This is a genomic window from Streptomyces sp. NPDC031111 (genome assembly GCF_055570675.1).
This window is the reverse complement of the sequence record NZ_JBVIGS010000029.1, coordinates 1-55,096: the sequence shown is the minus strand read 5'-3', so window position 1 is coordinate 55,096 and position 55,096 is coordinate 1. Positions and strand designations below refer to the sequence as shown.

Sequence of the window (55,096 nt, the reverse complement as noted above, 5' to 3'; positions counted from 1 at the left end):
GCGGCTGCGCCTTGTCCTTACTGGCCTCGAACAGCTCCGGCCACGCGTCGCCGTCCCCGAGCTCCTCCTCCGCGATCTTCGACAGGTAGTCGCCCGAGTGCACAGTGACGACGTGCCCACCCTTCTTGTCGGCCGCCGAAGCGCTGTCATCCAGCTGCGTGCGGACACCTCCTTCGGCAGCGGCTGGCGCGGTGGGGCGGGCGTCGAGGGGCAATTTGATGACTGCGTTGGTGGGCAGGTACTGGTCGCCGGAGGCCAGCTCTGGGATGTCCGGGTTGAGAGCGGCGATGTCGCGCCACCGCTGTCCGTTGCCGAGGTATTCCTCGGCGAGGTCCCACGGCGTTTCGGTGGCGGAGGCGACGGTGTGGGTGGGGAAGCCGGCGTGGGGCGTCGCCGTGCTGGCAGGCGTGGCGCTGGCGGACGCGCTGGGGCCGCCCACGGTCTGGGTGACGGCGACGGCCGGCGTGGTGGTCGCGGCTGAGGCGGCGGTGGGGGCCAGCAGGACGATGCCGCCGACGAGGAAGCTGGCCAGGGACTGCATGCTGCCCAGGCCGCGGATGCGGGGTGCGGAGCGGCGGCGGGCGACGGCAACGACTTCGACCACGACGCTGAACGTGAACGCGGCCCAGGCGGCCCAGCCGATGCATGTGAGCGCGACCAGCCACAAGGTGCCGTCGTCCTGCTCAAGCAGCAGGTTGAGCCCGCCGGACAGTTCCGTGGGCTGGTGGCCGAAGGCGAGCAGCAGGAGAGGGACGCCACCGACAAGGGCGATCAGGAGGATGAGGCCGGTGAGGGCACGCAGCAGCACGCCGACGGCGCGCAGCGGGCTGACGGTGCGGTGGGCCATGGGCGGCTCAGCCTCCAGCGGCTTGGGTCTGCAGGTGGGCGGTTGCGGTGCCGTCCACGTGGATCGTGCCCACGCCGAGCAGGGATGCAAAGTGCGTGACGTAGGTGTCGCGGACGGTCACGGTCAGGGTCTGCCCACCGTCGGTGATCTGCACGTGCCCTTCGACGCCCGCGGCGGCGAGGTAGTCCAGGGCGGCAGCGCGCGCGGCTTCGGGGTCGATGGTGATGGCGGTGCCCTCGATCGCCTGGGCTGGGTCCAGCTGCTGGCCGGCGGTGCGGGCGGCTTCCTGGGCGAGGGAGGTCGCCCGGTTGCTTGCGTTGAGTGCACCGCCGCCGTCCACAAGAAGCCCCATGACCATGAGGATGGCGAGCGCAGATACCGCCAGGAACAGCGACATGGAGCCGCGGTCTCCCCGGACAGCGGCTTCAGCCCGGGCACGGGCGTTCAGGCCTCGTACGGCGTGCATCACTGCCGCCCCCGGTAGGTGTCGATCGGGCTGGTGAAGGTCGCCGTGAGCGTCTTGGCTCCGGGCAGGCCGGGCAGGCTGATATCCGACAGCCGCGCCGTGCACGAGATCGTGGCGGTCACGGTGGCCGCCTGCCCAACGTCGAAGGAGTAGCCGGAGGTGTCGACGCCGACGTCGGTGCTCTGGCAGGTGACGTCGTCACCGCTGAGGCTGTCTTCGGCGGCCGCGCGGGCCTGGCTCTGGGCGCTGGTGGCATCGCGCTCAAGAGAGGCAGCGCGGGCCGCGGCATGAGCTGCCGCGTCCACGGCCCCGTCGGCGTCGATGACGCGGCCGAAGGCGATCATCAGGCCGAGCAGGGCGATGATGGCCGGGGCGATCACCGCGACTTCCACCGAGGCGCTCCCCTGGTCCCGGCCTGCTCGGCGCCGACGCGTGGATCTATGAAGGAGGATCATGGGTTGGTCCAGCGTTCGATGGGGCCGTGGGCGTTCTGGGTGACCGTCAGCTCAAGGCCGGGCACGAGGGTGGCCACCCGCCCGGTGACCGTGATGTGGATCTCCTGGGTGGTACTGCCGGCGGAGGAGACGGAGGCGCCGCGGACACTGCCGCCGAACTTGGCGAGGAACTCCTGAGCTTGGGCGACACCGTCGCCGGGGCTGGAGCCGAACTGCCGCCCGGTGTCTACTCCCTGCCGTGCCGCGGACTGTGCAACCTTGCGGGCATGGAAGAAGAGTCCGACCTGAATGATGGTGAAGACGAGCATCAGCACTACGACAGCCAGAACGGCGACCTCTACGCTGCCGGCGCCGCGATCTGCGCGCAGTCGGGCGGCGAGGTTCCGCCAGCGGCTACTGCACCGTGCCTTCACCTGGTTCCCTCCCCGGGTGGTGGGTGCGGCGGTCACCCGCCGTTGATGATGCCGATCTTCTCCAGGACTTTCGTTCTGATGGCGGCGACCACGAGTCCGGCCACAACGATCAAGACGGCTGCCATGACGGCGAGTTCGGTGGTCGACTGACCGGCGTCGCCGGCGTTCTTCAGATGCTCCCAGCGGGCACGCAGCAGGGTTGTGAGGTAGGTGAGGTCCATCTGTCCTTCCTTCTGGTCAGCTGCCGAGAATGGTGATCGTTAGGGGGATCATCACGAAGGTGATCATGAGGATGACCCCGAACGTGACCGGCAGGATCATGGCGGCGGAGGCCTCGTTGGCCTTGGCCTTCTGATCGGACAGCAGTGCGATGCGCAGCTGCCGTGCCTGGGCCTGCAGGGTGGTGTAGACGGCGGCGCCGTCTCCGGCCAGGGCGAGGGTGTCGGCGGGCCGGGTGAGTTCGGGGATGTCGAGTTCTTCGCCGAGCTGCTTCAGAGCGTCCCACGGCGTGACGCCAGCGAGGTCGGCCTGGTGGAAGACCTGCCGCATGCGCTGGAAGATGAAATTCTCGCCAACGCGGGCGGTGTCAGTCAGGGCCTGGGCAGCGCCGGAGTTGGCGACTCGGGCCAGAGCGACGCGCTCGAGGTAGGAGGCGGCGGCGTGCCGGACGATCAGGCGGGCCTCGGCAGCTTCCTTGGCAACCTCGCGGCCGGGCCACAGCCAGAACAGCGCGGCCAGTCCGAGAGACAGCCCGGCGGGGACGACGTACGGGAACGGCGCGCCGCCGAGGGCGAGCACTGCCTGCAGCAGCAGCGGGATGACCAGGCCGTAGAGCGCGAACAGGACGCGCTTGCCGAGGTGTTCGGCCGGGCTGATGCGCAGCAAGTTCAGATCGCGCAGCGGCAGGACGATGCGATCACCGAGGTCGGCCAGGAGCCGGTTGCCGACCCGTTCAGGCAGCGAGCCCGTGGGGGAGGGTGCGTCCGGCGACAGGACGGTGGAGACCTTGCTCGCGTCCAGTCGGTCCAGAGCGCTAGTCAGGTCGGGCTTGGCGGGCCAGGCGGCGCGCACGCCCAGGCCGACCAGGACGCCAACGGCGGCCGCGGGCGCGATGACGTTCAGGGGGATCACCGTGCGTCCTCCGTGCGAGCGGGTGCGGTGGCGGCCGAGGCCCAGGCATGCGGAAGGGCGTCACCGGCGTCGAAGGCGCCGTGGACGATCTCCCGTGTGCGGTGTTTGCCGATTTCGATCAGGCGCGGGTCGGGGGTGGTGCGGGCGATGCGGCGCAGCATCACCAGCGGCCAGGCGAAGCCGCCGCCGAGGAGGGCGAGCACGACCTGTCCGGGCGGGGTCTGGTACCAGCCCGACCAGGCCTCGTTCAGCATGCAGCCAAGCACGACGATGAGGACGACGATGGACACCATGCGGGCGCTCTTGCGCACCTTGGCCCGGTCGGCCTCGACGTCGCGGGCGTCGGCGGCCTGCTGATGGATCGTCACGGCCATCGCCTCAAGGGCGTCAGCAAGGCCTGGGCCCTTGTAGACGGCGTGCGACTGGAAGAGCAGCACCACGTGGTCGAAGACACCATCGGCCATCTCCTCGGCGAACAGGTCGAAGGCGTCTTGGGCCTCCACGCCGGAGCGCAGCCGCTCGGACAGGGCGCGGACGTTCACGGCGATCGGCGCGGGAGCGTTCTTCGCCGATGAGCGGATCGTGGCCGGCAATCCGATACCCGCGGTGTGCACGCCGGCGAGGTGGTTGAGCCACTGCGCGAGGGCTTCGAGGCGTTCGATGCGCGCCTGCCCGGAGGTGCCGGGGTTGAGCACGAAGGGCAGGCCGAGAACGGCGGCTCCGGCGAGCAGTCCGTGGATAGGCCAGCCGGTGTACGCCCACACCCCAAGCGTGGCGATGGCAGCGATGGTGACCAGGTAGCGCCAGCGGGCCTGCCATCTCTCCGGCAGCTCGGCCCGGGCGCGCTGGACGCGCACCGCGAACTGGCGGCGCGGTTTGAGCGGGTCGGGCACCCGGCCGCAGATCTCGCGCACGAGCGTAATGAGAGCGACGACGGCGAGAACGGCGAACAGAGATGCGATAAGGGCGAGTTCGGAGATCGTCACCATGCCTCCCCAATGTCTGCCCGACGGGTGAGGGCGGGTGGCGTCATGAGGAGGGGCCCTTTCGCTGCAGAGGCCCGCCCCACGCGCCCAGCGGATTGTCGGTGAGCCAGGACCGGTGGAACGACGGGGCGCCTTCGAGGTCGGGGAACCTCGATTTGTTCTCCAGCTCGTCGATGAAGGAGGGCATGTTCTTGAACACCGCGCGCGGCTCGCGTGGGCCGGCCGGGGCGAAAATCTCGGTGACGGTGGGGCGGCCACCTTCACCGACGACGTCATGGACCTCGTAGACGTGGCTGACGTATCGGTGCTTGCGGCCGCCGTACTTCACGTCGTCCCAGTCGTAGGCAATGTAGACGATGACGTCGACGGACGCGGCGATGAGGTGGTGGGCTGCCTCGGTGGCCATGCCGGCCTCCGTGCACAGCTGCACCAGGCGGCTGATGATGGCGTGGGGGCGGCGCACGTGCATGGTGCACATCGATCCGGAACCGCCAGCGGACATAGCCTGCAGCATCGGCACGATCTCAGTGGAGCGGACCTCACCGACCACGACCCGGGTGGCGTTGTAGCGCAGCGCGGTGGCGAACATATCGGCGATGGTGACCTCGCCGGCCTTCTTGTCACCGAGGATCTCGCCGTTGCTCTGCCTCGCCTCAAACGCATAGGTGACGGGCCCAGGTTTGCCCGAGGCAGCCGGTTCGTCCAGGTACAGCTCCCGGTCGGACTCCAGAGTGACGAGCCGTTCGTCTGCGGGGATTTCCCGGCCGAGTGCACGCAGCAGGGAGGTCTTGCCAGCGCCCATGTCCCCGACGACGAGCAGGTTCATCCGGGCCTGGACGCAGGCACGCAGGAAGTACTGCAGCAGCGGGTTGAGGGTGCCCCACTGGCGCAGCTCGTCCAGCCCAGTGTCCCGCAGCCGGTGCTTGCGGATGATGACCGACGGGCGGCTGGTGAGCATGGAGGCGGTCACGCGGGAGCCGTCAGGCATGCGGAAGCCCACCATCGGGGTGGACTGGGTCAGGCCTCGTTCGCCGTGGCCGGAGAGGCGGGCCATCCGGTTGACCCAGGCGATGAGTTCCTCGTGGGAGTCGGCAACCCGGTCGATGGTGCGGCGCGGCCGGTCAAGGTACTCGACGTGGGCGCGCAGGCCGTCAACCATGACATCCTCGACACCGTCCTCATCCAGAAGGCTCTGCAGCCTGCCGCCGCGATACATGGAGTCGAACACCGCGGTGGCGATGGCCTGCTCCTGCGCCGGGGTGAGGGGCACGTTGGCCTGAGCGTACTTGGCGGCCCAGTCCGCGACGGCGGTGGTGACCAGGGAGCGGGCGAGTGCCCGCCGGTCGGCATCCTCCATCAGCCGCTGGGGGTCGCGGGCGGTGAGCTGCTTGGAGACCTCCGCCTGCAGGGTCTCGATGACCTCCCAGTCCACTGGGAGCTCGCCGGGAAGGTCGGCCAGGCGGGGTACCGCGCCGGGGTCGGTCCGTGCTGGCGGCACGGCGGTCCGCGGGACTGGCTGGGCAGCCGGGACAGGCCGTGGCTCGGCCGCGCGGCGCTGTGTGAGATGCCCGGTGAGGAGCCCGGCGATGTCCTCCCGTCCCAGGGCTGGCTGGTGGCCGTTGATGCCTGGGCGATGGTGGGTGTCAGCCATGCTTCACTCCCCCTTCGCTGTGCTGCTGGTTCAGTCGCTGCAGGATCCCGGCCAGTTGAGGAGTGGCGGGTGCGTACTGTTGCTGGAGCTGGCGGCGGGCGGCGGCGGCCTCGATCTGCTCGGTGGCTGTGCGGGCGTGCCGCAGCAGCGGGCTACGGCTGTAGCCGCGGGGTGGGCGGCCGCCGGCGGTGAGGTATCGGGCGACGTCCGGGTCGTATGGGAGAGCGGCGATCACCGGTGCTCCGAGGGCTTCGCCGACCTGGTGGGCACGGAAGGATCCGTCTTCGATGAGCAGCAGGCCGACCGCGTCGGCGCCGGAGCCCTGCTCGTGCAGTGCGGTGCGCAGCGAGGGGAGGAGGTGCCGGGCCAGGGCGAGGGACTGCTCGGTGCCCCGTACGACGAGCAGGACCATGTCCGCCCGATACAGCAGCGGGGCTGGGGTGAGGGTCGGGTGGAGGTGCCCGGCTTCCAGGGCGAGGCGGCCGCCGTCGATGTAGACGTCGTGGCCGGCCTGCTGGGCCATGACCTGGAGGACGTCGGCGAGCGCGGGCCAGGTACGGGCGAGGGCGGCGGCCTGGGCCGGGTCGGTCAGGCCGGGCAGCAGTTTGCGGTGCCCCGCTTGGTCGAGGTGGCACAGGTGGGAGGCGAAGGCGTTGGCGAGGGCCTCAGGGCCGGTGCGTTCGGCACGGGCCAGGTGGTAGAGGCCGAAGCCCGCGTTGACCTGGCCGCCGAGCAGGCCGGCGCGGATGGTGCCGCCGGCCGGGTCGCACTCGGCGAGCAGTGAGTACCGCTTGGAGGCGAGGGTGAGGGCGAGCGCGGTGGCGGTGACGCCGGAGGACTTCGCAGAGACGAGCGCGGTGACGGGCATGGGTTAGTTGCTCCGCGGTTCCCGGACGAGAGCGACACGGCCGAGAGCGGCTCGGCTGGCCAGGATGGGGCCTTCATCTGTGCCGACAGCGAGGTTGACCACGACGGTGCCGGAGGCGTCGGGCCTGGAGACGGAGACAACCGTGGCATCGATGGTCTCCGGGGCGACGCTGGTCTCCGGCAGTTCGTCTCCTTGGGCAGGGGTGGTCACTGCCTTGACCTTGTCGCCGGGAGCGAGGGTCCCGGCCGGGGCCATGCCCCGCTTGATCTGGACGCCCACCTGCTCTTGGTCGTCTCCCAGGCCGGTTCCGGGGGTCAGCTGCGAGGCGAGCAGCAGCCCGCCTTTGCGTAGATCGACGGCCGTCCGTTTGCCGACCACCGAGGTCTTGTCGATGACCGGCAGCGGCGAGAGCGCCGCGTCCGCGGAGACTTCTGCGACGGTGATATCGGCCGCGGTGAGGGCCTGACCGGCCGGCACGTCGCGGGCGACGGCGAGGACCTTCGTGCGGTCGCTGGCGGAGTTGACTGCCCAGGCGGCTGTCAGAGCGCAGATCACCGCTAGCACGATGCACAGGGCAACCACCGACCACCGGCGTTCCCGCTTGACGGGCGCCGTGGTGGTGATCGGCAGCTCGGAACGGTCCGAGCTGGTCGGGCGCGGCACGGCTGGCGCTGTGGCTTCCATGTCGGACACGAACCTTTCGGGGTATCTCTGGTGCGCGCGGTGCGCGTGGTCAGTTGAGGACCTGCACCTCGGCAACGGTGATGTCTACGGCGTTGTCGCGTACTTCGGTGAACTGGCCGGACTCACCGGTGGTCGCTTCCCAGCCGATCGACCAGGTTGATGTCGCCGTCACGTGGAACGTGCCGGAGTCCGTGGTGGACGAGGGGACCTTGAAGCGGTGGCCGCAGTCGGGGGACGGATTCTTGCCGTATGCCGCTTTGTACGGGGTGCCAGCGGTGGTGCATGTGACCGACTGGCCGTCGCCCATACTCCAAAGGATCTTGGCGACCCTGGCCGTGGCGGTGACGGTGATGCCGCCTGCCGATGCGCTGGCGGTGTTCGGTCCGTAGGTCTCAGGGCCCTTTTCGGTCCACATGTAGACCGGCATGCCGACGACGCCTTTCCCGCCAGGCTTCGGGGTGATGCCGATGTCAGGTCCACGCAGGAGCATCTTGTCCAGGGCTTCCTGCGCCAGCTGGGCGACGTCTACGACTTCACCCTCTTCGGGCGGTTCCGGCAGCCAGACGGCTCCGACCTGGGCGCCGATAGGGTTGCCGTGGCAGTCCTTTCGGTAGACGGCCCCGTCGCCGGGCTCGTGTCCGTCCCACAGCAGACTGCCTGCAGGAGGCTGCGGGTCGAGTTTCTCGTACGTGCACGTGGTGTCGCTGTCGCCGCCCGAGGTGCTGCCGGTGCCGGTCTGCTCGTTGCTGCCGCTGTCGCCGTTGTCCCCAGGCGCTCCGGCCTCGACGCAGACGAATCGGCCGCAACCCCCGACGTCAGTACTGGGCTCATCGGCTGCGTGAGTAGGGGCTGCCGTGGCGAGGGCGGAGAAACTGACGGCGGCTGCGGTGATCCAGCGGCGCCTCAGCACTTCTTCTCCTGTGGCTCATCCTCGATGACCCTCCATCCGTCAGGCCAGCGCTCGATGGTGGAGGCGATGACGTAGCGGGTCAGTCGCTGGGAGGGCAGAGAGGCTGGCTTCTTCGTATCTGCATGGATGACTTTCCACTCGGAGACGTCCAGGCAGCTGGAGAGTTTGACGTGGGGAACTTTGCGACTGAGGTCGGCTGCTGTCACTGTCGCATCGTGGACGCTGACGTCGCCGGTGATGATCAGGCCGCGGTCATGCATGTCTTTGGCGTCCGCGGTTGCGTTCGCTAGGGCCGCGGCGGCGGCATAGCGCTCGATGTCCGTGCTCTTGCCGGTCTTATTGGCGTAGAGGCGTTCCATCTCGTCCCAATATGCGCGATATTGGCTAATGGCTTCTTGCTTTGCCGTTTTGGCGGGATCCGGAGAGGTGGACGCTGAGAGGGATGGCGCCGGCGTGGAAGTCTCAGCGGAGGGCTTGCCGTCTCCGTCGGATGTTCCGCACGCGGTCAGGGCGAGTAGGGCGCACAGCGTGAGGGACGCGGCGGCGACGTTACGAACGTGAATAGAAGACTGGTGTGTGCGGCGCTTCACGATGCCTCCCCGTACGACGCGGTGCGGTTGGCCGCTGCTCCCAGGCTCCGGCATAGATCGGCGCAGAGCAGCGGCCCGGCCCAGCTGTAGTGATGCGTTTGCGTGATCGAGAGGTTACGCATATGCCAGTCAACTTCCCAGCTTGAAATTTGAGTTCACTTGCACAACTCGGGATGTACCGGGTCACTCTCGGAATCGGATGTCGATATGTAGTCGTGTGTGGCCACATGTTCTGGTAGCAAATCGGGGCGAGCCCCCTGCTTTCGTCGAGGGCGGTCAGCCGCCGAGCTGCCGGGAACGTCGGCCTCACGGTGATCACGTCACCGTCGAGGGTCACCCGACGGTCCGGGAATCGGTGGTGCGCGAGGTCCAGGTCGTCCAGGTCGAAGTCGCCGGACCCCCTCAGCCTCGCAGGCGCGCCCGACGCGCGAGACGGAAGGCGTGCGGACGGGCCGCCCGGCGCCAGACGCCGCTTCAGAAATGCGAATTGCGCCAGTGGCTTGCGACATCTGAAACCTCCCAAGTGCAGGGCCAGGCAAGGCGAGTTGAAAGCCATAACCGTGCGGTGCGGAAGTGAATCAACCATTCGCGTGAGCAAATATCAAGTAGGGGCTGCGGAGTAGTTGCAAGGCTGCGACATTCGGTCGCCACCAGGCGCCGCGCGTCACAGCTCGGTCCACGGCCGCGACTCGCCGCCGGCCAGAGGCACCCAGACATCGCCGGTAGGCCCCCGGAGTTCGAGGTCGTCCAGGACCGCCGCACCCAGCGGCACCTGACGGGCCAGCGTGCCCACGAGCGGGTGCTGCGCGACCATGGCCTGCAGGTCGCTGATCCTGTTGCCCAGGACGAATCGGGAGGCGCCGGTGAGCACGAAACAGGACCCGGGGGAACACGGGATACCAGCGCAGCCAGACGGCACCGGGAACAACCGACTGACACGCGCGGGACCGGCCGACAGGCTGCGGCTCGTACGACCACAGCCGCGCGTACTCGATCAACTTCAGTGCGAGCCGCTCGCTGCTCATGGTCGTCCGGTCGACCTCGACGAACGCCCTGAGCTTCGTCCGCTGATCCTCACCGATGAGCGTGTAGTACATCACCGCATCCGTGATGATCTTCTCGCCGTCGCTGAGCGGGTGGGAGACCTCAGGCGTCCAGTCCAGGTGACCGTGCTCGTCGCCACGCCTACGGGCATCGGCGACGAACGCCAGGTGGGTACGGACCACGGTCAGGGTGTGCGGCGTCTTCAACGAGGCGGCGGTGGCCGAGTTGATCGGATACGGCGGCCGACCCCTAAGCGCGGGGAAGTCCCGCACCAGCCGGGCCCCCTCACCCGTCAGATACCAGGCACGGGACCGGTTGGACTGCGGCAGCACCGTGTAGTCCACCAGGCCCTCACGGCGCAGCTTGTTCAACGGCGTGGAGACGGTCTGCCGCGCTGTGCCGGGCCGCAGCAGGTCGTGAAGCTGGTTCGTGGTCGCCATCCGATGCTGACCCAGCACGGCCAGGAGCTGATGCGGCAGCGGCTCCACCGAACTCGGAGTGCGGCTGGCCGACACGGCCTCGAAGGTGGTGGTCACTTGTAACCCTTCTTCTGCAACCGGGCGGCTGCCGGGGTGGTGGTGGGGGCGAGTTGGGCAAGGAAGGCGCCCACCCGGCCCAGCTGATCGGTGGCGCGAGTCGTGAGCTGGTCCAGGGGCGCGGCGCCGGCCGTGGCACGGGCTGCGCGCTCGAGTGCCGCAGCCTGGTGGGGACGGGCGTAGTCGGCGAAGACCTCGTCGAGGTGGGGGCCGGTGATCCGGACGGGACCGATGCGACGGCCCCGGACTGTCAGCGACATGTAGTGCTCGAACCGGTCGAGGGTGGCGACGACGTCAGGTCCGGGACGGTCTCCCCATTCCGAGGTGATCGCAGCGATGGCGGACTGCGATCCGGCGGTGGACGCCAGGGTGGAGGCGTTCTGGACCAGGGACAGCCGCACCGGGATGGGCAGGCGGGCCAGCAACTGGGTCATGCCGTGGACGTGGACCTTGTACTTGCGGAAGTCCTCGAACATGCTGGCGATCGTCTCTGCGGCCGCGCCGGTCAGGGTGATCAGCTCATCGAAGTACGGGCGGAACGGCACCCGTTGGGCTTCTGGGCTATCCCGCCGGGAGCGCACTGCGCGCAGCAGGTCCCGGGCGAGCAGTGCGGTGACCAGCCGGTCGGTGGGACCGTTGCCGCCCGGGCACACCCACACGATCATCTTCGAGTCCATCGCGGCTCGGATGTTGTATCGGCCGGCCGGCTGACCGAGGAACGCGCGGGTGACGGGGTTGGCGGCTAGGCGGGCGATCGGGTTGAGGACCACGGCGAAGGAGTCCGGCGGCAGCGTCGGGAACACCGTCTGCCACCAGGAGCGGGTCTCCTCGTCCAGGCGCCCCTGAACCCCGGCGAGCGCCGCAGCGCGGAAGACCGAGTCGGTGAGCAGTGCCCGCACGTGGAAGACTGTGGCCTGGTCGTCGGGGCGCCCGGCCTGGCAGGCGGCTTCGTTGACGGCCACCAGCACCGCCAGGGAGGTGGTGAGGATGGTCAGCGCGCGGGGTGCGCCGGCGTCGTCCCAGCCGAGCGCGGACGCGAAGGCGTCCGCGGTGGCCTCGACGACCTCGTGCGCCACCTGGCCCTGGTGCATGCCGAGCGGGTTCCACGAACTCACCTGAGGCGCAGGCCCATGGGCGTTGAGGTCGATGAGCGCGATCCGGTCCATCAGCGCGTCGTGGGCGAGGAACGGCAGAGCGCGGGGCCAGGAGTCGCGGTGCGGGTCGACGAACATCAGCCCGCCTCCTGCATGAGCCCAGCCGATGGCCTGCGCGAGGGCGCGTTCGGTCTTGCCGCCGCCCGCCTTTCCCACGCCGACCTCGAACAGCGTCTCCTTCGCATAGCTGGCGACCAGCCGCCTGCGGCCGTCGGGGCCGCGGTAGATGCCCTGCAGCAACAACGTGGGGTTGTTGAATTCGAAGGTCGGCAGGTCCCCGGCGAGCAGCGGCAGCCGGCAGTGCACCGTGGGCGGCTTGAGCAGGCCGGTCAGCTCCTCCAGGCGCACCCAGTTCGGACGAGGCGGCTGGCAGTGACCCAACGTCCAGCGGCGTTCGAAGCCGCGGCGGCTGGGCCAGCGGTCCGCCCCGAACCGCCACGGGCCGACCCGCCATCCGCGCATCGCCCACCTCGAGCCGCCGCCGAACACGTCGAAGGCAGCCTGGAGCTGGGCGAGCCGGGCCTGGGAGCGGCCTTCGGTGTTCGACGCGCACATCACCAGCAGCTGCACGCGCACCAGGTGGTCGTCATCGGCGAGTTTGCCCAGCGCCTCGGCCGGCTCAACCCGCCGGGGGACGGGCGGCATGACCAGACGGCGCCCACCCCCATTGCCCTGCTTGCCGCTGACCAACTGCTGCAGCTGCCAGGCCAGTGAGTCCTCGACACCGCCTGCGTCCTGGCGCACCCACCGGGCGGCGCGCTGGGCCTCGCGCCGCTCCCTGCGCCGGGCGTCCGACATCAGCTGCAGACGCCGGGCGCGCAGCGCCCATTTGGGGGCCCGCTGGATGTCGAGCCGGATCTCGGCCAGGTCCCCCAGCTCGGCCCGCAGATCAGAAACGGCGTCGATCAGCGGCTGCAGCGGGTCAGGGTCCAGCGGAACGTCCCGCAGCGGGGCCGTGGGCTTGCCACGCAGGACGAACTCCGCCCGCACCACATGCTCACGCGGCTTGTCGACGAGCGGGCGGGCCCGGTTCACCGTGACGGCGGGACCGAACGGCGTGATCGACAGCAGACGTTCACCGCCGGCAGGACCTTCGATCCGGTACCGCAACGGGCTCGAGCCGTCGGCGCGCAGCCGGATCTGCACCGCCTTCGACCGCCTGGGCGCCCACCACGGCATGCTCGTTGAAGCTCGGGCAAGCTGAACCCCGCGGCGGAAGATCTCCTCCAGGCCTGGGTCGAAGTGCTGCGACGGCACGAGTTCCAGCGCCATCCGCTCGGCCGAGGCCTTCCTCGCAAGACGGCGCACCACCATCTCGCTCACGGCCCAGCAGGCGGCCGCGGCCGCCACGGGCACGCACCAATAGGTGATCACCCAGCCAGCGGCGTTAACCAGGCCGGCCAGCAGACCGAGGACCTGACCGGCCGCCTTGTCATCCGCCTGCTCGGTCAGGTACGGGGCTGCGGTGTCCACGTGGACCCTCCTTTCGTTGAAGTACGGGTGAAGTACCAGTCGGTGATGCGCCGGTCGGTGTAGGTCCCGCCGCGGTCGGCAGCCGCCCACACCAGGTGCACCACCGCCTTGTCCCGGCTGCCGTCGCGGCGGGCGATGGCAGCCTGGATGCGGAAGCGGGCGGTGGAGAACGCCGGTGCGATCGCCCGGTCCCAGGTACCGAAGATCGCGGGCCACTTGGCGCGGCCGACCCCTGTGGCGTCCGCCCGCAGCAGGCCACGGCCGGCCGCGAGGAGCTTTTGCTCCTCGTCGGCGGCAAGGTCGGCGGGCCAGGCGTCTTCTAACGACTTCTGGATGAAGGCATCGCCGGCCGCACCCTCGCCATGCGGCGGCGGCCCGGACGCACCGGCTGACTGCGTCGACCTCGTGGATGCCGTGGCATGCGCGGACCCGCTGGGCTGCGCAGCAGGGCCGCGTGCGGCGGTCGCCGAGGGATACGGCGTGGGAGTGGTCGTGCGCGGTGGCGTCGAGGTTGCTGGTGCGCTTGGGGTGTGCGGCACTGTCAGTAGGATCACCCCGGTGAGGGCCAGGGCCACGGTGGTGATCAGCAGCAGGCGCGGCGAACGTGCGGGGGAGGTGGTCATAGCAGCCGGGCCCCTCCCGCGTATCCCGACATTGCGTTGACCGCGTCCTGCCGGACGACGGTTCCGGGACGGGGGGCGTTGATCATCTGTCCGCTGCCCAGGTAAATTCCGACGTGATAGATCGTTTTGTCGCGGCCGGGGGCGTCGGCGTAGAAGACGAGGTCGCCAGCCTTGAGCGCACCGGTGCCGAGACTGGCGGGGATGCGCTGGCCGACACTGGCCTGGCCGGCCGCGAGGCGGGGCAGTTGGATGCCGACCTTGGCGTAGGCGTAAACGGTCAGCCCCGAGCAGTCGAAGCCCTTGATGCGTTCGCCGCTCTTCCCGCTGGGGGAGCAGCAGATCCCGGTCGACTTGCCCTTGGCGTTGCCGCCGCCCCACGAGTAAGGCACACCGCGTTGGGAGAGCGCCGCCTCGATCACGGTGCGGACCTTCCCGGTCACGTTCTTCAGGTCCGGGTCCTTCGCGGCTGCTGTGTACTGGTCGATCCAGCCCAGCACGTTCGAGACGTACTCACCTGAGTGGTTGTACTGGAAGATCGCGGCCTTGAGCTGAGCCCGCTTGGGCAAGTCCCGGCCGTTGCCGCACAAGTAGACGGCGGCGCCGAGGGCTGCGTCGTCGGCGTTGTGGGGGTCCGCTGTCTTGTCCCCGCTGGCATCCTTGCCGACGCCCTCCCAGGTGGACGGCAGGAACTGGAAGGGGCCGACAGCACGCTCCGCGCTCGCGGTGCCGTCCCAGCGGCCGTTGTCGGTGTCCGGGAAGACGGTGGTGTTCCCACCGGCCCCGGAGCCGTTGAGGAGCACCCCGTAGATCTTCGGGCGGATGTCGCCGCCTGCAGCAATGTTGCGGCCGGCGGCATGGTTCGATTCGACCTTGGCGATCCCGGCAAGGACCGGCCAGCGCATGCCCTGGCACTTGGGCACGTACCTCCCAACCTGCTGTACGGCTTTCTTATAAGCAGCCAGCATTCGGGCGGGGATGTCCGCCATGCTGCCGCCGTCGGCGATTCCACCATCGGCATCGTCCTGGAGCCCGGTCTGCAGCGCGACGTACGCGCTGATCGCGTTCGAGACAGGAGCCGCGCAGCACACGGCGGTGAACAGCAGCAGCACACTCACGCATCCCCACCGCCCCAGGCAGCGCCGTGCCCACTTCACTCGGCATCACCGTCCTCGGCCGGCGGCTGCTGGCCCCGCTCACGGCGCAGACGCTCCGCTTCGGGACCGGTCCGCCGCATCAGCTCCTGCATCCGCCTACGCGCTTCTTCGCGTGTGGTGTTGCCAGCGCTACCTGCGCCGGGAAGGGCCGAGCCCGTCCTGTGCGGCGCAGGACTCGTCGGACGTGGGGCGTTACCGTCCGTGAGCCGGTTCGGGGACGTCGGCGTGGCGCTGCCTCCCGCCGGAGACGCCGGCGCGCTCGGCCCAGCCAGGGGCGGCCCCGAACGGCCCGCGGGGCTGCTGGTACGCGCCGTCGGCGGCTGCACCGGGTTCGGCCGTGAGGAAGACACTGTCGTCGCTGTGGTGAGGCGGCGGCTGCGGAAGGGACCGGACCGGGCTACTTGCCGTCCCGCCTCGGCCCAGGCCCGGCCGTCTTCGCGGACGGTGTTGCCCCACACCCGCACCTGCTGGCGGGCGTCCTGGGAGTAGCGCGAGCCTCCCGACCGGGCCCGGCGCACATTGGCCGGCAGACCGACCGTCGCGCCGTATGCGGCCCGGCCGCCGCGGTGCAGGATGCGGTACCCGCGGAAACGGACCAGGCGGTTGTGCGCGCGCGTCGACAGCAGAGTGCGGTCGGTGTTCTGGTCGTGCAGTACCTGCCCCGAGCGGCGGTCGACGACCTGGCCGTCCTCGTCGCGGTAGCGGTCGGGCGGACCGCCGGGACGATGGGGCCCTCCGCCCCTCGACCCGCCTCCTGGTCCGCCGGACGGGCCGTCGGCGTCCGGGTCGCCGTCGGCGGTGGGCTTGCGCCACTTGGCCAACTGCTCCTTGTCCGGGCGGCGGCCGATCAGCAGCCAGTGGGCGCCCTTGGCGCTGAGTCGTGCGCCCAGCCCGCCCACGGCTGCGGCTGCGGTCAGCGGGGCCAGACCACGCCCGGCTTCTGCGGTGGCGTCGGCGAGGATCCGGCCGGTGTCCACCGGCATGCCCGCGCCATCGACCAGCGAGGTGAGCGCGCCCATCAGCCTTTGGCGGGTGCCGAGCATCCCGTACCGGCCGCCGCCCCCGCCGGTGAAGGTACGCAGCCCGCCGCCGTACCCGCCGAGCGCTGCGGGGGAGTTCATGGCGAGGGCGGCGCCGAGTTCGGAGGTGTCGCCGGGCATGTGGGTGCCGCCGACCTTGGCGTAGCGCATGCGCATGGCCATGCGCCGGCCGAAGGAGGTGATGCCGGTCAGGAGCCTGCGGTGCCCCGCCGCGCCTGCGATGGCGAGGACGTCGATGAGCAGGATCCACTCCACCATCAACTGAGGGCCTTCGGTGATGGTGGCGTCGACGGCGATTCCGAAGAACGGGATGAACGCGCAGATCCCGACCACGGCCAGGACCGCGATCCCCCACAGGGACAGCCACTTCCACACGGACTGGCGCGGGGGTCCCGGCAGCATGGCGGCGATGAACGTGACGCCGCCGGCGGCCGCCGCGGCCGCGCAGATGCCCTGGGTGCCGAGCAGAACGATGGCGCTGGACAGCAGCATGCCGCAGATGAACAGGGCGGCGATCAGCAGCAGGAAGGCACCGCCGAGCCGCCACCAGGTGGGCTTCTCGGCGTAGACGGTGCACGACCTGCCGACCGGGCCGGCCTTCTTCATGTCGGCGAGGAACGCGGCGAACGCCTGGTCTTCGTCGGTGACGATCGCGTTCGAGGTGTCGAGGAGTTCGCCACCGGGTGTGAACTCAGGCAGCGCACCCTCGGTTCCGGTCTCCTCCTGGCCCCGCTCGCAGTAGGCCCGGCCGGGCCCTTTGAGCATGTCGCAGGGATCGTTGTCCTTGCCTGTGTCGTCATGGGCGTCGGGCTTGTATCCGCCGGTGATCCACTTCAGGTGGACGGCGTAGGCCTTGCGGTCGGAATCCTTGGCGGGGTTGAGGATGCGTCCGTACTGCAGGAGCATGTGCGGCTTGACGATCAAAGCGTTGGTGATCGAATCCTGGATGGGGCGGGCCACTGCCGTTGAGGGGACCGGCCCGTCGCCTTCACGTTTCACGCACTCGAATTCGGCGTTGCCTGCCATGCGGGAACATGGGTCGTGGCCGGCGAGCTTGCCGCCCCAGTCGTAGGCGTTGACGCTCTGCCGGGCGACCTCGGCGGCCACCTGCTGGGACTGTCCCAGCGGGCCACCTGCGCCGAGCAGGGTGTCGGGACGGATGAGAGCGGAGGCAGCGATTGCCCCGATGAGCAGAGTGAGGAAGATTTCGCCCAGACCGCGGCCGACCCGCCCGCGCACGATCATGAATCCGGAGAAGACGAACGCCCACGCGAGCAGCAGCCCTTTCAGTCCGAGGGTGTCGACTACCACGTTGTCGTAGGTGTCGGCGACCTTCTGCGCAGGCTCGATGAGGATCTTCAGCAGTGGGAACCGGAAGGCCACCTCGATCGCCCACCCCGCCAGCCCGACCAGCAGCCGGATCAGGGTGAACAGCCCGGACAGGGCGAAGGCCAGAGCCTGCGTCTTGAAGGCGACGATGGAACCGCCCTCGGCGCTCAGCTCGTACCCGTCGATCGGCACCCCCTCGGAGGAGGTGATGTTCAGCGGGGCGAGCAGGTCTCCGGTCTCGCTGCTGCCGGCCGCGTATACGACCTGGCTGTTCACCATGACGAACACGATGGTGAGCAGCGTCACGAAGCCGGCCGAGCGCAGGGTTGCGCGGTCTGGACGGAACATCTCAAGCCCGCTCTCGTCCTGCCGGAGCGCGGCGCCAGATCACGAGCGCCCCCAGCACCGCCGCGGCGGGGACCACCTTCCAGGCGGCGGCGTCGCCGCTGTCCTGGGCGGTGGCGGCGCTCGTGGCGGGGCGGCCGCGCTCGCAGTGCGCCTTGGCCGGACCGGTTATCGGATCGCACGTGTCTGAGGGTGTCCTGGCGGTGTCGGCGGCGAAGGCGTGTCCGGTGCGTGGCCACCAGGTCTGCGGCAGGCTCGCCCCGAGCACCAGGACGAGCACGCCGACGGCGACGGCGATGGCCGTGAGGGCGCTCGCGGCTGCGGCGAGACGCCTCGAGCGACTGGCAGCGAAAGAGGTCACAGGAGTTCCTTCTGACGGTCGCCCGCAGCGGCGCCGGCGAGCGGCGGGGGTGCGGTGGTGCGGCGTCCCGGCGTGGTGGTGATGGAGGAGGCGATCCGCTCGATGCGCGGGATGCTGACCTTGATCCGGCCGATGTTCTGCCGCGGGCAGGCGAGGAGGAACTCGCCTTCGCGGCCGCGCTGTCCGACGGGGGACAGGCCGGTGGTCACCAGCCGCAGCAGCTCGGGGTCGTTCGGATCGAGACCGAGGAACTCCAGCCCCCGGCGGGCGCGTTCGCGGTCGGTGGTGCGGGCGAGCGCGCGGTAGGCCATCAGTCCGCGGTCGGGCCCGAGTTCATCCGCGTCGTGGGATCCGGCGATCAGCCCGGCGCCGTGCTTGCGGCCGTCGTGGAGGATCTCGTGGACCAGGGCGGTGCCTTCGGCGGACGAGGTGAGCCAGTACAGCTCGTCTGTCACCACCGCGGTGAACCGTTCGGGGTCCTCGAACGCGGTCTGCCGGGCGATCGCCGCGATCAGGTAGAGGACCGCGCGGCCGATCAGGGCTTCCAGGGGTTGCTGGTGGAGCACTTCGGGCTTGTCGAACGCGGCCTTGGGCGGCAGCTTCAGGCCGGTCGTCGTGATCACGATCATGTCGGAGGCGCTGGAGGCGTCCAGCCGCACGGGCGGCAGGGCCGGGTCGAACACCATCGCGGCGAGAGGGCTGCTGGCCACGACGCGGATGAGTCCGGCGAGGGTGGCGGCCGCGTCCTGCCGCTTGCCCGTCTCCGCCCCGCCCATCTCCTCAAGGACCTGAAGGACACGGTGCATGGAGGGGGCTTCGCCGGCTGCGGCCCGCTCAACGGCGTGGTGCAGGACTTCCCCGCTGGTGCTCATGGGGCCGATGCCGAGCTGGAGGGTGAGGTAGGACAGGGCGTAGTGGCGGCCTTCGGGGCCGGTGAAGATGCGCAGGGGGTCGATGGACACCTCGGCGCGTGCGGCGTCGATGATCTGGCAGCGGCCCGCAGCCGCGGTGCGGGCGAAGCGCGCCCACTCCCGCACGGGGGTGCGGTCGATGCAGATCGCGACCCCGCCGCGCGCCCACACGGCCTCGGAGATCAGTTTCTCCAGGACGCTTTTGCCTGCGCCGAGATCTCCGACGACGCCCATGGAGGCGGAGGCGTCCTGTTTCGGCGCGTCCGCCACGTTGATCATGACGGGGCGGGTGGTGCCGCAGTCCAGGTCGATGCCGAGGAACATGCCGTTGGGATCGCCGACTTCGGAGGCGGTGAAGGCTCCGCCCAGCGCCCAGTCCTCGCTGACCTGGTGCTGGGTGAATTCCCGGACTGCACCGGGCCGCGCGGTGCCGGGCAGACCGAGGGTGAACAGGGCCTCTTGGAGGCCGGCCGGGCGGACCGCACGGTAGTCGGCGCCGCCGAGCAGTGCGGCCAGGGCCCGGGCGCGGGCGTCGCAGACGGCGGCGGTCGGACCCCACACGGTCAACACGGTCACGGACTGGACCTCGACCTCCACGCTGGTGCGGGACAGGCGGGCGTCGAGCTCGCCCAGGTCACGGGCGGCGTCGGTCAGCGAGGCGGGCATGCCGGTGGGGCGGGCGTCGTACTGGTCGGCCTGGTCGACGAGCTCGTTCTTCTTGCGCCGCACCTGGTCGCGGGCCTTCTCCGCCGGCACCAGAGTGAGGTCGACGGTGTAGTCGACGGGGAAATCCAGGGTCTCCAGCTGAGCGAACAGGTCAGCAGCGTCCTGGCTCACCGCGGGCGGGCACTCGGCCAGCGCCAGCTGAGCCTGATAGCCCACCCCGGCGTCGGACTCCACCTGCAGCCACCGCCGCTTGAGCGGCGACGACGCCTTCAGCCGCCACCACGCCTTGCGGCCCGACCGGCCGATCCGGTCCGTGCCGGTCAGGTCGTCGACGCCGTCGAGAGCCGGGTCGACACCGCCCTCCTGCAGGCGGGCCTGGCCGAGGTCGGCGTAGCTGGGGGAGTGCAGCATTCCCGCCCTCAGCTGTCCGCCGTACAGGTCGCTGGTCTCGGCCTCGGTGAGCAGCGGCTCGTCCAGGCCGCGATGGAGAGCGTGCTGGATCATCCACACGATCTCCGCCGGGCGGGCCGGGCGCAGGGCGATGCCGCCGGCGAGCGCGGCCTCCACCCGCACGGCCTGCTCGCGGTAGGCGGTCACCTCGCGGCGCGCCACGGGTGCCGCCCGCATGCCCAGCATCGGGGCGACGTCCGCCCACATCGCGCCGAGCGATGCGGTCATCTGCCCGCCCGCGGCGTCGTTCTGCAGCGGCACCGCCAGCCAGAGGGTGCGCCGGTGCATCTCCTGGTCGTTCAGCAGGTCCAGGGTGGCTTCGACGTTCTCCACCCACGGATGCGCGTCGCCGGGAGGCTGGGCGCCGGGCTCAATGCCCTCGATCATGCGCAGGGCGATCTCGCCTGGGTCGACCTGTGCGCACAGCCCGAACAGGCGCGGCGCCCCCGTCAACGAACGGATCAGGTGCGTGATCTTCGCGAGCTGCTCGTCGCGGACTGCGGCCGGCACGTAGGTGCCCTGGACGGTCTCCTCCCGGCGGCCGCGGGCGTCCGGACCGGGGTGCAGCCGGTACAGCGCCCACACACTGCCGTGTGTCGACCACACCAGATGCCCGGCGATGTGACGGATCGGCACCCTCACCGCGCACCCCCCGCCTGCTGGGCCAGAGCGAGCAACTGCTGCACACCCGACACCGGCCCAGCTGGCACCGGCCCCGTCGGTGCCGGGCGAGTCTGCGGCTCTGAACGCGGTCCTGCGGACGGACGGGCAGCCCGGCCCCGGGGCGCGCTCCGGCCGGCTGCCGGCTGGCCGGCGCGCGGCGCCGCCACGGCCGGGACAGCAAGAACAGCCTCTTCGAGGGTGAAGCCACCGAGCAGAGGACGGGAGAGGCGGTCCCGGGCGGCCCTCCCGCCCATCCGGCCGCCCTGCGGCTGCCAGGCGAGCAGCACCCAGCCCAGCGCCGCCTGCAACGGGGCGCGCCCCTTGATCTTCGGCCGGCGTACCGCCCAGACCGTCAAAACCCAGGCCACGATGGGCACCGGGCCCATCCACGACCACCAGCCGATCGTCTTGACCAGCAGGAAGCCGCCGCCGACCGCGACCGCGATCTGTGCGGGCGTGTACGGGCCGAGCGGGATCTTCCAGTCGGCGACCTTGCCCAGCACCCACGGGTGGCGGCGGGCGGAGGTGTAGAAGCGTCCCACCCGCCCCGCGGCCGCCGCGCTCACAGCCGGCCTCCCGCGCCGCCCGAGTGCACACGGGCGAGCGGACCGGGACCCTGCACGACGCCGGGCACGGCGGGCGCGCCCTTGGCCGGGTTCTTCACCTCGTCGGTGAACATGTCCGCCAGGTCCTCGCGGGAGTCGTACAGCCCCAGCGCGATGATCATCAGCAGCAGGGCGCCGATCCCGGCCTTCAGGCTGAACTTCTGGATCATGATGACGACGACCAGCACGATCAGACCGGCCTGCAGGCCCTTGGTCGCCCAGCCCTCGAACATGTCGATCCAGCTGTCGCCGAGGTCGTCCAGCTGCCCGGCGAGCATCATGCTCTGCACCGTGTTCACCGGGCACCCCCGTCCCGGACGGTCCCGGACTCCAGCGCCGCGACTTCCCACCGGCCGGAGCGGGACTCGAGAGCCAGGTCGTACGCCAGCGGCCAGCGCCCGGCGTCATCCCGCGCCTCAACCCGGACGCGGACGCGGACCTCGGTACCGTCGGCCGGAACCTGCTCGGCGGCAGCGGCCTCCTCAGCGCCCCACACCTCCTGGACCGCGACCGCCTGGTACGGGGCCGGCGAGATCGGCGACAGCTTCACCCCGGGCGCGAGGTAGCGATCCACCTCCCCGGCCCCCGTCAGGTAGGCGCCGAAGAACTCCCCGACCGCGGACGACAGATCGCTCCCGGACGGCACGCTCACGCCGTACGGCGACGGGGTCACCGCGGCGCGCGCCGGGCCCGCCACCACCCCCGGGGCACCGGTCACGCCGAACGAACTCCCGCTCGCGTCGGCGGCCACGGGGACGACGAAGTAGCGCACCCGTCCGTCGGCGTACTGCGCAGCCACAGTCACCGCCCACTCGCCGGCGTCGCGCTGCGCACTGCGCACCGCGGTCACCGACCCCAGCTTCGGCTGCGCACCGGCGACCGGGTCCGGCAGATCGACGTCCGGCGCGAGCAACTGCGCAAGCCGCGCCTGCGCGCTGCTGGCCTCCTCGCCACTGCTGCGCAACCACGCGTCAACGAACACCTGCGCATAGCCCGCCGGGTCGGCCGCGGCGGCCGCGGTGCGCACAGCGGCCGGCTTGTCCGAGGGGGCGGCCTTGGCCGTGGTCGGGCCGGACATCACCGCCACGCCCAGGGCGACGGGACCGGCCGCGATCGCGGTGAACAGGGCCAGGCGCGACAGGCGGACGCGGCGCCTCATCTTCTCCAGTTCGATGCCTGCGGCCATCGGAGGAGCAACGTCGCTCTCCGAAGCCTGCTTGCCAGGGGACATGGTCAAACTCCCAGATCAGAACGTGTACGTGCTGACCTTGAGAAAACCCGCGGGCCCCGACCCGACCACCGACCATGAGCCCCCGACCACGGTCACGATGGGGACACAAAGCCCGTGGTCGGGGCTGTGGTCGGCCCGACCACAGCCCCGACCACGGGGCACCGGCCATGGCCGGGCACGTCTGAACCGACCACCGGCGTAGAGGGCGGCGCGGACGGTGAACTGGCTCAGCGAGCTCAAGAGGGTAGAGAGGCAGAGGCCGCCAGTGGATCGGTCGCGCGCCGCTTCCAGGGGCAGGCCGTAGCGCCCGTTGCGCACGACTCGGACGACTGCGCAGAGCCAGGGCCGGCCGTGCCTGTCCGCTGTGCGCAGTCCGCAGCACATGCCGACTGCGCACGACCCCGGACCGGTTGCGCAGCCGACTGCGCAACGAGTTCCGCTGTCACTGCGCAGCCGCGATGGCGCATTGCTCCCGAGCACCGGGGGAGACGCGTGGTCGGCCCGACCACAGGCCCGACCACGGCAGCCCGGTGCGCATGTTGCCGGACCGTGACCGGTGGTCGGGGGCTGTGGCCGTCAGCCTGGTCGGGGGCGCCGGGTGAGCTGACGGCATGGATCTCGCCCACGTCTTCTCACCCGGCGGCCCCGGCCACCTCGCGCCCGCACGCCTGCTCCAAGGCGTCAGCGTTCGCGTGCACATGGCGCGCGAGGAAGCACGATGAGCCGCTTCGGGGCGGGGATCCGCCGTGGGGTGATGGCGGCGGACCAGTTCACCCAGATCGCCAACGACCTGTTCCGCGACAGCCGGCTCTCCTTCAAGGCGAAGGGAATCTTCGGCTACATCAGCACCCACCGCGCCGGCTGGCACGTGACGGTCGCCGACCTCGTGCGCGCCGGACCCGACGGGCGGGACGCCGTACGCGGCGGCCTGAGCGAACTGCAGAGGCACGGCTACCTCGTCCGCGAACAGCTCAGGCACGGCAACGGGACGCTCGGCGAGATCGTGTACTCGATCACGGACCGCCCTGCCTCCGCCGGCGCCGACCTCGCGCCGGCAGTCGGCACGGCGCTCTCCCTCCTGCCAGCGGGTGAGGCCGGGCCCGGCTTCGGGGCGGGGATCCGCCGTGGGGTGATGGCCGGGGACCAGTTCACTCAGATCGCCAACGGCCTGTTCCGCGACCCCCGACTGTCGTTCAAAGCCCAGGGCCTGTTCGGGCTCCTCAGCACGCACCGGGACGGCTGGCGGATGAGCGTCACCGACCTGGCGCGCCGCGGCCGCGACGGCGAGGCAGCCGTCAAGAGCGGGCTCAAGGAGCTGGAGAAGCACGGCTTCCTGCTCCGGGAACGCGAGCGCCATCCCGACGGCACCCTCGGCGCGGCGGCGTACTTCATCACCGACCTGCCCAGCCTGCAAAACAGCAGGTCCGGGCCGATGTCGGGTTTTCCACCAGTGGATAACCCGACGTCGGTTAATCGCCCCACTAAGAACACCAACAGAAAGAAGACCAACCAGCAGAAGACCAGATCCCTCCGTCCGTGCGATCGCGGCGATACCGCGCGAACGCCCCAAGGGACGGACGCACCAGCGTCCCCGCCGGCCGCGCCTCCGGCGGACGAGATGCATCCGGGAATCCAGCTCCTGCTCGAGATCGGCAGCAGCCGCCCCGAACTCCTGCTGACCGGGAAGGTGCTGACCGACCAGGGCCGCGTACTCACCGTGATGATGGAGTCCGGCTGGAGCAGCGAGCAGCTGCGCCACGTCATCACCGACCGGCCGTTGCCGAACCCAGTGCGCACCACGGTTGGTGCGATCATCGCCGCCCGTCTGCGGGCCGCCCAGGCCTATCCGCCGCCCGCCACGCTGGACAGCCCTCACCACCGCGACGACGTCCTGAACGACGCACCGCACGGGCGGCCAGCGACCAAGCGGTCGTCCACTGCGTCCGCCACCCGCACGGTGACCGAGGCCCTGACCTACCGAGCGCTCGTCGAGTGCGCCGGCTGCGGCGTTCCCGGGACCGCCCCCGGCGAAGATCTCTGCCCCGCATGCCTGGGCTGGCCGCTGTGCCGAACCTGCCCCGGCCCGACACCCCGGCGCGCCCACCCCGACGGTGACGGCCGCTGCATCACCTGTGCCACCGCATCGACCAACCTGCCGGAAGGAAGCACACCATGACCGCCCAGACACCGCCGACGACCAGCGGGATCGCTCAGCATCTGCGCCCCTTCCAGCAACAGCAGCAGCGGTGGGAGAGGAAGCGGTCCCGCGCGGTGCGCGGCGGCCACATCTGCTGCGGCTCCGGTTGCACGGACGGCTGCGAACCGGTCCTGATCCGTGAACGGGCCGGATGGGGCTGGGTCGACTGGAGTGTCCCGGCCGACGGCAGCCTGCCCGAACAGCCCCACCGGATCGCCGTGTTCACCCCGATCGCGACTCGCACCCAGCGCCTTGGCCTGCGCTGGCTGGCCAGGCGACCGGCACACCTCATCCGCCTCGGCCCCATGACCGTACGGCCGGTCACCGCCCTCGTCACGGCCCTCACCCTGACCGCCGCCATCGTCGCGATCACGCACGGCGTCCCCTTCAGCATCGTGGTGCCCGCAGCCACCTTGGCCCCCCTGCTCGTGGAGCACCTGCCCGAGCGCTTCGATGCCCGCGCCGGCGAGAACGTCCGGATCGTCGAGGCCGAAGCCGCCTGCCGTTACCTGCAGCGCCTCGCCGCTCTTCACACCGGCCTCGTCGAAGCGGCTCTCGGCAGCAACCGCTACGAGGTGCGGCGCGCCGTCGAGGTCGGCCACCACCAGCTGTTCGACACGGCAGACCTGCTCCAGCGCCGCGCCACCCGCTCGGCCTCCAGCGAGCTCATCGCCCAGGAGCGGCTGATGCTGCAACTCGCTATCCAGACCAGCCGGATCGTCACGCCCATGAACGGCGGAGCATCGTCCGACCGCCAAGACCGGTCCGGCCGACAGCAGCCGCTGGGTCCCTATCCGCCCCAACCCCGCCACCAGCCCAAGCCCTCAGCCGACCACGCAACCCCCGCCACGACGAAGGAGAAGACCTACATGCCCCAAAACCGTCCCGAGCAGCCGACCGGCGAGGTGTACCTGCTCTTCGCCCACGAGGCCTACTACCCGGCCGCCACCCAGGAGATCAACACCTCGCTCGTGGCCGCAGCCTCGCTGCTGCACCCGCACGTCCGGCAGCCTGACGGCGCACGCATCTACGAACGCCTCACCCGCGGCCGCCGACAGGGGGAGATCGTGCCGCTGTCCACGCTCACCCACGAGCTGGACGGCGGCGCGCGCTGGCCGGAGGTCGGCGACTGGGCTGCGGTCACCGCGGACCTGCTTCAACTCATCCAGGACCGTGAATGCGACGGGCTCAGCCTGCGCCTGCCGGATATCGCCCGTGCCCTGGTGTGCTCCGGCCCGCACAGCGAAGTCCGAGTCTACGATCCGGCGGCCGCGCGCTATCAGACGTACGGGCCCGCCGACCGTATCGAGGTCCTGGTCGAGGTCGGCAGGCAACTGGCTTTGGCGGAAGCCGGGTGCGCCCTGTGGCCGGGAGACGGCCTGCTGGTTTCCGTCAGTCCCGGGGAAGCCATGTGATGTTCGGCTACGAGGCGTACGAAGTCTGGGCGGACTTCCGCAGCTGCTGACTCGGTGTACACGCCCCAAGCGCCGTGGCAGCCAGCGATCAGGCAAGGCCGAAGGAGACGCGGCCGCGTCCGGGAACGATGGCGGCAAGGGCTCGCAGCCTGGCAGCTGAGGCGAGGCACACGCCGCCGTGCCGCCCCGGAATCTCTACCCGGTGCGGCGCGACGGCCGGTTCGTCTGCTCTGGCGCTCAGCCGCTCTCGGCGCGCTTCGGCGCGGGCAACGGTATCTAAGAGCCCTCCCCTGGGGAGGGGGAGAAGAGCCTGCCCAGGCATGTGATCACTCCGGAACCTGGAGAGGAGCTCGGGGGCGGCAGGCGCGGGAGCGTTCAGGAAACAGCGATGGCAGGTGCCGCGAAGCCGCCGGCTTCGCGGCGGAGAGGTGGCTGGCTCCGCACCGGCCATCGTGCGGCCTCTGGCCCACCGGGAGTTCGTCGATACCTTAAACCAGAGGCCGCGGTCTTACGGTATTCCCGTGTGAGATCACAAATCGGTCCACGGGCGAGGTTCGCCCCCGGTCAATGGCACCCACACCGGCCCGGACGGGCCGTGCTCCTCGATGTCTTCCAGGACGACGGCTCCCAGTTGAACCTCCCGGGCGAGAGCTGCGACGAGTGGGTGCTGGGTGACCATCGCCTGTAGATCGCTGATTCGGTCGCCGAGCCGGGCCCGGGAGGCGCCGGTGAGGACGAAGAGCACGCGGGGGAAGACCGGATACCAGCGGAGCCACGCCGGCCCGGTGGAGGCAGGCCTGCGGCGGCCAACGGGCTGGGCTTCGTACTGGAACAATCTGGCGTACTCGATCAGCTTCACGGCCAGGCGCTCGCTGCTCATGGTGCTGCGATCGACCTCCACGAAGGCGCGCAGCTTCGGGCGGTGTTCGTCGTCGACGACGGTGTAGTGCATGACGGCGTCGGCCACGAGCCGTTCTCCCTCACCGATGGGGTGGGACACTTCGGGGGTCCAGTCCCACGGGCCGTGCTCATGTCCGAGCCGGCGAGCATCTGCCGCGAAGGGAAGATGTGCGCGCACGACGGTGAGCGTGTGCGGTGTCTTCAGCGACGCTGCGGTTGCTGAGGTGATGGGGTACGGCGGACGCCCCCGCAGGATGGGGAGATCGCGGGTCAGACGCGAACCCTCAGGCGTGAGGTACCAGGCGTGAGTGCGAGACCGGTCCGAGTCCGGCAGCGGGGTGAGGTCGACGAAGCCCGTGGAACGCAGCTTGTTCAGCACGCGGGAGACCAGTTGGCGGGAGCTGTCCGGACGCAGCATCTGGCGCAACTGGCCGGTCGTGGCCATGCGGTGAAGGGCGAGAGCGGTCAGGACCTGCAAGCGCAGCGGTTCGGCGGGGCTGGGGGCCAACTCGGCGGCCGCAGCACCAGATGTGGGACGGGGCATGGAGAAGAGGCAACCCTCACCCCCCGACCCAACCCCCGACCATGGGGCCCCCACCAAGGTTACAACGCAAGAACACTCTCGTGGTCAGGGCCATGGTCGGGCTTTCACGGGCCCGACCACGCGAGTAGCCGGGAGATCAGAAGTATGCGCGGCCGCGCGAACAGGCGCTCGAGATAAGCGATGGCCGGTCCGCAGCAGCAGGTGCTGCTGCGGGGCGTGGTGGCGAACCACGCCATGCCGACCATCGTGCGACACCCGGCCCGCAAGGGACCAACTCCCAAAACCGGGGGCCGCGTTCATGGGGCGGTGAGCGGAGGTCCGCCCACCGCCGGGTACTACTTTCTGGACCGCTGGGCGGCCTGCTCGAGGATGCGCCGGCGCGTCCACCGCCGGCGCCCGTTCTGGCGCCCGGCATTCTCGGCAACCCCGTCCGTGGTCTTCAGCAGCGGAAGGTTGCCCTGGGACAGACTGCTGGAGAAGGAGCCGACGCTCTTGTACCCCAGCAAGGCGGCTGCCTGGCTCGCCCCCAGGAGTTCGTCGGGATCGCCGTCGACAGGAACGTCGGGCAGAGGCGGTGCCTCCTTGGCTCCGGCTCGTCTTCCGCGGCCGGGCCGGCTGGCCATCCACTCCTGCAGGGTCTGCACCTTCCAGAGCTGCCGGCGGTAAGGGTTCTCGGCCGTGCCCTTCTCCTCGACGACGTCCGGTTCGGGGAAGTAACCGGGGTGGTCGCGCACGAAGGTGGTGACCTGGTTGGAGTTCTTGTAGCCGAGGTACCTCGAGGCGTCCGCGGCGTTCAGCAACTCCTCCGGATCGCGGGAGGGCGGTGCGTGTCCAGCGAGCCGCGCCGGCGCCCGGTGGGCGAACCACTTGGTGACCTCCGCGTGGTCCCACAGGCGGGCGCGGCCGCGCTTGTCGACCGGCTCGGGGAACGCCTTGCCGACCGCGTTCTCCGTGCGCTCGGTGTAGAACTGGCTGATCCGCGCGGACGTCAGACCTTGTTCAGCCGCGATCTCAGCAGCGTCGGCCAGGCGAGGCTCACGGCGCGAGGTCATGGCAGAACCGTCCGCTCTGTCAGCAGTGCGCCGGCCAGCCCGGCTCACAACGCAAATAATGGCAGAAGTTTCGGAGGGAGGTCCAGCCCGCGGCTCAAGGTTTTTCGCCAGCGGCCGCGCTGACGGCTCCCCGCCTACTCCTCGGGGATCAAGCAGACCCCGCGGCGCGCGGCGGCCTCGGCCATCTCCATGTACGCCATGGCGGCCGGTGTCATCTCCCACTCGATCAGGGCCAGCAGCAGGATCACCTCGTCTCGGTCCTGCGAGGGATCACAGGGCATACCGGCGGTGTCCGCGGCGAACATCAGGTCCGCTGTGGCTAGCCCGTCGAGACGTGCTGCCACTTCCCGGTGCAGATCCTGCAGGCCCTGCTGGTACAGCTCGTTCGCCTCGCCCAGGAGCAGCACCAGGTCCTCGCCGTGGCTGGCCGGTGCCGCTGCAGCGAGATCGAGGATGCGCTGGGTGGTCGTCGTCATCATGAGGAGTATCCCTCCAAAGGAGCGGTGTGCGGTGTGGTGGTCAGTGGCAGCCGTCGCACCTGGCGGCGCTGTGCAGGATCTCGCCCGGCCCGGTGCGGGCCTTGGAGTCCCAGGTGGGCGGCTTTCGCAGGGCGGCGTGGACGTCGCGTTGCATCCGCTCGAAGTCCGCGTTCTCCTCAACCTCGATGCCGGGGTCCGGGGCATCGCGCCGGCGGGACAGGGCGATGAGCTCCGCCATGGTGATGTTCGGGTTGAACGGCACCTGGCGGACGCGTTCGACCAGCGCGCACAGCTCGGCGAGCCGCGGCCGGCGCCCGGCCATCAGCAGCAGATCGCGGTTGTTGGCCAGGGTGCAGGCCGAGCACGAACAACGACTGGAGCCACGCCGGTCCCCGGCGCCGGGATGCGAGTCGTAGCACCAGTGGTAGGGCAGCCCCGCACTGATCGTGCGCTCCCAGACCTCCTCGGTGCTCACCTGGTGGGCGGGCAGCCACTCGTCGACGACCCGGGCCGAGTTGTCAGTCGTACGGCGCCACACCTCCCGGTTGCGCCGGTCCGCGCTCTCCTCGGCCCGCATCCCGAGCACGTTGGCGAACATCAGCGGCCCGTCCGTCTCTTTCCTGAGCGCGCGGACCTGCGGTGTGAACGCCCGGTACACCATCTTCGTCTACCGGCTGCGGCCGCCCCAGACGTGCTCGCGGTGCGGCAACGAGCGGTCGGTGAAGGGTCGGCTGCCCGATGGCGGGCCTCTTTGTCACAGCTGCATTCGGGTTCCGGTGCCCTGCCACATCTGCGGCAGGTCCAAGCCGCTCACGGGACGCGGCCCGAAGGGGGAAGCGCTCTGCAGGGTCTGCTACGACAAGCACCCCATCGCCAGACGCAACTGTGTCCAGTGTGGTGTCCTCGAACGGCTCTATCATCATGGGTTTTGCAACTCGTGCGCTCTGTCCGGCAGTTGACCGGCCTGCTCGGCGGGCCGGACGGCATCGTCCGGCTGGACCTGGAACCGGTGTTCCAGTGCTTGCATCGGGGCGATCCCCTCTCTCTTCTCTACTGGCTTCGCGAACCCGTTCCGCAGCGCCTGCTGGCCGCTCTCGCCGCCGAGAAGGGGCCCGTGACGCACGACCTCCTGGACGGCCTTCAGCACCCGGTTAAAGCGGTCCGGCACCTGCGGGCGGCTCTGGCTGCCGACGGTGTTCTTCCGGCTCGCGACGAGCGCCTCGCCGAACTTGAGCGCTGGCTGCCCCGGGCCGTCGCCCGAATTGAGGACCTCAGCGAGCGCCAGGTCGTCCGCGGCTATGCCACCTGGCACCACTCGCGGCGGCTCCGGCGAGACGCCGAGAAACGGCCTGTCACGCTGCACCAGGCGGTTGTCGTCCGCCGTGAGGTCAAGGCTGCAATTCAGCTGATCGAATGGCTCCGGGCCCGCAGCACGAGCCTGGCCACCTGCACCCAGCACGACACTGACGACTGGCTGGCCGCCGACATCTGGGTCCGCTACCTCGCCCGGACCTTCCTGGTCTGGTCGGTACGGAACGGCCACGCTCACCGCGTCCTGATCCCGATCCCGCCCAAGGACCCGTCGATGGTCCTCCTCGAGCAAGATCAACGATGGGCCCATGTCCGCTGACTCGTGAAGGGCGACGGGGTTGACACCGCCACCCGCGTCGCGGGCCTTCTTCTCTTGCTGTTCGCCCAGCCTCTGAGTCGGACCTCCCAGATCCGGCTCGACCAAGTCACCCACACGGAGGATGGGGTTGCGCTCAAGCTCGGGCCCCACCCGACCGACTTGCCGCCTCCGCTGGACTCTCTCGTGCTTGAGCTCGTCCAGCAGCGCCACGGCTACTCGACCCTCGGACGCAGTGACGATCACCCATGGCTCTTCCCGGGCACGGCCGGCGGACAGCCAATCAGCAGCCGACAGCTCATGCGCAAGCTCACCGCTCTCGGTATCCGGGCACGTCCTGCCCGCAACACCACACTCATGGAGCTCTCCGCCGAACTCCCCGCGGTCGTCCTCAGCCGCCTGCTGGGACTGCACATCAGCCGCGCCGAGATGTGGACCAAGGAGGCAGGCTCCACACGAGCTAACTACGCTGCCCAGCTCTCACGCCGGAAGGGATTCCGCAGGTCCCAATAAGGGCACGGGATGCCGGTTGACTGGACCGTTTCCTGTCACCCTGCGAGGGTGAGGTTGTGGAGGCGGGCGATGCCGAGCATGGCGTGTCCTGCGGGCCCGACCATCACGCAGAAACTTCCTCCGCAGTCCAAGGACGAGGCGGAAGGTTGGGCCCACCGCTCAGGGCGCTCACCTCACGCAACCACCTGGCCACACGCTCAGGCGACGCCGGGATGTTCGGCAGTTCGAGCCAGAGGCGCAAGAAGAACATGACCGTGAACAGAACGGCTTCGATGCTGGACCGGTCGTTCTCCGTAACAGCCTGCTCCACCCACCCCTCTTCGCTGCCACGGAACATGTTCGCAATCAGGGCACCGGGAGCCGCATGAGCCTGCTCCGACCAGACTCGGAACAGAATATTGTACTGGTGGGCGCGCATGGGATCCGACGACAGCTTGGCGAGCTCGGCCGTGTCCTTCCGGCACCAGCTCGACACCCACCTCACTGAGCCGTCCGCCTTCGGCTTTCCCTGGAAATCACTGAAGTCGTTCGCTAGGTGCTGATCCACCAGCGCGACCAACTGAGCGTCGAAAGAATGCCCCTTCTCCTGCTGATAGGAAGCCTTCCTCTGCTGGGCGAGCAGCACCTGAAGCAGACCGAATCGGGCGAACAACAGAGTCCCCTTCCCACGGTCCTCCATCGCGCCCAGGTACTCCATGTTCACCAGCAGCTCGAACAGCTGACGGGTCACCCCGACCGCAGACTCCCAGTGGCCCTGCTCCAGCAGAGTCCGGACCGCCTTCACGCTGTTGGCGCCACGCATCAAGATCTCGATGTCGAAGCGGACAAGCTGATCAGCGGCGTTCGGCGTCGACTGCACGGTCTGCTCGGCCGCCACCGCGATCTCGCCCAGCAGCTTGAAGAACGGTCCCAGCCGGCCCTTTGGGGACGCCGAGCGCCGCACCTGGGGGTTCCCCGACACCTGCGCACCGGGACACTTCCGCTGGTTCTGCTTCTTGCTCTGCGCCATGTCCGCACCATAGCCAACCCAGTCAAGGGCTTGCTCGGCATTTTCCACCACCGTGACGCCAGCGCAACGGCGATTCACTCCAAAATAGCCGGACTACTGGTACAGCCCTGGGAATGCTCCCTTCGAAAACGGCGATCGTTCTGCTCGAAGAGTTCCCTTACCTAATCGACATGGAATCGATAAGGGATGGATCCGAACAGGCTCATTTGTATACGGCCCTCACTTCGGAGTTCGGGAATTACCGAAGGATCCTCCAAGGCTTCGCTCGTTGCTTCCCGGAATTCCTCTCTCCGATTCTTTGTCCCTTTTGCCTTCTTCCATGCGAAAAGAGTTAGAGCTGCACCCACGGTCACGCCAGACCCATAACCGAGTAGGTGTGCACTGTCGGGGATCGCGTGACTCATCTCGTTTACTCGTGCCGCGACGGTCCCTACTGCTCCCGGAACGGGTAGCCGCGCCAGCTGGCCCTTCGGTGCCTCCCAGATCCAGCTCACTCTCCGATGCTCCCATCCAGTTAGGAACTCGCCCGCGCTCACCTCTAGAGAGTCCCTGAATTCCTGCATGGTGCGATCGATTTGGAAGGCGGCAGAATCGCTCTCTTCTTTACTGTATTTTTCGATGGCCTTCAGGAATTTCTGATGCTCTTTCCTAGTTCGCATTTCCGAAATTTGACCGGCGGTCAAAAGTGCCGCCATCTCGTGAATGCTGCGTTCTTCTTCAAGGCGTCTTGGTGATTTCTCCTCGAATGGCTCCAGTAGTTCTATCCGTCCGTCGGCGGGGTGGTGTCGCCAGGGTGTGCGTGTCCCGTATAGTCGGTCAACGCTCCCGCCATAGGCTGCTGGGAAAATCGGAGGCAGTCCTATTCCTTTAGCCATGGTGCCCAGCGAGGCAATAGTCATGTAGGCGCGAATCTGCTGAGCCATCGCAGCTTGATCTGGTCTAACAAGCCTATCGCGAGCGTACTCCCAGAATTCGGTCTGCCGTACGGTCTCAAGGCGGCGCGCTTCAATTTTCCGCCTGACGCTACGAGTCATTTTCATCGCGATTTGCTCAGGTAGGTCGAGAGACATCCAATATTCCGGCTGTAGCAAGTATCGGTGTCCTATGATCCGCATCTTATCGCGAGTGTCGGTGTGAATGATCTGCGGATTAAGGCTATCCAGCAAGCTCGCTGACTCCCGTATTCTCTCTTTTTCCATCTCGGCTACGAAGTGGCGCTTCTCTATGACCATCTCGGCAACTTCCGCATAATTGTTGGCTGATGCGCGCATTGCCGTCACTATTAGGCCGTCGCGAAAAAGCTGTTGATAGCCGGGACCGTATTGCTCGTCGCGAAGAAGGGTGAACATCGAAGGGCTCACCAGGATGCTTGTGTCTGCGAGAAACAGGCGGCGATGTAGCAGAAGGTTATGGTTGATGTTGGCGCGCAACTGGGCCGTACGCTTCTCGCCTAGCGGTTCTAGAAGTTGATAGGCTTCGTCACCTGCCGCCCAGTACGCGTCGGGGTACTCGGGGGCGAGGCTTATCTCTTTGAGTTCCATCGTGTGCCCCAAGGTTTTCTCGTTGGAGCAAGGTTGAAGGTGGAACTGTTCTAGTTCCTCAAAGATTCTATGTGCTTCCTTTGACCAGTTTACTGAGTTTGGAGTTGTATCTCCTGCGGACCTGTGACCTTGCGGTGTCCTGCCGTTCCGTACGTGCGGGCGATACAGCTGCCAGGCGAGACTTCCCAACACCTACGGCTTTCGCCTCCGAGCGCATGGCTGAGCAGCGCCCGGCTTCCAGGACGCCTCTGCAGCCGAACAGTTGGGGGGAGGCTCTCGCCCCGAGCATTGCGCAGGTTCTGATAGCCGGACTTACCGATATCGACCAGGAGCCGGGTTTCGGGCCATTCGCTGCCGGTGGCCATGTAGAGGACTGCGGTGCGGTCGAAGTCGATGCCGTGCGCGTCCGGGGCGGTGAGCATCTTGGCGAGGTAGGCGGTGGAGTCGGCGCCCAGGCCCCAGTTGATGATGGTGTCCAGGTCGTCGTCGGCGGCGCTGAGGCCGGGCAGTGCAGGGGTGTACGTCGTACGGGGCCTGGCGGCTCTCACTTCTCGAGGGGCAGGTTGGGCAGCCGCTGGGCGGAGACGATGAGCAGGCGGTCGTCGGCGGGCCACGGATCGCAGGACTCCCAGGGATCGCCCTGGGACAGCACCACCACTTCGCCGGGCGCCGTGACGAGGCAGCACACGCCGCAGCCGCACGACGGGTCGAAGGGCTCGGGGTGGGCGATGTAGGGGGTGACGAAGTAGTCGGCTCCCTCCTCGCCGACCGCGGCCAGGAGCAGGTCGCCGTCCGCGACATCGCCGGCGCGGGCCACGCGCGCGTGCGGCAGAGCGAGCGCGAGACGGGGTCCGGGCTGTTGACGGCGAGCTGCCCGTCGATGAGGCGGGCGTTGCCGCTGGAGCGGACGTCCCCGGTGGCGGGGGCGGCGAGCACCACGGCGCTGGCTTTCAACGTCGCGCCGCTGGCGGTTGTGCCGGGTCGGCAGAGGCTGACCGCGGCGCCGCCGTTGTCGACGATGGAACGCAGCAGCGGGGCGTGAGTGTGGGGGTGGGCACCGTCCAGGCCGCGGGGCAGAACGGCGAGGGACGCGGCGCCGGTCTCGGCGGCGGCCTGGTGAGCGGTGGAGTCGACGCCGTAGGCGAGCGTGGCGGTGACGGTGTGCCCGGCCTCGGCGAGGGCGGTGGCGAAGTCGTGCGCGCGGGTGACGGCCTGCTCGGTGGGGACCCGGTTGCCGGTCACGGCGACCGCGCTGTCGGTCAGCCGCGCAAGTTGCTCGCGGCCGCGGACCCACAGACCCAGGGGGCATGCGGGCCCCAGGTCGGCGAGGGCAGTGGGCCACTCCTCGTCCGAGGGGGTGACGAACGGGCAGGTCAGCTCTGCTTGGGCGAGTTCCTCGTGCGGCCGGTAGGAGGCAAGGAGTCCGCTGCTGTCGCTGCGGACGCGCCGGTCCCACACCTCGGCCGGGGTGTACTCGTCGAGTTCGGCGGCGAGTTGGCCGGGGGCGAAGTGGGCGGCGAGCGCGGCGCGTGCGGCTCGTTCGGACAGGGCGCGTGTGGGCATGGGCGGCCGGCCTTTCGGGCAGGGCGCGGCACCAGCAGGCGAACCGGTGCCGCGCCGGGGCGGGCGAAGGGGGAAGTGATCAGCGGCCGACGGGAAGGGGGTGCCGTCGGCGGCTGCGGTGGAGTGGCCGGGCTAGGACCAGTTGGCGGACCGCTTTTGCTCCCACCAGGCGGGTGGGCTGCCCGGTCGCCCGGTGGCCGGTCGGGACGCAGCGGCGGGCTGAGGCGCCGGGGGAGCGGTGACCGGGCGGGCGGCGATCGGGCTGGGCAGGCTGGTCTCGGTGTAGGCGATGCGCCTGCGCAGGCTGATGCCGAGGTCGTCGATGCTCAGGTAGATGGAGTCGTCCTTGACCCCGGTGATGCGCCCCTTGACCAGGACGCTGACCCCGTCGACGAGCGATTCGGCGGCGTTGCTGGCCAGGTCCCGCCAGGCGGTGCAGATGTAGGGGATCGGCTCCAGGTCACGCCACTTCTGCGCGGTGGCATCCCACTGTGTAGGGGTCTCGGTGAGGCGGAACCGGCAGACAGCGATGCCGCTTTGAGTGAAGCGGACTTCCACGCCACCGGCGACGGTGCCGGTCACGTGCGTGACGCACGGGGCCATGCGAACACCTCTTATTTAGAAGAATAGTGTTTTTTGCGTGTTGGTCAACCCCCTGTCGGCACTTCCCGCCGCCGGAGAGTGCGGTACGGCGGGCGAGACGCCGGAAGCGGGCTTTCCACCCGGTCGGCTGCGCCGGGGCCGGCGGCGGGGTGAGGTTGTCGAACACCGTGGCGTCCCCGATCTCCACCAGCAGCGGCACCGTGCTGTCGGCCCGGACCAACTGCTCGTCGGTGGTGTCCAGATGAACGGAGACCCGAACGGCCCGGAGGTCGGCGTCGAGGTAGGCGAACACGAGGATGCCCGCGATCTCCATGCAGGGCAGGCCCTCGTCGTCAGGCCCCCGCATCGCGTGGAACACCGCCGTACTGTTCGCCTCCGCGCACTCCTCGGCGTCCGAGAGCCTGGGGTTTCGGGGCGCGAGCACGCAGCGGGAGATGTCCGTGTCGTACAGCGTGTAGCCCTCGATGTCCTCCCTCGACCCGTAGAAGAGCTCCACGGCCCTACGGTCGTCGGCGGGCGGACGGAACGGGACGCCATCCTCGCCCGCCACGTCGTCCCAGGAACTGCGCACGGGCTGCGCCAGCGAGGCAAGGGCGGAGGCCTCGTCGGACCAGAGCGTGACATCGTCGCTGTGCCGGTCCCACTGGCGCAGCACCCACGCGCGGCCTGTCACCTGCGGGGTGAGGTTCTCCTCGACGGCGAAGCTGAAGCGGCTCAGCCACCCTTCGAGGATGCTGACGGTGTCCGCCCCCGGCCATTCGCCGGTGCGCTCCTGGAGGCCGTCCGTCAGGTCGGCCAGATCGATGATGGCCCCGCCTGCGGGCGGGGCCGGGTCCGGTTTGATCGGCATGGCGGTTTCCTTCCGTGCGGAACGGGGCGGTCAGGCCCCGTTCATGAGGCCGTTGAAGAGGTCCATCAGGTGTTGCTGGTCGGGGGTGAGGGTCGCGGTGCGCAGCACGCGTCGGCGCAGGACGGGCACGTCGAGGCTGATGCCGGAGGGCACATCGGGCCGCTCGGGCAGCGAGATCAGCTGGTAGTTCCGCGTGTGGATCATCCAGGCCTCGTACCGGTCGGCGGGGCTGCCGCTGCGGGCGGCCTGCCCCTCGTCCGTCGTGCGGGACAGGCAGAGGCAGGACGGATTGGAACACGGCCGTCCGGCGGGGTGGCTGGCCAGGACCGGGCTGCGGCGGTAGTGCGTGACGGTGCCGTTCAGCATCGGGCAGTGGTCGGCGGTGTACGGCAGGCACTCGGGGTGCAGCGCCGGTTCCGGGGAGCAGCCCTTGACGACGTCGGCCGGGCGCACCAGCAGGAAGCACCGCTCCAGCGGGTGTTCGCAGATTTGGCACAGGCGTCGCCGGAAGGCGTTGATGGCCTTGTCGGCGTCGAGGACACCGAAGGCGGCGTGACCGTCGTGGATCAGGGTCACGTATGGCACCACCAGGCCGCCCGACAGCGGCCGGTGGGCACAGCGTTGGGGTATCGCGTGCATGGGGAGAGTTCCTTCGGATCGGGGGCGTGCCACGAGGGCTCGGCTGCCGGGTGTCAGCCGCTGGCCGATGGGGGAGGGTCGGCGGGGCCGCCGGCCAGGAGCGCTTCCCAGTGGGCGTAGCGGCAGCCGGTCGCGTCGTGCAGGCGCAGATGCAGCCAGTTGAGGTTGTCTCCGGCCCGGAGGACGGCCTCCGCGCCGATGGCGGCGGCCCGGGGGTAGATGGAGCCGTCGTCGGGGTCGACCAGGACGATGATCAGCCCTGGGCGGTGCGGCACGTGGCGGAGCGTGAAGTCGGTGTAGCTGCGGTCGTCCAGGAGCACGAGCGGCGCGCGCTGGTACTCCTCGGCGCTGAACAACGGCGATGGCAGGTGCAGGCGGGGGACCGGGCTCGACCGCAGGCCGACCGGATCGTCGTCGGTGCTGTCGCTGATCACCAGCACCGGGGCCTGCGGTCCTTCCCGGGGGGCTTGTGGTGGGGCGGACATGGCGGTGACACGTCGCTTTCGTGAGGACCGTGGCCAGGAAGAGGCTTCGGGAAAGAGGGAGTTGACGGCCCGCGGGCGGGGCGGCCGACCGGAGGGCCGCCCCGCCCGCAGGCGTTCGCTCAGCCGAGCGGGTAGAGCACCAGCGCGGGCAGGGCGGTGTCGGGGATGCGGTCCCTGTACAGCTCGCGCAAGGACGGGTCCGCCTTGAGCTCCTCCGGCAGCGGGAAGATGTCGCCGACGAGCTCGCTGAGGGTCGGCGCGTACCGCGAGTGGCTGTAGGTGGAGAACGGCGAGAACAGGCTCCCCTCGGCGTCCCGGGACAGCACGACGAGCGTGTCTCCGGGCAGGCCCTTCCAGTCCTCGCGGACCAGATGGCGCAGCACGGTGAGGGTCAGGGGGCGGTCGGGGGCCTCGCCGTCCGGGACGGGGGACGGTGCCTGCTGCTGGTCGGTCATGACGGCCTTTCACGTGCGGGCCGGGCTGGGAGCGGTCCGGCCGGTTGATCGGCGGGGTGCGGGCGCCGCCCCGTTGCCGGGGCGGCGCCGTGCGGGCCCGTCAGTCGTCCTCGATCGCGTCCAGGCAGGCGACGGGAACGCCGTTGCCCGGGAGCCGGAAGCGCGTCATGTCCTCGGGGATGCGGTACTTGGTGTTGCGCGGGTCGCGGCGCAGGATGCGGGTGGACTCCTCGTCCAGCAGGAAGCCCGCGCGGCTGCCGGTGCGGTTGCGCTCCTGCACGGTGCCGGTGAGACCGCGCAGCAGGGCCGGGCGCAGCGACTCGTTGATGCGGGCCCGGCGACCGGCCACGAGTCCGGCGAACGCCTCCTTGTCGATCGCGCTGAGCCGCAGTGCGGAGGCTTCCTGGACCTTCGCGACCTGGATCGCATTCGGCAGCTTGCCGATGAAGTCGAGGACTTCGGCCATGGTGACGGTCATGCTGGTTCGCCTCTCTGTGACGCGGGGGTGGGGAACCGTCCGGGCACGGGCGTGCCCGGCCGGGGCTTGCGGGGGAGGTTCGGTCAGGCGGCGGCCTCGGGCCGGTGGCGGGCGACCGCCTCGTCCTCGACCTCGGACAGCCGGTAGCTGCCGTTGTCGTCCTGGCCGAGCGCTTCGAGGAGCAGCAGGTAGCGGGCCTGCCGCACGTTGAGGTTCGACCACGCCTTGGGCTCGCGGATGTCGTGCTCGCAGGCGGCGGCGACGTGCGCGAACAGCGCGTTGACGACGCGTGCCTTGGGCAGCTGCGCTGCTGTCTCCGCCAGGTCCGCGTGCTCGGGCTCCTTGCTGCCCAGGAAACGGGCGACGGTCTCGGACTCGTGCTTGTCGGTCCAGGAGCTGTAGAAGTACGGGACGGTGAGCACGACCTCCTGCGCGAAGACGCGGGCCGCATCCGGCAGGGCCTTCTGGCGCACGAGCCGGGCGACGAAGTCCTGACGGGGACCGGCGGCGGCCTTCCACGCCCGGTTGCAGGCGATGACCTTGCGGCGCTCCTCCACCCGCTGCTCGTCCTCCTCCGTCCTGGGCTTCCTCGGCTGCGGGCGGACCTTGTGACCGTGCGCGGCCGGGTCGGAGCAGTGCCACACGGGCTGGTGCTCGTCGTCGAGCCGGGCACTGTGGCCGGGGCAGTTCTTGTGGTTGTCCTCGGTGAGCGGATTGCCCAGCCCGGTGGTCAGCTCGGCCAGCGGCTTGGACGTGTCCTTCTCCCCCCAGCTCGGCTGCCCCAGCAGCGGGATCTCCGCCTTCTTGAGGTCTTCCTCGGCCTTCGTCCGGGCCTCGGCGTCGGCCTGCTCGGCCTTGAGCAGCGCCAACTCCTGGTCCCAGTGGCCGCGCCCGCCGTTGCCCTCATCGTGATCGCGCTTCAGCGCGCGCAGCAGACGGCGCTCCGCACCGTCCACGTGCTCGACCTCGGCGAGCTGGGCGGTCTGCTCCAGGTCCATGCCTCCGGCCGTTGCCCGGCGAAGGGTGGCGTCATCGAGCTTCTGCGCCGCCTTGGCATGCTTGGCCGCGTTGCGGCCGACGCCGAGAGCCCTGGTGGCCTGGCGCCGTTCGACGTCGCTCATGTCGATCAGGGACAGCTCCTGCGACTTCAGGATGTCGCGCTCGCTCATCCCCTCGCGGTGCTTGTTCTCGACCAGGGACAGGAACCGGGTCCAGCCGTCACGGCCGACCAGGTCTTCCCGCACGTGCGCCTTGATCCTGCGCACCGGGCGGCCGTCCTGTTCGGCGGTGTCGTTGGCGATCTTCTGTGCCTGCGCGCGCCGCCAGCCCTTGAATGCGCCGTACGTGCCGTCGGGCCGGGGCCGGACGCTGATGGTCTCCTCGACACCGATCTCCTTGACGGAGGCGATCAGCTCCTCGTCCGGTTCGGTGTCGGTTTCTCGGGCGTTCTGCTCGTCGCGCACCACCTGCGCCGGGTCGAGCAGGACGATCTGCGGCGCGTCTTCCTCCTCGGGCGTGACGGGTTCGGTGGGCTGGGTCGAGACGGCGGTGGCCATGGGGCTCTCCTTCTCCTTGCCTGTTCGGCGAATTGGGGCGGTTGGGGTGTCGCCCCCTCGCTTCAAATGCAGTAATAGTGTCTTCTGGGTTGAGGGCTAGACGCCCTCTGACCTGCGAAAACGTGGCTTCTCGGGGTGTCTGAGGTGCTCCATAGGGCGGTCTCGGTCGACGAGTCCCGGCCTCAGCTCAGGTCGTGCACGACGTGCCAGCACGGACCGGACAAGACTGTGAGTCCCAGGTTCCCGACCTGCTCAAGCAGGGTCTCGTCCCACCCGGCGCTGACCGGGAGGGAGGGAACGGCCCGGTACGTGTTGGGTCCGAGCTGCTCGTAGCCCGAGCCGAGAACTATGTGCTTGTCGTCGCCGACCGTGAACAGCTGCACGTGCACGTCGGCAGAGTTTCCGCTGGCGGGGCGGTGTGCCTGGGCTTGCAGCGACTCGTCCAGCGCTGCCCACTCCCGGGGCGGCGCGACCACGACGCCGTAGACGGCGTAGACGGAGTGGGGCACGGACATGGGTCAACCTCTCTGGCTCAGGGGCCGGTTCGGTGTGTGGGCGACGCGGGGGCGGGCGCGGCCGGCCGGAGCCGACGGGCACGGTGGCGCTCACGTGACGCGCGGGTGCCGGCTACGTGTGCGGGCCGCCCGGATCTCCGCGTCGAAGTCCGGGTACTGCCTCGACGTCGACGGCAGCAGCGCGTTGCGGACGTCCATGGCTCGGGTGAGAACCGCCAGTTGCGCGGGAGACAGTACCCACGGGCCCCGCTCGTCAGCGTCCAGCAGGGACAGCAGGTCCTCGGCGGTGCCGACGTCCTCGGCCTGCCGGAACACCGGGTGCGTCCGGTTGACCCGCAGTGCGAGGCTCAGGCTGGCTCCCAGGTGCGGGGCGTAGCAGCGCCGGTCGGGCGTGATCACCTGGTGGCCGTTGGGCACGGTGAGGATCTGGAGTACGCCTGCGACGAGCCGTTCGTCGCTCTGGACGGGGAACGTCGACTCCGTCGCCGGGCTGCCGCAGGAGCGGCAGCGGTAGGTGCCCGGACTCTCGGGCTGGTAGCGGCCGCTGCGGCAGACGTGGCAGAGGATCGGAACAGGCACGGTGCACCTCCGCGCGGGCGCCCCTCGGCGGGCGCCCGCAGGCATGGGCGGTCAGGGCTTCACGCGGGTGACGCGGGAGGTCGGCAGATGGACGCGCAGGACGTCCGCGTGCGCGGGCGGGTCGTGTGCCGCGAGCCGGTGGAGCGCTTCGGACAGCTTCGGGTCCGCGAAGTCCTCCTCGGCCTCCGCCGCTTCGCCGACCGGCACCATGCGCGCCGTGGTCTCGGTGTACCGGAGGTCCGGCATCCCCTCGGTGGGCCCGAGAGCCGCGATGAACGGGCTCCAGCCCATGGACACCCCGCGGCCCGTCCGCTGCTCCGTCGTCGTGAAGTACGCGGTCACGGCCTGCGGTCCGTCGCCCGGCTGTTCGGCGGCGAAGGCCCGGACCCGGTCGACGACGACCTGCCGCCAACCTTGCCCCCCGCCGCCTGGTCGGCGACGGTCGCCAGGGACTCCAGGGTCTTGGGCGGAAGACCGCGGAGCGCGGCGCGCACCAGGGGCGTGGTCGGCTCGGCCAGCAGCGCGGCCAGTTCCTCGTGTTTCATCGCCGATGTCCTTCCGTGGCGTGGCGGTGAGGGGCCCGTACGGCGGGGTGGTGGCCCCGCCGTACGGGGTGTTCCGCAGGACCCACAAAATTAATAATAGTGTCTTCTAGGGTGGCGTGAACCCTCCCCTGACCTGCGGTTTTACGGCCAGTCGTGCTCTCGGCGGGACGGTAGCGGGAACGTGCGCCGGGGGTCCATGCGTACACAGCGTTCGCAGTACGCCGTGACGCGGTTGGCGGTGCACTCGCCCCACTGGCACTCGAAGCGCTCGCGCGGCCCGCAGATCAGGCACCGCCACAGGGTGATTCCGTGCAGCTCGCACGGCTCGTAGCGCTTGCGCGCGGGCAGCAACTCCAGGGCGGGGCGGGGGCGTTCGAGGCGGGCGACGTCGGCGGCCGGGAAGGACTCGTTGCCGTCGCGTATCCAGCGGGGCGACAGCTGGGCGTACCGCTCGGGCGTGGTGTAGTACGGCAGACCGGCCGGGCTGAACACCATGGCCAGTGCACCGCCCGTGACCAGGGTCTCCAGTCGGTGATGGCTGAACTCGCCGCGCAGGGACAGCATTTCGGCCTGGCGCAGGCTCCAGGCGTACCCGTACCGGCGCAGGATCCGGCGCTCGGTGGCGGCCGGGCCCGTCTGGGCGGCGTCGAGCTCCTCGACGGCCTCGATCGCGGCCGTCGGGCTGGCGGTCAGCTCGCGTACCGCGTCCTCGGCGGCCGCGCGGGTGGCGTGGCTGCTGAGCGTGTACCCGTGGAGCTGGTCCACGACCTGGTGGCGTCCGTCGTGCTCGGCGGCGGAGTACCGGACGGACTGCTGCGGCTGGGTGCGGCGTCGGGGCATGGCGGAACTCCATCTGCGCAAGGGGCGGGAGACGGCGGCGGTGGAGGCCGGCCGGGCGGCGGTGACCTCCTGGGCAGCGGCCTGTAGGCGGAGAAGACGTAGTGGCCCAGGTCGCGCAGCATGCTGGCGGTGCCGTCCACGGCCGCGGGGCCGTGGTCGGCCTCGCGGGTGTACGCCTCGATTTCGTCGTTCCAGGCGAACCCCTGGGCGGCAAGGGACTGTTCGGTGGCGGGCGTGAGGTCGTCGGAGGACTGCGGCGCGGCGACGAGTCCGTGAGCGGGGTCGGGCGCGACGAGGAACATCGGGCTCCTTCCGTGTGGGCCGCCCTGCGCGGGGCGGCCCACGGCCGGGGCGGGCGGCTGGTCAGCGGGTGACGGTGACGGTGTAGTCGGCGTCCAGGACGGCGAGCGCGGCACGGATGGACGCGCGGGTCTCCGCGCTCGGGACCGAGTAGGGGAAGTCCAGGGCGCGCACGGCGTCGTCCAGTTCGTCGTCGGGCATCGGGAGCGTGTAGCCGCTGCGGTAGAGGGCGACGGCGGTCGCGGTGGCGACACGGACGCGGTTGTAGGCGATGGCCTCCCCGGCCGTGACGTCGGTGCCGAGCGCTTCGTGCGCGGTGGGCGGCAGTTCCGCGATCCCGGCGGAGAACCGGCGGGCGGGAATGCGGAGACGTGCCGGTTGCAGGGCGCGGCGCAGCGTTCGAAGCATGGCAACTCCTGGGGCTGGAGGGGGGAAGGGGGCCGTCACCTGGTGAATGAAGCGGGGGGAGGTAACGGCGCCCCCTCGGCTCACTATTAATAATAGTGTAAGTTGGGAGGGTGTGAACCCGCCCCTGACCTGCGCAAACGGGGAGGTGCGCGCGTCCGCGTGCGGCAGGTCAGAGCTGCGGTGCGTATGCGGCCAGGGACTTCGGTGCCGCCCTGGTGTAGATGCCTTCCAGGCCTGACGGGGCGATCAGGCTCCAGGTGAAGGTGGCGGTGTCGACGTGGAACTGCCCGCGGCGGCGGTGCGGAGGGACGAAGGCGCGCAGGACGCCGACGCCGTAGGCCTCCAGCGTGCCGTCAAGGAACGCGTCGCGCTGCTCCTCGGTCACGTCCGGTCCGTACCTGTCGAACCGCTCGTCGACGACGACGGCGAAGACGGGGCTCAGGTCGTCCTCGACGGGGCCGAACATGCTGCGCCAGTGGGCGAGGTCGGCCATCGCCTCCGCGCGGCTGGCGCGGGTGCTGCGGTAGTTCACACCGTCGCGGTGGTCGGCGAACTCGTCCGTGTCGTACAGCCACGCCTCGAACTGGTGCTCCGTATACATCCCGATGCCGTTGTGGCGGCGGCGCAGGAAACCGAAGGGCTCGCCGTCGACCGTCACGGGGTGGCGCTCCGTGCAGAACTCGCAGGTGACGCCGACGTGGCGCAGGAAGCGTTGCAGGCGGGGGAAGCGGGCGAAACGGGTGGCGCAGTTGCAGCAGGTGTACACCTCCCAGCGGGAGGGGCTCGCGACCGTGTCGTGGTGGCACTGCGGGCACTGGTAGGCCTTGTTGCTGTACCAGTCGATGACCGGCATCGGGTTCCCTTGCACGGAAAGCTCCTGAGAATTGGATTCGGCGGAAAGGTGCACTGTCGCCCCGGTGGTCGGGGCGACAGTGCGGCGGCGGGTTCAGGCTCACTATCTATAATAGTGTGAGTCAGGTGGGTGTGAACCCCCCTCTGACCTGCTGGTTTGCGGTGTCGTCGAGGCTTTTCAGTGCCGGTGGGCCGACGGTGTGACGTCCGGTCCGAGGTCCGGCGGCACGCAGTAGTCGACGTCCGATTCCGGGGAGACGAGGTCTCCGGTGTCGGTGTCCGTGCAGTAGGCGTCGAAGACCTCTCCTGCGGTGAGGGGTTCGGGTTCGCCCTGGCGCAGCCGCCACCCGTATACCCGGTCCGGGGTGCTCGGGACGGAACTCCGTATGACCAGCCCGCCGGGGCTCCGGGTTGCCAGACCGGCGGCCAGGACGGTGGTGAATTCGAGGGCCTCGGCCTCGTCGAGCTGGCACGTGCCGTCCGGGTCCGTGTCCGCGTGGAGGACGGCGACCAGGGTCTCGGGCGCTGCTGAGACGCTGCAGACTAGGTGCCTCTTGCCCGGCCGTGCCGTGTCGAGGATGCGCGCCAGCAGGCCCGATGCCTGGGTGAAGGCCGTTCGGCCGATGTCCTCGCCGCAGGAGGCGCAGGCCCCGAGCCGGGCCAGGAGAGTGGTGGCGTACTCCCAGGTGGCCTGTCGCACGGCTTCCTCGATCAGGTCCGGGATCAGGTCGGCCAGGGGCTGGCCGTCGTACGGGAGGGCCGGGCCCGTGGTGGCGAGCTGGGCGGTGTAGCGGGCGCGGCTGGACGCGCTGTCAGGGTCGAGGCCGGTGTCGGTGCAGAAGTCGACGTATTCCTCCGGGTCGAACAGGGCGACCGTGGTGTGCGCGCCCTGCGAGGCGCGGCTGCTGAGAAGGCCTTCGAACGCTTTCAGGTACTCCGCGAAGTCGGTGAAGGCGAAGGTGCGGTAGTGCCGCATGGCGCGGAAGTCGTGTTCGTCGGTGAGCAGGCCGATGGTGCCGGCGACTTCGCGGCGCAGGACGCGCCGAATGGTGTGGCGGTCGGCGGGCGCCGTAGCTGCCCCCGCGCACGGTCGGCATTCGGAGGACTGGTGGGCGTGGGTCACGTGCGTGCCTTTCTCGTGGGGGAGGGGAAGGGGGCCGCTCGTGTCCGGTCGACCGGTGGGAGCGGTCGGCTCGCGCTGGCCGGTCGCCGGGGAGGTCATGAGGTGGTGGTCCACAGTGGATAGTCAGCGGAGCTCGACTGTCCAGCCGCGTCCCTGGAATACGGGCGTGTAGTGGTCGCCGCAGTGCTCGGTGACGATGGAGCTCACCGCCCGCGTGAACTCGTGGTTCGTGAGTTCGGAGGCGTTCTCGACCGTTGCGCACGGCTCGTCGGCCGTGATGGAGGGGCCCATGCCGGTGGGCGGGTAGTTGTACCCGAACATCTCGCCGTCGGCGTTGATCGTGTGGAACGTCCACTCGCACCGCTTCATGGGGAACCTTCCTGGCGCAGGGGCTGTCGGGCGGAGAGGGCGGGAGGATCCCGCATCACATATTTAATAATAGTGTCTTCTGCTGGGCGTGAACCCACCCCTGACCTGCGGTTCGTCGACCGTTCGACTCGGAGTGGGGCCGCTCTACCGCTGAGCTACGCAGGCTTGTGGCCGCCGGTGCGGCGGCCGGAGGAGGGCGGGTCAGCGTCCGGCGATCTCGCGAAGCCGCTGCAAAGCGGTGGACGCGTCGACGTACCAGAACGTCTCGCTGGGCTTCAGGCCGAGAGCCCTGGCGGCAACGTCACAGATCAGGCGGCGCTCCTCGCCTCGCTCCGCGTAGACGCTGGCGAGCGTCTCGTACTCGTCGCCGTCGTAGTCCGTGCCGGTGACCTCGACCTGTTCCTCGGCGGGCAGGGATGCGAGCGTCCAGCCGGTGAGGTGCGCCGTCCATCCGGCCGCGCACAGCTGGGAACCGCACGCCGGAGCCTCCTCGGGGGCCAGTCGCAGGGCCTCGGCAAGGAATGCCCAGTTGTCCATGTTGAAGACGTCGGGCTGCGCCTCGATGGCGTCCAGGTCGGCAGCCGCCACGGTGGCGGGCGTCTCGGGCGTCGGGGCGACCTCGGTGTCGGTCATCACAACTCCAGTCATGTGGATCGGTGTTGGAGTAGTGCTGGCGGGACTCGAACCCGCGACCTCAGGACTTATAAGATCCGCGCTCTACCAACTGAGCTACAGCACCTCGGTGTTCGGTTGTGAGGGCCGCGCCCCTCGTCCTGGTCGGGCAGGGCGCGGCCTCGCTCTCGGGCCAGGGTGGGTGGAATGTCCCGGCCGTCAGGTCGGCCGGGAAGGCGGGGCGGGCGCTCGGGCGGTCCTCGACCATTAGCAATAATAGTGTCTTTTGATGGAGGGGGAACCCGCCCCTGACCTGCGCTTCTTACTCCCGTGACGCCTGGGCGAACGCGGCCAGCATGGAAATCACGGAGCTGGGGCGCTCGGACGCTTCGGCCTGCACCCCCTCGCCGGAGGCGCCGACGAGCACGGTGACGCTGTCGACCTGGACGGGGCCGTGCTCGCCGGGCGGCCTGGTGTCGTGCTGCCAGATGATCCGGGTGCGCCGGTACTGCTCCTCGACCTGGGCTCCGGGGAGTGCGCCGGCCACGGCTTCGGCGACGGCGCGGCGGCCGCTCTCCTCCGCCTGCTGGCGGGCGGTGAGCTCGGCGGCCTGCTGCGCGGCATCAGCGTGCAGCGGATACAGCCGCCGGGTGATCTCGCGGGCCACGTGCCGGGCGCTGCGGGCGGTGACGCCGATCGACGGTGCGATCATCTTGGTCTCGTCCGGCAGTGCGGCGTGGATCTTCAAGCGGTCCGGGTGGCGTTCGTCGGGCTGGGACAGGCGCAGGGCGCGGCCGTCTCCGTCGACGATGAGCCGTCCCAAACCGCGGTGGTCGTCGGTGAGTTCGGCTGTCCGGCAGTGCGTACCCAACTCTCGCGCCACTTCGTCGGCGAACGCGTCGAGCTGTTTCTGCGTGGTCAACTCGCGTGTCATGGCGGTCCGTTCACTCCTTCGGATGGCTGGTGGGCGTGGTCGGCGCGGGGCTCTTCGCGTCCTGGTCGCGGAGCTCGGCGTCACGGCGGGCGTCCTCGGCGGTGTAACCGGTGTCGCACCAGGAGCGGCACAGCTGGCCTGGGGGTGCGCCGCACGTCTCGCACCGGTCGTCGAAGTCCTCCGGGCGCCATGGCCGAAGCTGGCCGCTCACGGCTGGAGTTCCCGGATGTGGTTGGCCAGGGGCCGGGCGGACAGTACGGGGCTCTGGTGGGGCGGGGCGGTACGGACGGCATGCCACAGGTTCGACGGCTGCCACGGGTCGAAGTCGATCGGGGCGACGGGCCGGATGGACCACTGGCGGCCGCGGGGGCCGGTGACGGTGTACTTCAGGCGCTGCGGGGCGTCCTGGCGGCCGTTGTCCTCCACACGAAAGGCCGGCGGCCGTGAGCATGCTGCCCAGCTCGTTGCAGCGCGCCCGGGTGATGTGCTCGAACTCGGCCGGGATCAGGTGGAAGTCGGTCATGTCGTTGCCTCGCCACGTCTCCGCGTGGCCGTCTTCGCGGGTGACGGCATACACGCAGGCCGGTTGCCGGAGGCGGCGGCCTTCCCATTCCCTGACGTGTTCGGAGCTGGTGACGTCCCACACGCCCGAGGGGCTGCGCAGCTGCTCGCCGACCCTGAGCTTCCGGGGTGGCTGGGTGTTGAGCAGGCGCGGCCCGGGCACCAGGCCGTTGTCCTTGAGGTCGGTGCACCGCCAACACATCCATGAGGTCTCGCCGTACAGCCGGTAGATGCCCCAGCAGTTTTCGTAGCAGATCGAGCACATGAACCGGCAGTCCTCGGAGGCGCGGACCGTTGCTGCGTACGTCATGCGGGGCATGCGGCTGATGACCATGCCGAAGTGGCGTCCGACGGACACGGTTTCTCCTTCCAAGGGGGTGAGCGGCGGGGCGGCCTGCCGGACGGGTCAGGGTGCGGCGGTCCACAGGGGCAGGCCGGTGGTGGTGCGGGGGCTGATGCCGGGGCGCACGGGCACGTCGCGGTAGTCGGACACCTTCACGTAGCCGCCCCGCTGGGTGTCGAGGCGGACCGGGGCGCCCTCCCATTCCCACTGCTCGATGAGTTCCGCGGGGAGGTTCTCGACGTCGTCGGCCTCCACCTGCACGGCCCATGCGGTCAGCTCTTCGCCGTACTCCTGCCGCCATTCCTGCAGGACGGTGAAAAGGTGGCCGAAGTCGTCGACCAGGGCCAGGGCGCGCGCCTGGGGGGCGGGGTCCTCCGCGTAGATCGGTGTATCCGGGCGGGTGCGCTCACCAAGGCTCATCAGCCAACGCATGATCGGGGCTCCTGTCTTCCGTGTCGGGCGGTCACAAGCTGGGTGCGGGTGAGGGGCGGTGGGTCAAGGGCGACCCGACGGCTCGGGCTTGCGGTAGCGGTAGAGGAAGCGCGCGGCCCATGCGCGGCTGGTGAAGCCGGGGATGCCGCCGCCGTTGCCGGGGCGGTTCCCGGGAAACTCGGCCACCCATGCGCAGACGCCGTTCGGGTCGTGCCAGACGATCCCAAAGATGCTGCGATCTTGACGGTCAAGGACCCGGCGGCCGAACGAGCCGGTGTTGGCGGCGTACGTGAACTCCTCGGGCACGGTGGCTCCTTCGGTCGGCTCCGGGTGCGAGGGGGGCGGGGCAGGACCAGTGACGCCCCCTCTCGTACTTCCAATAATAGTGTATTTAGGTGGGCGTGAACCCACCCCTGACCTGCGCTTTCCTCCGGCTCTCAGGAGGTGCCGACCAAGGCCGGGCGGCGGCCGCGCGGGCGCCTGCGCTGCTGGGCACGCAGGGAGTCGGCTTCCTCCTGGGCGCGGCGGGCGCGCTCGCGCTCCTCGGCGGCCGCGCTGACGCAGTAGGGGGCCCACCACTGTTGGACGTCGACGGTGCGGGCCAGAGAATCGGGCAGCACCGAGTAGGGGAGGTCAGCCAGCATGAGCAGCAGGACCGGGTGCGGGGAAGCCAGGAACCAGCGGGCGACGGTCCACCAGGCGACCACGGCAGCACGGCGCGCGGGGTGGGCGGCGCGCGCCTCCTGCTCCAGGCGGGCGGCTTCGGCCTGGTGGTAGGAGGCAGACCAGGTGAGGAAGCGCAACAGACCGGGGGTGTCGCGCTGCCGTGAGGCACTCAGGATCGCGGGCAGGTCGGCGCGCTGCGCGACGTGCTCGGCGCAGCTGCGCAGGACGGCGGTGAGTACCGCTTCCGTCTTCTCCGACGGCGGGTAATCAGCGGCGCTCGGCAACGGATGTACCGAGACCTGGGGGCGGTCGGCGTGGTCGCGGTAGAGGGTCAGGCTCCCGTGGTAGCCGGTGCGGCTGCGGGCGAGCCGCGGGAGGTCCTCGTCGGGGGCGGTGGTCTTGAAGGCATTCACGGGGCCGAGACAGGCGCGTACGGCGGTGAACTGGTCCCAGCGGTGGGGGTCGGTGGTGCCGGTGACGTGCACGCTGCCGCGCATCGCCCCGCCCAGCTCGAACACGACGGCGTCGTCCTCGCGGGGGCCGGCGGTGGCGCGCACGGGGCCGGCGGGCGTGTCGATGGTCAGGATCGGGCTGGTCATGGGCTGCGATTCCTCGGGACTCGACCGGGTGGGCTGCGGGGCGTGCCGCCCCGCGCTCGCCGAAGGGGAGGGTGCGGGCGCGGGGCGGCACGCTGGCCGGGGCGGTCGTCCACGCCCCGTACCGGGGGAGGGGCGTGGACGGTGTCTGCGGGTTACTCCTGCGGCGGCTTGTGTCGGCGGAGGTTGCCCCGGTCGGTCAGGCTGGGTCGGCGGCCACAGGGGCAGTCCGCGTACCGGCGGCCGTGCATCTTGAAGAACTTCCCGCCGAGTGCGTGGCCGTTGACCTGTCTGGTCGTGCCGGGGACCGGCTCCTTGTTGGTGCAGTAGCCGTCCGGCGTGACGGCGGGCTTCTCGCTCATGAGCGCTCCTTCGCGGCCCCATTGGGGCGGTGCAGTACGGGGGCGTGACAGACCACCTGCGGCGCGGCGTCGTCTGGCGGGAAGGACATGGCGGCCTTGTGGATGTCGGCCGTGTCATGGGGTGCAGACTCCGGCCCGTACCTCCCAGCCGCACACGCGTAAGCCAGCGTCGGCGGTCGTGGCGATCAGGACGGCGTCACGCACGGTGCTGTTCTCCAGGGCGAACGTCAGCAGTACGAAGAACTGCACGTACTCCTCAGCGGAGTGATCCACGCACCAGGAACCCGGCTCGACGGACACGTACAGGTCGGCGCTCACCTCCGTGCCGTCCGTCCGTCCGCTCGGCGTTGATGTGCAGCTCGTGGCTCCCCTCACCGAGGGCCGGGAACAACGCGGTCAACGCGTGCAGGGCGCGGCCCATGGCGGACGCCGTGGCGGCGTTGTCGGGCCGTGGAAGCTGCGGTTCAGGCATGCGGGGCCTCCTCGTCGGAGTCGGGGAGCTGGATGAGCACGGGGGCGGGGTAGACCTCGCGCTCTACGGCGGCCACGTCGGGGCACGGAATGACGGCGGCCTGGAGGTCGTCCGTGTCCATGGGGTGCAGCCACCCGTCACGCACAGACCAGCCGCACGCGCGGGGGTTCGGCTCGGCGGCCGTGGTCGCGATCAGGACGGCGCTGCGCATTGTGCTGCCCTCCAACGCGAACACCAGCAGCATGCGGAAGGCGCAGAACTCGTCTTCGTTCAGGACGGCCAGGCGCAGCGGCTCCATGCCGATCGAGAGATCGGTTCGGCCCGTGACGAACGTGTTGTCGGTCCGCTCGGCCACGAGGTTCAGCGTGTGCTCACCGTCTCCGAGTGCCTGGAACACGGCGGAAAGGGCGGTCAGGGTGCGGCTCATGGCGGCCGTGATGGCGTCGTCTCCGGGGTGGGTGAGCTCCGGGCGTGCAGGCATGAGGACTCCTTGCGGGGCGGTGGGCGGTGGGCGACGGAGGCCGGCCGCACTGCGCCTCTGGGCACAACGGGCTTCTTGTGGGCGCGCGGGCGGCTCCGCCGACGCGTCGCGCTGCCGCTACGCGGCAGGGGCCGGCGGGCGCGCTCCGCGCTCCCTGCGGGAGCTGTGGGGCTCTGGGACGGTCGGGCCCGTGCGGGCCGGGCTGGGGGAGTTGCCCGGCCCGCACGGGGGTCTGTCAGCCGTGCGCGGCGGCGGCTGTGAGGGCGGGAACCGCGAGCGCTTCCAGGGCTGCGGCCTGGTCGGCGTCGGTGAGGGTCTGCGCGGTCGACGTGACCGCCTGCATCACGCCCCCGGCCGTCATCTGCCCACCCCGGATGAAGTGGGAAAGGATCCGGTCCTTCGTCTCGGTGCCGATGCTGAGCGACTTGGTGACGTGCTCGATCGTCTTCGTCGGCTCGTCCAGCGTCTTACCGGCGGCGGCCTCCATCTCGTACACCTTGGCCTCGACGTACTCCTGTGACAGGAAGGTGCGCACGGCGTCGGTGGTCTTGGAGGTGATCAGCTCCAGCGTCTTGCGCTGGGTCTGGCCGGACCAGTTCACCACGCCCTCGTCCTGCTTGCCTCCGAGGTGTACGGCGCGCATGACGTCCTTGGTCTGGGTCAGGCCGTTGCGGCAGACCTGGATGACCGCGCGCGGGGTGATGGTGTACGCCCCGGCTCCTACCTCGCTGTTGGTGATGACGAACCCTGCGGAGATCATCGGGAGTTCGTCACCGCTGCGGCCGTCGAACGGGGAGCGGTAGCCGCGCAGCAGGTTGCGGGCCTGGATCGCGACCGCTTCGGACTCGACGCGCACGTACATGCGCCGGTCGGTGAGGTCGCACCCCGTGATCCGCGTGGGGTGGCCGGACTGCTCCACCCCGTCCAGGGCGGCCAGCAGCATGTCAAGGTTGTCCATCAACTTGTAGCTGTCGGACAGCAGCGCGCGGGCCACGCCCTCGCCGGGCAGGCCGGGGCCGTCCTCGCCCCGGAACGCGCGGAGCATGAAACGGCGCTCCGGACCCTCACGGAGCCACGCGTTGACGTTCTCGTCCAGCAGCGGGACGTTTTCCGCGCGCATGCGGCGCAGGTAGGCCAGCGGGATGCGGAGCTTGTCAGAGATCCCCTCGTCGGCAACGGCGGTGGGCCGGTAGATGCCGTCAACCCTCGTCACGCCACTTGCCGTGATCTGGGACTCGACGCCTTCGACGTGCACGTTTCCCTCGCGCATCCGCAGCGCGGACGCGGGGGCGATGACGTCCAGCTTCCGGCGCTGTCCGTCCTCCAGGATGCGGACCAGGTCGGACAGGTCCGCGTTACGGGCCCCGGTGGGGGCGACGTTCGTAGCGCGCTCGGCGAACTGCTGAGTCATGCGGTGTTCCCCTTCGCTGTTGGTCTCTGCGGGCCGGGGGGCGGAGCCACCGCCCCCCGAACAAAGTCAATAATAGTGTGTTTCAGGGGTGGCTAAACCCACCCCTGACCTGCACACTTAGGCCAACGGCGCGCGGAACTCCGGGATCGGCGTAAAGCTCTGCCGCCGTACGTCCGTGACAGCGGTCACCGGAATGCCGCCGATCACCTCGCACAGGTCGTAGCGGACGCTGTGAGCCGCTCCGACCGGTCCGGCCTGCGCCTTGATGGCCTGCACCCAGTAGACGCCGTGACGCCGTGTCACGGTGCCGTGATACCTGACCTTCTGCCACAGCATCGGCCCGGAGTTCTGCGGGTCAAGGCTGCGCGCCACCGCGAGCGCAAGCGGATTCGCCACCCGCTCGGACAGCAACAGGTCGATGAACGCGCGGTCAATCGTCCCCCGGTCGACCGGCACGTCGGCCAGGGCCGGGCCGGTGTGCCCGGTGCGCACACCCATGGCCCAACCCAACTCGAAGAACGAGCGGACCACGTCCAGCTGTTCGTGAGACACCCTCAAGGCGTCCGGGTCCCGCTCGCTGCGCGCCAACTCGGCCAGCGCGTAACGGGCCTGTTCTTTCTCTGCCTCCGTGATCGGCGCGCCGGTTTCCTGGGTCCGCTCCGGAATCCGCGTGTTCTCCATGGCGTCCCTTCTCCTTTCGGTGATGCCGGGTGGAACGGGGGCACCCCAACCGGGGCGCCCCCGTGCGGATTACTTCAGGAACCCGTTCGCCCGGAGGAACTCGGCCGCGATGTACGCGATTCCGTGGGGCTTGTAGATCTGCGGGAATCGCCGCAACTCAACTTCCATGCGTCCCGACTTGTCGGGGTCGATGAATTCCTGAACCAGCCGGTAAGGCTCATCGTCCCTCGGCATTTCTAGAACGACCGGACCGGCGGCCTTGGTCTCGAACCGAATGCCGGTGTAATCCCGGTCGGAGTTGTGCACGATCTTCACTCCTGCCCGCGCGCACGGCAGGGGCAGAAGGTTCGCGATAGTGCGGGCCCGAATCGCCAGCTCGGTCATGGGCGCGTCTGCGCCGCGCACCCCGCGCACGATCCCGTCAGTGATCGTCAGTTCCATGTTTTCCCCTTCGATGGTCCCTTGCGGTTCCCGGGGGTCGCCTCCCCCAGGACTTAAAATAATAGTGTGTTGCCCGCTCGGATGGAACCCCTGTTGCGCTGCGGGTTGCGCTGGATGTTGCGCCATGGTGTTGCGGTAGAGGTTGTGTTGGGTGTTGCGGGGCCTAGAAGCCGGCTTCTACGTCCTCCCTGGTCACCTCATCAGTCAAGCGTGGTACGACTGCTGACATCCCCTCTGCTGCCGCTCTCCCTGCCCGAATGATAGAAAAAGGGTGGGCTGTGGGTGTGGGTGCTGCGGCGGCGTCGGGGATTGGGACGGATGGGTGTGTTGCGCGTCGGCGGGGCCTCCGCGCGCTGCGGTGGGGCCCTGAGGGCCCTGGGAGGGTGAGGGCGGGCCGGTGGTCCGGCGTGCTTCGGCTCAGTTGCTGGTCCTGGTTATTCGGTCCTCCATGGGCGTGCCTGTTCCTGTCTTCTCCCTGGGGTTGTTTGTCCCCTGGGAGCAGTCACACCCCGAGGGCTGAACCAACGTCCCTTACCCTGAAAGGTGTTGGGCCCCGATGGGATCCTTTTCCTTTCCCGGGTATGCCGCGGTTTACTTAGCCGCACGGAATGCCAATTCAGTTCCTTCCGTTGGTAAGGGATTCGGAGATTCCTCCAAAATGCGGCTCGAAAATTTCGGCGGTTTGACTGGCCCGAGTGATGGGGGTCTGGTTCCAGAGTTGATCCTGGACAAAAGTTTGAAGCATGGGTGGGTTGGTTCTGCCAAAACTACATACTGCATCACCTGATACAGAGTCACCGACAGGGGGCCACACCCTCCCCGTAGCTGCCCGGGCCGCAGGCCCGTTGGCCGTCTCGCGCAGCAGGACCGGCCGTTGGGGCGCATCGCGCCCCTGGGTGGCTGGAGCGCGGCGAAAGCCACCTCGCGGGCCGCAGGCCCCGCAGGCTCCGGGAGCGCAGCGAACGGAGCGTCACCCACCTTGCGCAGCAAGGCGGGTGACGCTGCTCGCGCAGCGAGCAGCAGCGCTCACGCGGAGCGTGAGCGCAACACCCGTGCGCAGCACGGGTGTTCGCTTGCTCCG

At 69.7% G+C, this 55,096-nt stretch carries 64 protein-coding genes, 1 tRNA gene and 2 pseudogenes (1 of these 67 cut by a window edge); 5 read left to right on the top strand and 62 right to left on the bottom strand.

Annotated elements, in window-relative coordinates:
• The 22 genes and pseudogenes from ACZ470_RS37095 to ACZ470_RS36990 all read right to left on the bottom strand — a co-directional run.
• Positions 1–847, bottom strand: partial view of a LysM peptidoglycan-binding domain-containing protein gene (locus tag ACZ470_RS37095; RefSeq protein ID WP_468434362.1) — the beginning only. 2,570 nt of this gene lie to the left of the window's left edge; 847 of the gene's 3,417 nt are visible here — the first part of the coding sequence; it begins with the start codon at positions 845–847; its stop codon lies beyond the left edge, outside the window.
• Between the two features lie 7 nt (positions 848–854).
• Positions 855–1,244, bottom strand: a complete 390-nt coding sequence (locus tag ACZ470_RS37090) for a pilus assembly protein TadG-related protein (protein ID WP_468434361.1) — start codon at positions 1,242–1,244, stop codon at positions 855–857.
• 68 nt (positions 1,245–1,312) lie between these two features.
• Positions 1,313–1,705, bottom strand: coding sequence for a TadE/TadG family type IV pilus assembly protein (locus tag ACZ470_RS37085; protein WP_468434360.1), 393 nt, complete (start codon positions 1,703–1,705; stop codon positions 1,313–1,315).
• A gap of 59 nt (positions 1,706–1,764) precedes the next feature.
• Positions 1,765–2,136, bottom strand: a complete 372-nt coding sequence (locus tag ACZ470_RS37080; protein ID WP_468434378.1) for a TadE/TadG family type IV pilus assembly protein — start codon at positions 2,134–2,136, stop codon at positions 1,765–1,767.
• Positions 2,137–2,213: 77 nt separating this feature from the next.
• On the bottom strand, positions 2,214–2,402 hold the full coding sequence (locus ACZ470_RS37075; RefSeq protein ID WP_468434359.1) for a hypothetical protein: 189 nt from the start codon (positions 2,400–2,402) through the stop codon (positions 2,214–2,216).
• A 16-nt stretch (positions 2,403–2,418) separates the two neighbouring features.
• Positions 2,419–3,312 carry a type II secretion system F family protein gene (locus ACZ470_RS37070; RefSeq protein WP_468434358.1) on the bottom strand — a complete coding sequence of 298 codons (894 nt, stop codon included), beginning with the start codon at positions 3,310–3,312 and terminating at the stop codon, positions 2,419–2,421.
• Positions 3,309–4,301 carry a type II secretion system F family protein gene (locus tag ACZ470_RS37065; RefSeq protein ID WP_468434357.1) on the bottom strand — a complete coding sequence of 331 codons (993 nt, stop codon included), beginning with the start codon at positions 4,299–4,301 and terminating at the stop codon, positions 3,309–3,311. The genes ACZ470_RS37070 and ACZ470_RS37065 overlap by 4 nt, the downstream gene beginning before the upstream one ends.
• Positions 4,302–4,341: 40 nt before the next feature.
• Positions 4,342–5,949, bottom strand: a complete 1,608-nt coding sequence (locus ACZ470_RS37060; protein WP_468434356.1) for a CpaF family protein — start codon at positions 5,947–5,949, stop codon at positions 4,342–4,344.
• A complete protein-coding gene (locus ACZ470_RS37055; protein WP_468434355.1) occupies positions 5,942–6,817 on the bottom strand; it encodes a hypothetical protein in 876 nt (291 codons plus the stop codon). The genes ACZ470_RS37060 and ACZ470_RS37055 overlap by 8 nt, the downstream gene beginning before the upstream one ends.
• A gap of 3 nt (positions 6,818–6,820) precedes the next feature.
• Positions 6,821–7,501 carry an SAF domain-containing protein gene (locus ACZ470_RS37050; RefSeq protein WP_468434354.1) on the bottom strand — a complete coding sequence of 227 codons (681 nt, stop codon included), beginning with the start codon at positions 7,499–7,501 and terminating at the stop codon, positions 6,821–6,823.
• Positions 7,502–7,550: 49 nt separating this feature from the next.
• Positions 7,551–8,411, bottom strand: coding sequence for an ATP/GTP-binding protein (locus tag ACZ470_RS37045; protein ID WP_468434353.1), 861 nt, complete (start codon positions 8,409–8,411; stop codon positions 7,551–7,553).
• Positions 8,405–9,001, bottom strand: a complete 597-nt coding sequence (locus tag ACZ470_RS37040) for a hypothetical protein (protein WP_468434352.1) — start codon at positions 8,999–9,001, stop codon at positions 8,405–8,407. The genes ACZ470_RS37045 and ACZ470_RS37040 overlap by 7 nt, the downstream gene beginning before the upstream one ends.
• 664 nt (positions 9,002–9,665) lie before the next feature.
• Positions 9,666–10,581: pseudogene (locus ACZ470_RS37035) on the bottom strand (replication-relaxation family protein).
• The gene (locus ACZ470_RS37030; RefSeq protein ID WP_468434351.1) at positions 10,578–13,208 is read right to left on the bottom strand and encodes an ATP/GTP-binding protein; all 2,631 of its coding nucleotides are present in this window, start codon (positions 13,206–13,208) and stop codon (positions 10,578–10,580) included. Before ACZ470_RS37030 ends, ACZ470_RS37035 begins: the two are co-directional and overlap by 4 nt.
• Complete coding sequence (locus tag ACZ470_RS37025) at positions 13,184–13,831, bottom strand: hypothetical protein (RefSeq protein ID WP_468434350.1); 648 nt, start codon at positions 13,829–13,831, stop codon at positions 13,184–13,186. The genes ACZ470_RS37030 and ACZ470_RS37025 overlap by 25 nt, the downstream gene beginning before the upstream one ends.
• Positions 13,828–14,946 carry a C40 family peptidase gene (locus ACZ470_RS37020; RefSeq protein ID WP_468434349.1) on the bottom strand — a complete coding sequence of 373 codons (1,119 nt, stop codon included), beginning with the start codon at positions 14,944–14,946 and terminating at the stop codon, positions 13,828–13,830. Before ACZ470_RS37020 ends, ACZ470_RS37025 begins: the two co-directional genes overlap by 4 nt.
• Before the next feature lie 35 nt (positions 14,947–14,981).
• Positions 14,982–17,702 (bottom strand): hypothetical protein, encoded by a 2,721-nt coding sequence (locus ACZ470_RS37015; protein ID WP_468434348.1) that lies wholly within the window; start codon positions 17,700–17,702, stop codon positions 14,982–14,984.
• 1 nt (position 17,703) lies between these two features.
• Positions 17,704–18,060 carry a hypothetical protein gene (locus tag ACZ470_RS37010; RefSeq protein ID WP_468434347.1) on the bottom strand — a complete coding sequence of 119 codons (357 nt, stop codon included), beginning with the start codon at positions 18,058–18,060 and terminating at the stop codon, positions 17,704–17,706.
• Positions 18,057–20,729 (bottom strand): ATP-binding protein, encoded by a 2,673-nt coding sequence (locus tag ACZ470_RS37005; RefSeq protein ID WP_468434346.1) that lies wholly within the window; start codon positions 20,727–20,729, stop codon positions 18,057–18,059. The genes ACZ470_RS37010 and ACZ470_RS37005 overlap by 4 nt, the downstream gene beginning before the upstream one ends.
• Complete coding sequence (locus ACZ470_RS37000) at positions 20,726–21,316, bottom strand: hypothetical protein (RefSeq protein ID WP_468434345.1); 591 nt, start codon at positions 21,314–21,316, stop codon at positions 20,726–20,728. The genes ACZ470_RS37005 and ACZ470_RS37000 overlap by 4 nt, the downstream gene beginning before the upstream one ends.
• The gene (locus ACZ470_RS36995; RefSeq protein ID WP_468434344.1) at positions 21,313–21,654 is read right to left on the bottom strand and encodes a hypothetical protein; all 342 of its coding nucleotides are present in this window, start codon (positions 21,652–21,654) and stop codon (positions 21,313–21,315) included. Before ACZ470_RS36995 ends, ACZ470_RS37000 begins: the two co-directional genes overlap by 4 nt.
• The gene (locus ACZ470_RS36990) at positions 21,651–22,541 is read right to left on the bottom strand and encodes a conjugal transfer protein (protein WP_468434343.1); all 891 of its coding nucleotides are present in this window, start codon (positions 22,539–22,541) and stop codon (positions 21,651–21,653) included. Before ACZ470_RS36990 ends, ACZ470_RS36995 begins: the two co-directional genes overlap by 4 nt.
• A gap of 763 nt (positions 22,542–23,304) precedes the next feature.
• On the opposite strand from ACZ470_RS36990, the gene ACZ470_RS36985 reads away from it, so the two are divergent.
• On the top strand, positions 23,305–24,762 hold the full coding sequence (locus tag ACZ470_RS36985; RefSeq protein WP_468434342.1) for a hypothetical protein: 1,458 nt from the start codon (positions 23,305–23,307) through the stop codon (positions 24,760–24,762).
• On the top strand, positions 24,759–26,198 hold the full coding sequence (locus ACZ470_RS36980) for a hypothetical protein (protein WP_468434341.1): 1,440 nt from the start codon (positions 24,759–24,761) through the stop codon (positions 26,196–26,198). Before ACZ470_RS36985 ends, ACZ470_RS36980 begins: the two co-directional genes overlap by 4 nt.
• A gap of 529 nt (positions 26,199–26,727) precedes the next feature.
• Here ACZ470_RS36980 and ACZ470_RS36975 read toward each other — a convergent pair.
• From ACZ470_RS36975 to ACZ470_RS36960, 4 genes are all read right to left on the bottom strand, one after another.
• A complete protein-coding gene (locus ACZ470_RS36975; RefSeq protein ID WP_468434340.1) occupies positions 26,728–27,642 on the bottom strand; it encodes a replication-relaxation family protein in 915 nt (304 codons plus the stop codon).
• A 335-nt stretch (positions 27,643–27,977) separates the two neighbouring features.
• Complete coding sequence (locus ACZ470_RS36970; protein WP_468434339.1) at positions 27,978–28,694, bottom strand: hypothetical protein; 717 nt, start codon at positions 28,692–28,694, stop codon at positions 27,978–27,980.
• Positions 28,695–28,828: 134 nt separating this feature from the next.
• Positions 28,829–29,173: a hypothetical protein gene (locus tag ACZ470_RS36965; protein WP_468434338.1), complete on the bottom strand. Its 345-nt coding sequence runs from the start codon at positions 29,171–29,173 to the stop codon at positions 28,829–28,831.
• Positions 29,174–29,213: 40 nt separating this feature from the next.
• Positions 29,214–29,834: an adenine nucleotide alpha hydrolase family protein gene (locus ACZ470_RS36960; protein WP_468434337.1), complete on the bottom strand. Its 621-nt coding sequence runs from the start codon at positions 29,832–29,834 to the stop codon at positions 29,214–29,216.
• A 267-nt stretch (positions 29,835–30,101) separates the two neighbouring features.
• Between ACZ470_RS36960 and ACZ470_RS36955 the strand changes: the two genes are divergently transcribed.
• Entirely contained in the window at positions 30,102–30,803 is a 702-nt protein-coding gene (locus tag ACZ470_RS36955) for a hypothetical protein (protein WP_468434336.1), read from the top strand.
• Between the two features lie 183 nt (positions 30,804–30,986).
• Entirely contained in the window at positions 30,987–31,313 is a 327-nt protein-coding gene (locus tag ACZ470_RS36950) for a hypothetical protein (protein WP_468434335.1), read from the top strand.
• A 103-nt stretch (positions 31,314–31,416) separates the two neighbouring features.
• On the opposite strand, the gene ACZ470_RS36945 is transcribed toward ACZ470_RS36950, so the two are convergent.
• The 17 genes and pseudogenes from ACZ470_RS36945 to ACZ470_RS36865 form a co-directional block, all read right to left on the bottom strand.
• On the bottom strand, positions 31,417–32,322 hold the full coding sequence (locus ACZ470_RS36945) for a DUF5677 domain-containing protein (protein WP_468434334.1): 906 nt from the start codon (positions 32,320–32,322) through the stop codon (positions 31,417–31,419).
• Positions 32,323–32,483: 161 nt separating this feature from the next.
• Positions 32,484–33,863 (bottom strand): hypothetical protein, encoded by a 1,380-nt coding sequence (locus tag ACZ470_RS36940; protein WP_468434333.1) that lies wholly within the window; start codon positions 33,861–33,863, stop codon positions 32,484–32,486.
• Between the two features lie 89 nt (positions 33,864–33,952).
• Positions 33,953–34,411 (bottom strand): hypothetical protein, encoded by a 459-nt coding sequence (locus ACZ470_RS36935; RefSeq protein ID WP_468434380.1) that lies wholly within the window; start codon positions 34,409–34,411, stop codon positions 33,953–33,955.
• The gene (locus ACZ470_RS36930; RefSeq protein WP_468434379.1) at positions 34,408–34,680 is read right to left on the bottom strand and encodes a hypothetical protein; all 273 of its coding nucleotides are present in this window, start codon (positions 34,678–34,680) and stop codon (positions 34,408–34,410) included. Before ACZ470_RS36930 ends, ACZ470_RS36935 begins: the two co-directional genes overlap by 4 nt.
• Before the next feature lie 158 nt (positions 34,681–34,838).
• Positions 34,839–35,426 (bottom strand): annotated as a pseudogene (locus ACZ470_RS36925) (DNA-processing protein DprA); the annotation flags it as partial.
• Between the two features lie 132 nt (positions 35,427–35,558).
• Complete coding sequence (locus tag ACZ470_RS36920) at positions 35,559–35,984, bottom strand: single-stranded DNA-binding protein (protein ID WP_468434332.1); 426 nt, start codon at positions 35,982–35,984, stop codon at positions 35,559–35,561.
• Positions 35,887–36,879, bottom strand: coding sequence for a hypothetical protein (locus ACZ470_RS36915; protein ID WP_468434331.1), 993 nt, complete (start codon positions 36,877–36,879; stop codon positions 35,887–35,889). The genes ACZ470_RS36920 and ACZ470_RS36915 overlap by 98 nt, the downstream gene beginning before the upstream one ends.
• Before the next feature lie 30 nt (positions 36,880–36,909).
• Positions 36,910–37,518, bottom strand: a complete 609-nt coding sequence (locus ACZ470_RS36910) for a cell envelope biogenesis protein OmpA (protein WP_468434330.1) — start codon at positions 37,516–37,518, stop codon at positions 36,910–36,912.
• A 53-nt stretch (positions 37,519–37,571) separates the two neighbouring features.
• Positions 37,572–37,958 (bottom strand): hypothetical protein, encoded by a 387-nt coding sequence (locus ACZ470_RS36905; RefSeq protein ID WP_468434329.1) that lies wholly within the window; start codon positions 37,956–37,958, stop codon positions 37,572–37,574.
• Between the two features lie 164 nt (positions 37,959–38,122).
• A complete protein-coding gene (locus ACZ470_RS36900; RefSeq protein ID WP_468434328.1) occupies positions 38,123–38,458 on the bottom strand; it encodes a hypothetical protein in 336 nt (111 codons plus the stop codon).
• Between the two features lie 100 nt (positions 38,459–38,558).
• On the bottom strand, positions 38,559–38,936 hold the full coding sequence (locus tag ACZ470_RS36895; RefSeq protein ID WP_468434327.1) for a hypothetical protein: 378 nt from the start codon (positions 38,934–38,936) through the stop codon (positions 38,559–38,561).
• 83 nt (positions 38,937–39,019) lie between these two features.
• A complete protein-coding gene (locus ACZ470_RS36890; RefSeq protein ID WP_468434326.1) occupies positions 39,020–40,492 on the bottom strand; it encodes a ParB/RepB/Spo0J family partition protein in 1,473 nt (490 codons plus the stop codon).
• Positions 40,493–40,674: 182 nt separating this feature from the next.
• Positions 40,675–41,007 carry a hypothetical protein gene (locus tag ACZ470_RS36885; RefSeq protein WP_468434325.1) on the bottom strand — a complete coding sequence of 111 codons (333 nt, stop codon included), beginning with the start codon at positions 41,005–41,007 and terminating at the stop codon, positions 40,675–40,677.
• Positions 41,008–41,097: 90 nt separating this feature from the next.
• A complete protein-coding gene (locus ACZ470_RS36880) occupies positions 41,098–41,586 on the bottom strand; it encodes a hypothetical protein (protein ID WP_468434324.1) in 489 nt (162 codons plus the stop codon).
• 51 nt (positions 41,587–41,637) lie between these two features.
• Positions 41,638–41,928: a hypothetical protein gene (locus tag ACZ470_RS36875; protein ID WP_468434323.1), complete on the bottom strand. Its 291-nt coding sequence runs from the start codon at positions 41,926–41,928 to the stop codon at positions 41,638–41,640.
• Positions 41,925–42,131, bottom strand: coding sequence for a hypothetical protein (locus ACZ470_RS36870; protein ID WP_468434322.1), 207 nt, complete (start codon positions 42,129–42,131; stop codon positions 41,925–41,927). Before ACZ470_RS36870 ends, ACZ470_RS36875 begins: the two co-directional genes overlap by 4 nt.
• Before the next feature lie 141 nt (positions 42,132–42,272).
• On the bottom strand, positions 42,273–42,971 hold the full coding sequence (locus ACZ470_RS36865) for a hypothetical protein (RefSeq protein WP_468434321.1): 699 nt from the start codon (positions 42,969–42,971) through the stop codon (positions 42,273–42,275).
• Positions 42,972–43,072: 101 nt separating this feature from the next.
• Between ACZ470_RS36865 and ACZ470_RS36860 the strand changes: the two genes are divergently transcribed.
• Entirely contained in the window at positions 43,073–43,345 is a 273-nt protein-coding gene (locus ACZ470_RS36860) for a hypothetical protein (protein WP_468434320.1), read from the top strand.
• Here the strand turns inward: ACZ470_RS36860 and ACZ470_RS36855 are convergent.
• The 19 genes from ACZ470_RS36855 to ACZ470_RS36765 form a co-directional block, all read right to left on the bottom strand.
• On the bottom strand, positions 43,335–43,679 hold the full coding sequence (locus tag ACZ470_RS36855) for a hypothetical protein (protein ID WP_468434319.1): 345 nt from the start codon (positions 43,677–43,679) through the stop codon (positions 43,335–43,337). The two genes, ACZ470_RS36860 and ACZ470_RS36855, sit on opposite strands and share 11 nt — an antisense overlap.
• Positions 43,680–43,848: 169 nt before the next feature.
• Positions 43,849–44,547 carry a hypothetical protein gene (locus tag ACZ470_RS36850; protein ID WP_468434318.1) on the bottom strand — a complete coding sequence of 233 codons (699 nt, stop codon included), beginning with the start codon at positions 44,545–44,547 and terminating at the stop codon, positions 43,849–43,851.
• Positions 44,548–44,709: 162 nt separating this feature from the next.
• A complete protein-coding gene (locus ACZ470_RS36845) occupies positions 44,710–45,654 on the bottom strand; it encodes a hypothetical protein (RefSeq protein WP_468434317.1) in 945 nt (314 codons plus the stop codon).
• 123 nt (positions 45,655–45,777) lie between these two features.
• Entirely contained in the window at positions 45,778–46,023 is a 246-nt protein-coding gene (locus tag ACZ470_RS36840) for a hypothetical protein (RefSeq protein ID WP_468434316.1), read from the bottom strand.
• Positions 46,024–46,224: 201 nt separating this feature from the next.
• Positions 46,225–46,656, bottom strand: coding sequence for a hypothetical protein (locus ACZ470_RS36835; RefSeq protein ID WP_468434315.1), 432 nt, complete (start codon positions 46,654–46,656; stop codon positions 46,225–46,227).
• 32 nt (positions 46,657–46,688) lie between these two features.
• Positions 46,689–46,762: transfer RNA gene (locus tag ACZ470_RS36830), tRNA-Ile, on the bottom strand.
• Between the two features lie 195 nt (positions 46,763–46,957).
• On the bottom strand, positions 46,958–47,569 hold the full coding sequence (locus ACZ470_RS36825) for a hypothetical protein (RefSeq protein WP_468434314.1): 612 nt from the start codon (positions 47,567–47,569) through the stop codon (positions 46,958–46,960).
• A gap of 10 nt (positions 47,570–47,579) precedes the next feature.
• On the bottom strand, positions 47,580–47,780 hold the full coding sequence (locus ACZ470_RS36820) for a hypothetical protein (protein WP_468434313.1): 201 nt from the start codon (positions 47,778–47,780) through the stop codon (positions 47,580–47,582).
• Complete coding sequence (locus ACZ470_RS36815; RefSeq protein ID WP_468434312.1) at positions 47,777–47,995, bottom strand: hypothetical protein; 219 nt, start codon at positions 47,993–47,995, stop codon at positions 47,777–47,779. The genes ACZ470_RS36820 and ACZ470_RS36815 overlap by 4 nt, the downstream gene beginning before the upstream one ends.
• 541 nt (positions 47,996–48,536) lie before the next feature.
• On the bottom strand, positions 48,537–48,905 hold the full coding sequence (locus tag ACZ470_RS36810) for a hypothetical protein (RefSeq protein ID WP_468434311.1): 369 nt from the start codon (positions 48,903–48,905) through the stop codon (positions 48,537–48,539).
• A 63-nt stretch (positions 48,906–48,968) separates the two neighbouring features.
• Entirely contained in the window at positions 48,969–49,211 is a 243-nt protein-coding gene (locus tag ACZ470_RS36805) for a hypothetical protein (RefSeq protein ID WP_468434310.1), read from the bottom strand.
• Positions 49,212–49,342: 131 nt separating this feature from the next.
• On the bottom strand, positions 49,343–50,170 hold the full coding sequence (locus tag ACZ470_RS36800; protein ID WP_468434309.1) for a hypothetical protein: 828 nt from the start codon (positions 50,168–50,170) through the stop codon (positions 49,343–49,345).
• Between the two features lie 152 nt (positions 50,171–50,322).
• Positions 50,323–50,529 carry a hypothetical protein gene (locus ACZ470_RS36795; RefSeq protein WP_468434308.1) on the bottom strand — a complete coding sequence of 69 codons (207 nt, stop codon included), beginning with the start codon at positions 50,527–50,529 and terminating at the stop codon, positions 50,323–50,325.
• A gap of 114 nt (positions 50,530–50,643) precedes the next feature.
• Entirely contained in the window at positions 50,644–50,802 is a 159-nt protein-coding gene (locus tag ACZ470_RS36790; protein ID WP_468434307.1) for a hypothetical protein, read from the bottom strand.
• The gene (locus ACZ470_RS36785; protein ID WP_468434306.1) at positions 50,786–51,001 is read right to left on the bottom strand and encodes a hypothetical protein; all 216 of its coding nucleotides are present in this window, start codon (positions 50,999–51,001) and stop codon (positions 50,786–50,788) included. The genes ACZ470_RS36790 and ACZ470_RS36785 overlap by 17 nt, the downstream gene beginning before the upstream one ends.
• On the bottom strand, positions 50,994–51,482 hold the full coding sequence (locus ACZ470_RS36780) for a hypothetical protein (protein WP_468434305.1): 489 nt from the start codon (positions 51,480–51,482) through the stop codon (positions 50,994–50,996). Before ACZ470_RS36780 ends, ACZ470_RS36785 begins: the two co-directional genes overlap by 8 nt.
• 235 nt (positions 51,483–51,717) lie before the next feature.
• Complete coding sequence (locus tag ACZ470_RS36775) at positions 51,718–52,893, bottom strand: DUF932 domain-containing protein (protein WP_468434304.1); 1,176 nt, start codon at positions 52,891–52,893, stop codon at positions 51,718–51,720.
• A gap of 117 nt (positions 52,894–53,010) precedes the next feature.
• The gene (locus tag ACZ470_RS36770) at positions 53,011–53,574 is read right to left on the bottom strand and encodes a hypothetical protein (protein WP_468434303.1); all 564 of its coding nucleotides are present in this window, start codon (positions 53,572–53,574) and stop codon (positions 53,011–53,013) included.
• Positions 53,575–53,643: 69 nt separating this feature from the next.
• Positions 53,644–54,015: a hypothetical protein gene (locus ACZ470_RS36765; protein ID WP_468434302.1), complete on the bottom strand. Its 372-nt coding sequence runs from the start codon at positions 54,013–54,015 to the stop codon at positions 53,644–53,646.
• Positions 54,016–55,096: the final 1,081 nt, after the last annotated feature.

Coding starts and splice junctions, on each gene's coding strand:
- ACZ470_RS36835 (WP_468434315.1), bottom strand. CDS start 46,656: ATGACCGACACCGAGGTCGCCCCGACGCCCGAGACGCCCGCCACCGTG.
- ACZ470_RS36890 (WP_468434326.1), bottom strand. CDS start 40,492: ATGGCCACCGCCGTCTCGACCCAGCCCACCGAACCCGTCACGCCCGAG.
- ACZ470_RS36975 (WP_468434340.1), bottom strand. CDS start 27,642: ATGCCCCGTCCCACATCTGGTGCTGCGGCCGCCGAGTTGGCCCCCAGC.
- ACZ470_RS36985 (WP_468434342.1), top strand. CDS start 23,305: ATGAGCCGCTTCGGGGCGGGGATCCGCCGTGGGGTGATGGCGGCGGAC.
- ACZ470_RS36780 (WP_468434305.1), bottom strand. CDS start 51,482: ATGCCTGCACGCCCGGAGCTCACCCACCCCGGAGACGACGCCATCACG.
- ACZ470_RS37090 (WP_468434361.1), bottom strand. CDS start 1,244: ATGTCGCTGTTCCTGGCGGTATCTGCGCTCGCCATCCTCATGGTCATG.
- ACZ470_RS36965 (WP_468434338.1), bottom strand. CDS start 29,173: ATGATGACGACGACCACCCAGCGCATCCTCGATCTCGCTGCAGCGGCA.
- ACZ470_RS36990 (WP_468434343.1), bottom strand. CDS start 22,541: ATGGCCGCAGGCATCGAACTGGAGAAGATGAGGCGCCGCGTCCGCCTG.
- ACZ470_RS37075 (WP_468434359.1), bottom strand. CDS start 2,402: ATGGACCTCACCTACCTCACAACCCTGCTGCGTGCCCGCTGGGAGCAT.
- ACZ470_RS36795 (WP_468434308.1), bottom strand. CDS start 50,529: ATGAGCGAGAAGCCCGCCGTCACGCCGGACGGCTACTGCACCAACAAG.
- ACZ470_RS37025 (WP_468434350.1), bottom strand. CDS start 13,831: ATGACCACCTCCCCCGCACGTTCGCCGCGCCTGCTGCTGATCACCACC.
- ACZ470_RS36840 (WP_468434316.1), bottom strand. CDS start 46,023: ATGAAGCGGTGCGAGTGGACGTTCCACACGATCAACGCCGACGGCGAG.
- ACZ470_RS36765 (WP_468434302.1), bottom strand. CDS start 54,015: ATGGAACTGACGATCACTGACGGGATCGTGCGCGGGGTGCGCGGCGCA.
- ACZ470_RS36960 (WP_468434337.1), bottom strand. CDS start 29,834: ATGGTGTACCGGGCGTTCACACCGCAGGTCCGCGCGCTCAGGAAAGAG.
- ACZ470_RS36800 (WP_468434309.1), bottom strand. CDS start 50,170: ATGACCAGCCCGATCCTGACCATCGACACGCCCGCCGGCCCCGTGCGC.
- ACZ470_RS37055 (WP_468434355.1), bottom strand. CDS start 6,817: ATGCCCGTCACCGCGCTCGTCTCTGCGAAGTCCTCCGGCGTCACCGCC.
- ACZ470_RS36825 (WP_468434314.1), bottom strand. CDS start 47,569: ATGACACGCGAGTTGACCACGCAGAAACAGCTCGACGCGTTCGCCGAC.
- ACZ470_RS36775 (WP_468434304.1), bottom strand. CDS start 52,893: ATGACTCAGCAGTTCGCCGAGCGCGCTACGAACGTCGCCCCCACCGGG.
- ACZ470_RS36770 (WP_468434303.1), bottom strand. CDS start 53,574: ATGGAGAACACGCGGATTCCGGAGCGGACCCAGGAAACCGGCGCGCCG.
- ACZ470_RS36810 (WP_468434311.1), bottom strand. CDS start 48,905: ATGCGTTGGCTGATGAGCCTTGGTGAGCGCACCCGCCCGGATACACCG.
- ACZ470_RS36915 (WP_468434331.1), bottom strand. CDS start 36,879: ATGCCGATCAAACCGGACCCGGCCCCGCCCGCAGGCGGGGCCATCATC.
- ACZ470_RS36940 (WP_468434333.1), bottom strand. CDS start 33,863: ATGGAACTCAAAGAGATAAGCCTCGCCCCCGAGTACCCCGACGCGTAC.
- ACZ470_RS36785 (WP_468434306.1), bottom strand. CDS start 51,001: ATGCCTGAACCGCAGCTTCCACGGCCCGACAACGCCGCCACGGCGTCC.
- ACZ470_RS37015 (WP_468434348.1), bottom strand. CDS start 17,702: ATGTTCCGTCCAGACCGCGCAACCCTGCGCTCGGCCGGCTTCGTGACG.
- ACZ470_RS37050 (WP_468434354.1), bottom strand. CDS start 7,501: ATGGAAGCCACAGCGCCAGCCGTGCCGCGCCCGACCAGCTCGGACCGT.
- ACZ470_RS36870 (WP_468434322.1), bottom strand. CDS start 42,131: ATGAAACACGAGGAACTGGCCGCGCTGCTGGCCGAGCCGACCACGCCC.
- ACZ470_RS36945 (WP_468434334.1), bottom strand. CDS start 32,322: ATGGCGCAGAGCAAGAAGCAGAACCAGCGGAAGTGTCCCGGTGCGCAG.
- ACZ470_RS36885 (WP_468434325.1), bottom strand. CDS start 41,007: ATGTCCGTGCCCCACTCCGTCTACGCCGTCTACGGCGTCGTGGTCGCG.
- ACZ470_RS36865 (WP_468434321.1), bottom strand. CDS start 42,971: ATGCCCCGACGCCGCACCCAGCCGCAGCAGTCCGTCCGGTACTCCGCC.
- ACZ470_RS36895 (WP_468434327.1), bottom strand. CDS start 38,936: ATGACCGTCACCATGGCCGAAGTCCTCGACTTCATCGGCAAGCTGCCG.
- ACZ470_RS36900 (WP_468434328.1), bottom strand. CDS start 38,458: ATGACCGACCAGCAGCAGGCACCGTCCCCCGTCCCGGACGGCGAGGCC.
- ACZ470_RS36910 (WP_468434330.1), bottom strand. CDS start 37,518: ATGCACGCGATACCCCAACGCTGTGCCCACCGGCCGCTGTCGGGCGGC.
- ACZ470_RS36855 (WP_468434319.1), bottom strand. CDS start 43,679: ATGCTTCGAACGCTGCGCCGCGCCCTGCAACCGGCACGTCTCCGCATT.
- ACZ470_RS36980 (WP_468434341.1), top strand. CDS start 24,759: ATGACCGCCCAGACACCGCCGACGACCAGCGGGATCGCTCAGCATCTG.
- ACZ470_RS37060 (WP_468434356.1), bottom strand. CDS start 5,949: ATGGCTGACACCCACCATCGCCCAGGCATCAACGGCCACCAGCCAGCC.
- ACZ470_RS36970 (WP_468434339.1), bottom strand. CDS start 28,694: ATGACCTCGCGCCGTGAGCCTCGCCTGGCCGACGCTGCTGAGATCGCG.
- ACZ470_RS37065 (WP_468434357.1), bottom strand. CDS start 4,301: ATGGTGACGATCTCCGAACTCGCCCTTATCGCATCTCTGTTCGCCGTT.